The 44231-nt window shown below is 68.8% G+C and carries 37 protein-coding genes and 6 pseudogenes; 26 read left to right on the top strand and 17 right to left on the bottom strand.

Going from position 1 to position 44231, the window contains the following annotated elements:
- Nucleotides 1–46: 46 nt before the first annotated feature.
- Together VS93_RS17820 and VS93_RS17815 are read right to left on the bottom strand one after the other, a co-directional pair.
- Nucleotides 47–829 (bottom strand): adenosylcobinamide-GDP ribazoletransferase, encoded by a 783-nt coding sequence (locus tag VS93_RS17820; protein WP_046471037.1) that lies wholly within the window; start codon nt 827–829, stop codon nt 47–49.
- A gap of 14 nt (nt 830–843) precedes the next feature.
- Nucleotides 844–1816: pseudogene (locus VS93_RS17815) on the bottom strand (bifunctional adenosylcobinamide kinase/adenosylcobinamide-phosphate guanylyltransferase).
- A 188-nt stretch (nt 1817–2004) separates the two neighbouring features.
- On the opposite strand from VS93_RS17815, the gene VS93_RS17810 reads away from it, so the two are divergent.
- Entirely contained in the window at nt 2005–2211 is a 207-nt protein-coding gene (locus VS93_RS17810; RefSeq protein WP_046471045.1) for a hypothetical protein, read from the top strand.
- A 94-nt stretch (nt 2212–2305) separates the two neighbouring features.
- Here VS93_RS17810 and VS93_RS17805 read toward each other — a convergent pair whose 3' ends face one another.
- On the bottom strand, nt 2306–3307 hold the full coding sequence (locus VS93_RS17805) for an aldo/keto reductase family protein (RefSeq protein WP_046471036.1): 1002 nt from the start codon (nt 3305–3307) through the stop codon (nt 2306–2308).
- A 40-nt stretch (nt 3308–3347) separates the two neighbouring features.
- A complete protein-coding gene (locus VS93_RS17800; RefSeq protein ID WP_236700601.1) occupies nt 3348–3932 on the bottom strand; it encodes a DUF3043 domain-containing protein in 585 nt (194 codons plus the stop codon).
- Nucleotides 3933–4092: 160 nt separating this feature from the next.
- Here VS93_RS17800 and VS93_RS17795 point away from each other — a divergent pair, with 160 nt between their 5' ends.
- The 8 genes and pseudogenes from VS93_RS17795 (at nt 4093) to VS93_RS17760 (ending at nt 10759) form a co-directional block, all read left to right on the top strand.
- Entirely contained in the window at nt 4093–4887 is a 795-nt protein-coding gene (locus VS93_RS17795) for a PspA/IM30 family protein (protein ID WP_082126977.1), read from the top strand.
- On the top strand, nt 4884–5168 hold the full coding sequence (pspAA, locus tag VS93_RS17790) for a PspA-associated protein PspAA (protein WP_046471034.1): 285 nt from the start codon (nt 4884–4886) through the stop codon (nt 5166–5168). Before VS93_RS17795 ends, pspAA begins: the two co-directional genes overlap by 4 nt.
- A 231-nt stretch (nt 5169–5399) precedes the next feature.
- Nucleotides 5400–6317, top strand: coding sequence for a zinc metalloprotease HtpX (gene htpX, locus VS93_RS17785; protein ID WP_046471033.1), 918 nt, complete (start codon nt 5400–5402; stop codon nt 6315–6317).
- Nucleotides 6318–6378: 61 nt separating this feature from the next.
- Nucleotides 6379–6948: pseudogene (gene pspAB / locus VS93_RS17780) on the top strand (PspA-associated protein PspAB); the annotation flags it as partial.
- A gap of 68 nt (nt 6949–7016) precedes the next feature.
- Nucleotides 7017–7823, top strand: a complete 807-nt coding sequence (locus VS93_RS17775; protein WP_052745828.1) for a maleylpyruvate isomerase family mycothiol-dependent enzyme — start codon at nt 7017–7019, stop codon at nt 7821–7823.
- 108 nt (nt 7824–7931) lie between these two features.
- Nucleotides 7932–9034: pseudogene (locus VS93_RS17770) on the top strand (glycerate kinase family protein).
- A 183-nt stretch (nt 9035–9217) separates the two neighbouring features.
- Nucleotides 9218–9568: a HesB/IscA family protein gene (locus VS93_RS17765; RefSeq protein ID WP_046471032.1), complete on the top strand. Its 351-nt coding sequence runs from the start codon at nt 9218–9220 to the stop codon at nt 9566–9568.
- A 219-nt stretch (nt 9569–9787) separates the two neighbouring features.
- A complete protein-coding gene (locus VS93_RS17760; protein ID WP_046471031.1) occupies nt 9788–10759 on the top strand; it encodes a carbohydrate kinase family protein in 972 nt (323 codons plus the stop codon).
- Between the two features lie 60 nt (nt 10760–10819).
- Here VS93_RS17760 and VS93_RS17755 read toward each other — a convergent pair whose 3' ends face one another.
- A complete protein-coding gene (locus VS93_RS17755) occupies nt 10820–11596 on the bottom strand; it encodes a DUF2470 domain-containing protein (RefSeq protein ID WP_046471030.1) in 777 nt (258 codons plus the stop codon).
- A gap of 75 nt (nt 11597–11671) precedes the next feature.
- Between VS93_RS17755 and rpsD the strand changes: the two genes are divergently transcribed.
- A complete protein-coding gene (gene rpsD, locus VS93_RS17750) occupies nt 11672–12283 on the top strand; it encodes a 30S ribosomal protein S4 (RefSeq protein WP_046471029.1) in 612 nt (203 codons plus the stop codon).
- A gap of 93 nt (nt 12284–12376) precedes the next feature.
- Here the strand turns inward: rpsD and VS93_RS17745 are convergent, their stop codons facing one another.
- Nucleotides 12377–12613, bottom strand: a complete 237-nt coding sequence (locus VS93_RS17745; RefSeq protein WP_046471028.1) for a sulfurtransferase TusA family protein — start codon at nt 12611–12613, stop codon at nt 12377–12379.
- 413 nt (nt 12614–13026) lie between these two features.
- Between VS93_RS17745 and ctaC the strand changes: the two genes are divergently transcribed.
- From ctaC to VS93_RS17725, 4 genes are all read left to right on the top strand, one after another.
- Entirely contained in the window at nt 13027–13947 is a 921-nt protein-coding gene (gene ctaC, locus VS93_RS17740; protein ID WP_449353794.1) for an aa3-type cytochrome oxidase subunit II, read from the top strand.
- Nucleotides 13947–15623, top strand: coding sequence for an aa3-type cytochrome oxidase subunit I (gene ctaD / locus VS93_RS17735; protein ID WP_046471027.1), 1677 nt, complete (start codon nt 13947–13949; stop codon nt 15621–15623). Before ctaC ends, ctaD begins: the two co-directional genes overlap by 1 nt.
- Nucleotides 15624–15638: 15 nt before the next feature.
- The gene (locus VS93_RS17730; protein WP_046471026.1) at nt 15639–16064 is read left to right on the top strand and encodes a cytochrome c oxidase subunit 4; all 426 of its coding nucleotides are present in this window, start codon (nt 15639–15641) and stop codon (nt 16062–16064) included.
- A 276-nt stretch (nt 16065–16340) separates the two neighbouring features.
- Entirely contained in the window at nt 16341–17621 is a 1281-nt protein-coding gene (locus VS93_RS17725; RefSeq protein ID WP_046471025.1) for a L,D-transpeptidase, read from the top strand.
- A 26-nt stretch (nt 17622–17647) separates the two neighbouring features.
- Here VS93_RS17725 and qcrB read toward each other — a convergent pair whose 3' ends face one another.
- The 4 genes from qcrB to ctaE form a co-directional block, all read right to left on the bottom strand.
- A complete protein-coding gene (gene qcrB, locus VS93_RS17720; RefSeq protein WP_236700600.1) occupies nt 17648–19555 on the bottom strand; it encodes a cytochrome bc1 complex cytochrome b subunit in 1908 nt (635 codons plus the stop codon).
- A 3-nt stretch (nt 19556–19558) separates the two neighbouring features.
- Nucleotides 19559–20674, bottom strand: coding sequence for a cytochrome bc1 complex Rieske iron-sulfur subunit (qcrA, locus tag VS93_RS17715; protein WP_046471024.1), 1116 nt, complete (start codon nt 20672–20674; stop codon nt 19559–19561).
- Nucleotides 20667–21401: a cytochrome bc1 complex diheme cytochrome c subunit gene (gene qcrC / locus VS93_RS17710; RefSeq protein WP_449353795.1), complete on the bottom strand. Its 735-nt coding sequence runs from the start codon at nt 21399–21401 to the stop codon at nt 20667–20669. Before qcrC ends, qcrA begins: the two co-directional genes overlap by 8 nt.
- Nucleotides 21402–21600: 199 nt before the next feature.
- Nucleotides 21601–22185: an aa3-type cytochrome oxidase subunit III gene (gene ctaE, locus VS93_RS17705; protein ID WP_082126975.1), complete on the bottom strand. Its 585-nt coding sequence runs from the start codon at nt 22183–22185 to the stop codon at nt 21601–21603.
- Nucleotides 22186–22756: 571 nt separating this feature from the next.
- On the opposite strand from ctaE, the gene VS93_RS17700 reads away from it, so the two are divergent.
- Nucleotides 22757–23203 (top strand): DNA-binding transcriptional response regulator, encoded by a 447-nt coding sequence (locus tag VS93_RS17700; RefSeq protein ID WP_046471023.1) that lies wholly within the window; start codon nt 22757–22759, stop codon nt 23201–23203.
- 70 nt (nt 23204–23273) lie between these two features.
- Nucleotides 23274–24325 (top strand): annotated as a pseudogene (trpD, locus tag VS93_RS17695) (anthranilate phosphoribosyltransferase).
- Between the two features lie 11 nt (nt 24326–24336).
- Here trpD and VS93_RS17690 read toward each other — a convergent pair.
- The 3 genes from VS93_RS17690 to VS93_RS17680 form a co-directional block, all read right to left on the bottom strand.
- The gene (locus VS93_RS17690; protein ID WP_046471022.1) at nt 24337–24615 is read right to left on the bottom strand and encodes an Lrp/AsnC family transcriptional regulator; all 279 of its coding nucleotides are present in this window, start codon (nt 24613–24615) and stop codon (nt 24337–24339) included.
- Nucleotides 24616–24661: 46 nt separating this feature from the next.
- A complete protein-coding gene (locus VS93_RS17685; RefSeq protein WP_046471021.1) occupies nt 24662–25423 on the bottom strand; it encodes a rhomboid family intramembrane serine protease in 762 nt (253 codons plus the stop codon).
- Nucleotides 25424–25532: 109 nt separating this feature from the next.
- Nucleotides 25533–27251 carry a DEDD exonuclease domain-containing protein gene (locus VS93_RS17680; RefSeq protein ID WP_046471038.1) on the bottom strand — a complete coding sequence of 573 codons (1719 nt, stop codon included), beginning with the start codon at nt 27249–27251 and terminating at the stop codon, nt 25533–25535.
- Between the two features lie 496 nt (nt 27252–27747).
- On the opposite strand from VS93_RS17680, the pseudogene VS93_RS17675 reads away from it, so the two are divergent.
- From VS93_RS17675 to VS93_RS17660, 4 genes and pseudogenes are all read left to right on the top strand, one after another.
- Nucleotides 27748–29135 (top strand): annotated as a pseudogene (locus VS93_RS17675) (NYN domain-containing protein).
- 446 nt (nt 29136–29581) lie between these two features.
- Nucleotides 29582–30583: a C40 family peptidase gene (locus tag VS93_RS17670; protein WP_046471020.1), complete on the top strand. Its 1002-nt coding sequence runs from the start codon at nt 29582–29584 to the stop codon at nt 30581–30583.
- 515 nt (nt 30584–31098) lie between these two features.
- Nucleotides 31099–32073, top strand: a complete 975-nt coding sequence (locus tag VS93_RS17665; protein WP_236700599.1) for a C40 family peptidase — start codon at nt 31099–31101, stop codon at nt 32071–32073.
- A gap of 113 nt (nt 32074–32186) precedes the next feature.
- Nucleotides 32187–33338 (top strand): glycosyltransferase family 4 protein, encoded by a 1152-nt coding sequence (locus tag VS93_RS17660; RefSeq protein ID WP_046471018.1) that lies wholly within the window; start codon nt 32187–32189, stop codon nt 33336–33338.
- Between the two features lie 63 nt (nt 33339–33401).
- Here the strand turns inward: VS93_RS17660 and VS93_RS17655 are convergent, their stop codons facing one another.
- On the bottom strand, nt 33402–35198 hold the full coding sequence (locus VS93_RS17655; protein WP_046471017.1) for an AMP-dependent synthetase/ligase: 1797 nt from the start codon (nt 35196–35198) through the stop codon (nt 33402–33404).
- 612 nt (nt 35199–35810) lie between these two features.
- On the opposite strand from VS93_RS17655, the gene VS93_RS17650 reads away from it, so the two are divergent.
- The 3 genes and pseudogenes from VS93_RS17650 to VS93_RS17640 all read left to right on the top strand — a co-directional run bounded on the left by VS93_RS17650 (nt 35811) and on the right by VS93_RS17640 (nt 38026).
- Nucleotides 35811–36224, top strand: a complete 414-nt coding sequence (locus tag VS93_RS17650) for a hypothetical protein (RefSeq protein ID WP_046471016.1) — start codon at nt 35811–35813, stop codon at nt 36222–36224.
- Nucleotides 36225–36331: 107 nt separating this feature from the next.
- Nucleotides 36332–37281, top strand: a pseudogene (locus VS93_RS17645) (ROK family glucokinase).
- Complete coding sequence (locus VS93_RS17640; RefSeq protein ID WP_338022763.1) at nt 37193–38026, top strand: endonuclease/exonuclease/phosphatase family protein; 834 nt, start codon at nt 37193–37195, stop codon at nt 38024–38026. The pseudogene VS93_RS17645 and the gene VS93_RS17640 overlap by 89 nt, the downstream one beginning before the upstream one ends.
- Nucleotides 38027–38039: 13 nt before the next feature.
- On the opposite strand, the gene VS93_RS17635 is transcribed toward VS93_RS17640, so the two are convergent.
- Entirely contained in the window at nt 38040–38849 is an 810-nt protein-coding gene (locus VS93_RS17635; RefSeq protein WP_046471014.1) for a lysophospholipid acyltransferase family protein, read from the bottom strand.
- Nucleotides 38850–39129: 280 nt separating this feature from the next.
- Here VS93_RS17635 and VS93_RS17630 point away from each other — a divergent pair, with 280 nt between their 5' ends.
- Both VS93_RS17630 and VS93_RS17625 read left to right on the top strand, forming a co-directional pair.
- On the top strand, nt 39130–39897 hold the full coding sequence (locus VS93_RS17630; RefSeq protein ID WP_046471013.1) for an alpha/beta hydrolase: 768 nt from the start codon (nt 39130–39132) through the stop codon (nt 39895–39897).
- Nucleotides 39894–40730: a hypothetical protein gene (locus VS93_RS17625; protein ID WP_046471012.1), complete on the top strand. Its 837-nt coding sequence runs from the start codon at nt 39894–39896 to the stop codon at nt 40728–40730. The genes VS93_RS17630 and VS93_RS17625 overlap by 4 nt, the downstream gene beginning before the upstream one ends.
- 88 nt (nt 40731–40818) lie before the next feature.
- Here the strand turns inward: VS93_RS17625 and VS93_RS17620 are convergent, their stop codons facing one another.
- Complete coding sequence (locus VS93_RS17620) at nt 40819–41421, bottom strand: molybdopterin-dependent oxidoreductase (RefSeq protein ID WP_046471011.1); 603 nt, start codon at nt 41419–41421, stop codon at nt 40819–40821.
- 309 nt (nt 41422–41730) lie between these two features.
- Here VS93_RS17620 and aroF point away from each other — a divergent pair, with 309 nt between their 5' ends.
- On the top strand, nt 41731–42777 hold the full coding sequence (aroF, locus tag VS93_RS17615) for a 3-deoxy-7-phosphoheptulonate synthase (protein WP_046471010.1): 1047 nt from the start codon (nt 41731–41733) through the stop codon (nt 42775–42777).
- Between the two features lie 45 nt (nt 42778–42822).
- Here aroF and thiI read toward each other — a convergent pair whose 3' ends face one another.
- Nucleotides 42823–44109 (bottom strand): tRNA uracil 4-sulfurtransferase ThiI, encoded by a 1287-nt coding sequence (gene thiI / locus VS93_RS17610; RefSeq protein WP_046471009.1) that lies wholly within the window; start codon nt 44107–44109, stop codon nt 42823–42825.
- Nucleotides 44110–44231 lie beyond the last annotated feature (122 nt).

The following is a 44231-nucleotide window of genomic DNA, read 5'->3' as shown; positions in this document are numbered from 1 at the left end:
GCGGCCGCGTCACCGGCGCCGTTCCGGCCCGGCCGGCGCCGGTGCATCAGACCGCCGCCGCCATGACCACCAGGGCGGTGGCCGTGGCGGTCTCGGACAGCGCGCCCAGGACGTCACCGGTGATCCCGCCCAGGCGGCTGACCGCGTGCCGCAGCAGGAGGCCCGCCGCGGCCAGGCCCGCCGCGACGGCCAGCAGGCAGGCGAGCGCGAAGCCGGCGCCGTGCGCCAGACCGCCGAGCGCGGCCAGCCCCGTTCCGGCGGAGGCCGCGGCCGCCGCCCAGTAGTGGACCGACCGGGCGACGAGCGACCCCAGCCCATCCGGGCGGGCTGCGGGGATCCTGGGGGTGCAGGCACAGGTGATGGCGAGCCGGCCGGCGATGACGGCGGTGACCAGACCGGCCGCCCCCGCCACCGGGGACGCCGAGGCCAGTTCACCCAGCGCCAGCACCTGGATGAGTACGCTCAGCACCAGGGTGATGACGCCGAACGGCCCGATGTCGGAGCGGCGCATGATGTCCAGTGCCCCCGCGGCCGGGCGGGCACTGCCCAGGCCGTCCGCCAGGTCGGCCAGCCCGTCCAGGTGCAGGCCGCGCGTGAGCACCGCCAGGAGTCCCACGGCCAGCGCCGAGGCCGGGAGCGGACCGAGTCCCACCGCTCCGGCGAGCACCAGCAGCAGCGCCGCGAGCGCTCCGAGGGCGGTCCCTATGAGGGGGGCCAGTGCCATCGCCCAGCCGGCGACGCCCCGGTCGATACGGGCCGCCCGTACCGGGACGACCGTGAAGGTGCCGCCCGCCATGCGCAGCCCGTCGGCGGCGTCGCGCGCGAGCATCCGGGGGCCGGCGGTCAAGGCAGCTCCAGCACGCGTCCGGCGGTGACCAGTATGACCTCCTCCGATTCGGCCGCCAGGAGCTGGTTCAGCCGGCCCATCTGGTCGCGGAACAGGCCGCCGCTGGGCGTCGGCGGGACCACACCGGAGCCCACCTCGTTGGTCACCGCCACGACATAGGCGGGGGAGCGCCGCCACGCCTCCACGAGTTCGTCGACGCGGGCGGACAGCGTCTCTTCGGCGCCGGGACGCGGCGGATCCTCCACATGCCGCAGGCGTCCATCGTCCCGGCGAGCCAGGTCCCGACGCAGTCGAAGAGCACCGCGCCCGAAGTCCGCTCCAGGACCCCGGCCGCCTCCAGGGTCTCCTCGGTCCTCCACCACCAGGGGCGGCGCTCCTGGTGCGCTTTGACACGGCGGTCCCAGGCGTCATCGCCGCCGGCCGCGGGGCCGGTCGCCAGGTAGGTGATCTCGCTTTCCCCGAGGAGCCGCAGCTCGGCCTCGGTCGACTTGCCGGATCGGGCGCCTCCGGTCACCAGTACCCGGTGTGGGCCCTGGATCCGGCCGGGAGGCCAGACCGCCGGAGGGCACAGCAGTTCCTGGCCGTCGGAGGGGCAGGACGCACCCCACAGCCGGGCCCGGCGTGCGAACTCCTCGGGAGAGTGCACGCGGTGGTCGCCGCCGACCGCGACGACCGCGGTGGTGGTGCCCGCAACCCCGGCGCGGCGCAGCGCGCCGACCGTCGAGGGGGACTCCACGATGTCCACGATCGCCACGTCGACCTGGTGCTGCGGCGCACCGGAGGAGTCCCTGCCGCCGCCCTTGCCGAGCGGATCGGCCGGTGCGTCGGGGTGGGCGTAGAGCAGTCTGCCGCCCCCGGGGCCTTCCACCCAGGTGCCGTAGGCGGTGTCGGCGACCCGGTACCCTTCGGGGGCGGTGTGGCGGTCCCCGCGCGGGGACCGCGGAGTGTGAACGTCTCGTCGACCGTCACCCGTACCGGCAGCCGCCGGTTCTCAACCGCGCGGTTGCACGAAGCGCACCGGCAGTTGGGGGCGGGCCAGCCGGCCGGGCCGGAGGTTCCCGAAAGTCGGATTCGCACGCCTGCCAGTTAACAACATGAACCGAGGTGATACCGATACGCTCGACATGACCGAGCGGCGATCGCGGGAGAGGTGCGCCATGGCATGGAGCTGGCGGTACGAGACGGCCGACGGGACGGTGCTGGACGACGACGCGCTGCCCGGCGAGCTGTTTCCCTCGCGCGGCGATGCGGAGAGCTGGCTCGGTGAGACCTGGCGCGAGCTCGTGGAGGCGGGGACCGATCAGGTCACCTTGCTGGAGGACGAGCGTCCTGTGTACTCCATGAGCCTGCACGAGGACGATTAGCGCCGAAACCGCCCGCGCCTCCTTTGCGTCGTGGGCGCCCCGCTCGGCGGTCCCTCGCCGTACGAACGGGGCGCTCGCGGCGGCCGGCTCCGGATCAGGGACGCTCCGCCGGGCTGACCGTCAGCGCGGGGTCACGGTGCACGGCGTCGCCGAGCACCTCGTCGACGCGGCGCAGCAGCTCGGCATCGAGCCGCGTACCGGCGGCGCGAGCGTTGTCGTGCACCTGTTCGGGGCGGGAGGCCCCGATGATGGCCGAGGACACGTTGGAGTTCTGCAGCACCCAGGCCACCGCCATCTGGGCCGTGTTCAGACCGGTCTCCTCGGCCAGCGGTTCCAGTTTCTGTACCCGGCGCAGCAGTTCCCGGTCTTCCACGTTCCCCAGGAGGTGGCCGCCACCGCTGTGGTGGGCGGCGCGCGAGCCTTCAGGGGCGGCCTGGCCCGGCTTGTACTTTCCGGTGAGCACGCCCTGCGCGATCGGGGACCACACGATCTGGCCGACGCCCTCGCGTTCGCACACGGGGACGATCTCGGACTCGATCACCCGCCACAGCATGTTGTACTGCGGCTGGTTGGAGACGATCCGGTCCAGCCCCATCTCATCGGCGAGACGCACGGCCTGCTCGATCTGCTCGGCGCGCCACTCCGAGACACCGATGTAGCAGACCTTGCCCTGGCGCACGAGGTCGTCGAAGGCGCGCAGGGTCTCTTCCAGCGGCGTGTGGTAGTCGAAACGGTGCGCCTGGTAGAGGTCCAGGTAGTCGGTGCCCAGCCGGCGCAGCGAGTCCTCCACGCCGCGCACGATGTGCTTGCGGGAGAGGCCGCGGTCGTTCTTGCCGGAGCCCATCGGCCAGAAGACCTTCGAGAAGATCTCCAGTCCGTCGCGCCGCTCGCCCTTCAGCGCCGTGCCGAGCACCTCCTCGGCACGGCCGTGCGCGTAGACGTCGGCGGTGTCGAAGGTCGTGATGCCCTCGTCCAGCGCCGCGCGCACGCACGCGACCGCGGCGTCCTCCTCGATCTGGGAGCCGTGAGTGATCCAGTTGCCATAGGAGATCTCACTGACGACGAGTCCGCTGTTGCCAAGATGACGGAAGTCCATGCCCGGCAGCCTAGCGCCGCGGGCAGGGCCGACCGCGGTCTCACCTGTTCGCGGGGATGATGGACTCGCCCACCCGCACCCTCGGCTTGGGCAGCCGCAGCTTGCGGATCTGCAGCTGGCGCATCGCCGCGTAGAAGCCGACCCCGCGGGTTTCCTCGTCGGGGAAGTACCGGCGGACGTCCCGCTTGATCCGGTTGCTGACGTAGATGCCCTCGGCCACGATGCTCACCATCATCGCGGGCCACACGATGTAGGTGACACCGAGCTGCAGTTCGGGCATGGGGACGAAGAGCAGCAGGATGATCGCCAGTGAGAAGTACAGGAAGAACTCGCTGACGCTGCGACGGGAGTCCACGAAGTCCCGGGCGTAGGCGCGCACCGGTCCGAGGTCCTGGGGGCGGAAGGTCTGCTCCTCACCCTTGCGGGCGCCACTGCGCTGGGCCGCGCGCTGTGATTCGCGCGAGCGCCTCTCCCGGTACTGCCGGTAGGCCTCCCTGCGCGTCTGGGGAGCGTTGAGGGGGCGGCGCAGGCCCTTTTCGGCCTCACTACGTTTAGGAGTGGGTTGCCCCTTTTTGGGGGTGTATCCCTTAGGTTGAGGAGTCTCAGAACTGGCAGAGCTGGTCACGGCAGGCTCTTCGGATGCGGAAGCGGAGCGACGTCGGAACACATCGTTCAGGGTAGCCGGTCCACGCTTCATGGCGACCTCTCGCCATAGCGCGTAGTGTTAGGTAAAGCGCCCGCTGGGAACAGCCGATGTACGGACCGAGAAGGGGACGGCCACGCTGATGAGCGTGTTTCAGCGACTTTCCATGGTTTTCAAGTCCAAGGCCAACAAGGCCCTGGACTCCGTCGAGGACCCGCGTGAAACCCTCGACTACTCGTATCAAAAGCAGCTGGAACTGCTGCAGAAGGTCCGGCGCGGAGTGGCCGACGTCGCTACCTCGCGCAAGCGGGTCGAGCTTCAGATCCAGCAGCTGGAACAGCAGTCCGGCAAACTGGAGAACCAGAGCCGCGCGGCTCTTCAGCAGGGGAGAGAGGACCTCGCGCGTGAGGCGCTCACCCGTCGCTCCGGTCTGCAGTCCCAGGTCGACGGCCTCAAGGAGCAGCACGAGCAGCTGCAGAGCGAGGAGCAGAAGCTGACGCTCGCGGCCCAGCGCCTGCAGGCCAAGGTGGATTCCTTCCGGACACGGAAGGAGACCATCAAGGCCACGTACACCGCCGCCCAGGCCCAGTCCCAGATCAGCGAGGCCTTCTCGGGAATCTCGGAGGAGATGGGCGACGTCGGCATGGCTGTGCAGCGCGCCGAGGACAAGACCTCGGAGATGCAGGCTCGCGCGGGAGCGGTCGACGAGCTCCTCGAATCCGGTGCGCTCGACGACGTCACCGGCTCCTCGAAGGACGACATCCAGTCCGAGCTCGACCGCATGGCCAGCAGCAGCGGCGTCGAGCTGGAGCTGGAGAAGATGAAGCAGGAGCTGGGCGAGGGCAGCAGCGGCACCACGCAGCAGATCGAGGGCGGCAGCGGCTCGACCGGATCCGGTGACCAGGTCCAGCCCAACCGTCAGGGGGAGGGCACATGATTGTCCGGATCATGGGCGAGGGCCAGGTCGACCTGTCCGAGGCCGACTTCGACCTCCTCCAGGAATCCGACCGGACCCTTGAGCAGGCGATCGAGAAGGGTGACGAGGAGGCGTTCCGGCGGGCTCTGCACGACCTTCTGGAGAAGGTGCGCGAGGACGGAAAGCCGCTCCCAGCGGACTCCCTGGAGCCGTCGCAGTTCATCCTTCCGCACGCCGGCGCCAGCATGGACGAGGTCCGTGCCATGCTCAGCGACGAAGGGCTGATCCCCGACCTGGCCTGACCCCTGGTTCCGGGCAAGACGCCGGCCGGTTCGGCGATGCGGGCAACGCGGTTCGCGGCGGCCGCCATGACAGGTTCATGGCGGCCGCCGCGCGTTTCTCCGGTCAGCGGATGCGGGGATTCCCGTACGCGTTTTACCAGAAGTCAGAGCAGCCTAACTAGACTGAGATCCCAGGCAGGTTCAGTTCCTGCTGAACCACCGCGGGATTCTTCGGCGAAAGGCTGTGGCACTGTGGCAGGCTCGAAGTTCATTCCCGACCGCGGGCTGACCACCCGCATGCTGCTAACGATGTCTTTGCTGGGCATCCTGTACGTGGTGTTCATCATCGCGCTGATCCTGGTCGGTATGCCGTGGTGGCTGGTCGCCCTGATCGTGGTCGGGTTCGCGCTATTCCAGTACTTCTCCTCGGACAAGGTCGCGATGTTCTCCATGGGTGCGCGAGAGGTGTCGCCCGAGCAGGCGCCCCAGTTGCACGCGGTCGTCGACCGGCTGTGCGCCATGGCGGACATGCCCAAGCCCAAGGTGGCCATCGCCGACACCGACGTGCCCAACGCCTTCGCCGCCGGCCACAACCAGAGGAACACCGTGGTCTGCGCCACCACCGGCCTCCTGCGCCGGCTGGAGAACCAGGAACTGGAGGCGGTGCTCGCGCACGAGCTCTCCCACGTGGCCCACCGCGATGTCACGGTGATGACCATCGCCGGATTCCTGGGCATCATCGCCGGCTTCCTCACCCAGGTCGGCCTGCGGTTCGTGGCGTTCGGCGGCGGGCGGAGCAACAATGGGCCGGCTCCGGCGGTGATCGCGCTGGGGGTCGTGGCCGTCAGCGTCATCGTGTGGGTGCTGAGCTTCCTGCTGACCCGGCTGCTCTCGCGCTACCGGGAGCTGTCAGCGGACCGCGCGGCGGCCTTCCTCACCGGCCGGCCGTCCTCCCTCGGCAGCGCGCTCACCAAGATCACCGGAGACATGGCCCGGATCCCCACCCGGGACCTGCGCCAGGTCGAGCCGTTCAACGCGTTCTTCTTCACTCCCGCGTTCTCCAAGAAGCAGGGAGTCAGCCTCAGCCAGCTGTTCGCCACGCATCCGCCCGTCGAACAGCGCCTGGAACAGCTCGCCGGGATCTCCCGCCAGCTGGGCCAGGGGGCGTAGGCTCGCCCCAGAGCTCCAGAACACGCCGGTTTCCGCCGGCCGATAGCGAAGGGGCGCCACTGTGGGTTTCCTCCGGGCCTTGCTTGGCCGCTCAAAGCCGGTCAAGCCCGATCTCGACCAGCTCTTCGGGCTGCCATCGGCAGCCATCACGCTGCAGGCGACGGCCGGGTTCCGCCCGACGGGCACCGGTTCGGTGGCGTTCCGGGCAGCCGAGGGGCAGGCGTTCGCGAGCCTGCAGAGCGAGGTCACCGAACTGCTCAACGCCGACAACGGCCCGAAGGTGGAACCGAGGAACGACGACTACGGATACACGTGGCTGATGCTGCACAGCCCGGCGACGGACAGCGCGGACATCAGCGGCCTCGTCACTGACATCCACGCCGTCAACTCGACCCTGGAGCACGCCGGGTTCGGCCCGTCGCTGCTGTGCTCGCTGGTCACGTTCACCGACGACCGCGATCGCCGGTTCGCCCTCGTTTACCTGTACAAGCGCGGCACGTTCTACCCCTTCGCGCCGCTCGGCGGCCAGCGCCGGGACAACGCGCTGGAACTGCAGATCGAAGCGGCTGTCGGCAACGATCTCGCGGTGGAGAAGGACAAGTCCCGCTGGTTCCCCGTCTACGGGGCCCCGGCATATGACCTCCGGACACCGCGCCCCCGCAGGCCAGAGGCAATCCTCGACATCCAGGAGGCTCCCCCGTGTCCGAAGCCCCGCCCGACACCTGCCACCGGCTCGGCCATGACGCCTACCTCGACGCCACCGCCGCCGAGATCGCCCTGATGGCCGAGGTGATCGCGAAAGGCGACCCTGCCGCTACCGTTGTGACCTGCCCTGAGTGGACGCTGGCAAAGCTGGTGCGGCACGTGGCGCGGGTACACCGCTGGTGCGCCGCGCTGGTCCGGACGAAAAGCACCGAGAGGCTCGATCCGCGGTCGCTGCCGATAGAGGCGCCCGCGGACACCGCCGACTACCCAGCGTGGCTCTCCGCGGGGACGGCCGAGCTGGAGGACGCCCTGCGGGAGGTCGATCCCGACACTCCAGTGTGGGCCTGGGGGCCCGACCAGCATGCGCGTTTCTGGCCCAGGCGGATACTGCACGAGACCCTGATCCACCGCGTCGACGCCGAACTGACGGTCGGCGCCCCCGTCGCCGTCGACTCCCGGCTGGCCGTCGACACCATCGACGAGTTCTTCAGCAACCTGGCCGCGCCGCGCTTCGAGTCCCGGATGGCGGAGTTGCGCGGTGGCGGCGAGGCGCTCGCGCTGGCCGCGACGGACGTCGACGTGCACTGGCGCATCGAGATCGGTCCCGACGGCTTCGGTGTGCGGCACGCCGCCGACGACGACGAACCCGCCGTATCGACACTGTCCGGGTCGGCCGGGGAGTTGGCGCTGGTGGTCTACCGCCGTCGCCCGCTCGGGGGGCCGGGAGAGGAGGCGCACGGCTGCACGCTCACGGGGGATCGGTCGCTCTGGGGGCGCTGGTTGTCGGTGCTGTCGCTGTGAAGAGCAGATCGCATCTATAATTCCGTGATGCGAAATTGAAATCTCGTTAAACGGATGATTCTTGGTCAGTGCCTAGCCGTGGCGGGCACCGCCGGGCACACTGGTGGCGTGCGTATCGTTATTGCTCCGGACAAGTTCGCCGGCACTCTCAGCGCGATAGAAGCCGCGCAGGCCATCGCCGACGGCTGGCGGCGCGTGCAGCCCGAGGCCGAGACCGAGCTCATCCCTCTCTCCGACGGCGGCCCAGGGTTCGTCGAGGTGCTGCACACCGCCCTCGGCGGGAAGATCCTCGGCCGGGAGGTCAGCGGTCCGCTGGGCGCGCCTGTCCGGGCCGACTACCTGCTGGACGGCGAGACCGCTACATCGAGAGCGCCCAGGCGTGCGGCCTGCACCTGCTCGCGGAAACGGAGCGCGACCCGTTGCGCGCCACCAGCCGCGGAGTGGGGGAGCTGGTCGGCCATGCCGTTGCCGAGGGTGCCCGTACCATCGTCGTCGGCCTTGGCGGCAGCGCCACCAACGACGGCGGCGCCGGAATGCTGGCCGCTCTGGGGGCCGTACCGGAGAGCGCCCTGGACGCGGGCGGCGCGGCTCTCGCCTCCCTGCCCGGCCCGGTCGACCTGGCACCCGCGCGCCGCGCGGTCGAGGGGGTCCGGCTGGTCGCGGCCACCGACGTCGACAATCCGCTGCTGGGACTGCACGGTGCGAGCGCGGTGTTCGGCCCGCAGAAAGGTGCCGATGACGATCAGGTGCAGCGCTTGGACGCGGCCCTCACCGCGTTCGCCGACGCCACCGACCCCTCCAGTGCCCTGCGGGACAGCCCGGGAGCGGGCGCCGCGGGCGGACTGGGCTACGGGCTGCTGCTTCTGGGTGGTGCCGTGGAGTCGGGTGTGGCCCGGATCCTGAGCGCCGTGGACCTCGCCGCCAAGGCCGCCTCGGCCGACCTGCTCATCACCGGTGAGGGCTCGTTCGACTCGCAGTCGCTGCGCGGCAAGCTCCCGCACGGCGTGGCCCGCACCGCCGCCGAGCACGGCGTTCCCTGTGTGGTGACCGCCGGGGTCGTCTCTGTGGGGCGCCAGGAGGTCGCCGCCGCGGGCATCACCGAGACCTACTCCCTCGTGGAGTCAGCGGGGTCGGTCGAGGCCGCGCTCACCAACTCGGCGGAGGAGCTGCGCAAACTCGCCGCGGACGTGGCCCGGCGCTGGCACCGGTGACCGGAGCCCGGTGTCCGGCGCCGCGCGTAATGGCGACATCGGGCCGGACGACCTAGTCTGGAGGGCAGCACCAATGCGCGTTCCGCTACTGGCAGGAATGAAGGGCGGGGCTTCGGTGTTGAGAGACCGACGCCCGACCAGGCCGCAGTGGCGGCCGGCACCCCGTTTTGGAGGATTTAGCACATGACGGTTCAGAGCGAGGCCACCGCGCAGGGGGTCATCCTGACTGACGAGGCATCGAGCAAGGTCAAGGGCCTCCTTGAACAAGAGGGGCGGGACGACCTCCGGCTCCGTGTCGCCGTCCAGCCGGGTGGGTGCTCGGGGTTGCGGTATCAGCTGTTTTTCGACGAGCGCGAGCTTGATGGCGATGTGGTGGCCGAGTTCGGCGGTGTCGAGGTGGTCACCGACCGGATGAGCGCCCCCTACCTCGTGGGTGCCACGATCGACTTCGTGGACACGATCGAGAAGCAGGGCTTCACCATCGACAATCCCAACGCGACCGGGTCCTGCGCCTGCGGGGATTCCTTCAACTAGAACTACCGGAAGCAGCACCGTCACCGGTGTTTCGGCTTCCGCGGCGACGTGTCAGGCCCGTGTGGTACGCACCGCACGGGCCCGCGTCATGTTTTACCACGTCAACAGCGTTTTTCGTGGTTACGGCGCTGGAAATGGGGAGGGCGCCCTCTGGTGCCTCCACCGCCGCTGGGTACTCTTGAGGCTCGTCCAGAAACCGACTCAAGGGAGCCCCCCGCAGTGCGCATCGCGGTTACCGGATCCATCGCCACCGATCACCTAATGTCCTTCGAGGGACGGTTCGCCGAGCAGATCGTCGCGGACCAGGTTGAGCAGGTCTCGTTGTCGTTCCTGGTCGACGAGCTGGAAGTGCGGCGCGGCGGTGTCGCCCCGAACATCTGCTTCGCCATGGGGCGCCTCGGTCTGCGGTCCCTCCTCGTCGGCGCGGCGGGCGCCGACTTCGCGGAGTACCGGTCCTGGCTGGAGCGCCACAACGTGGACACATCCGGCGTGCACATCTCCGAGCTGCGGCACACCGCGCGCTTCGTCTGCACCACCGACCGCGATCACAACCAGATCGCATCGTTCTACGCGGGCGCCATGTCAGAGGCCCGCAACATCGAGCTCGGGCCGATCGCCGAGGAGAACGGCGGCCTGGACCTGGTGCTGATCGGCGCCAACGACCCTGAGGCGATGGTGCGGCACAGCAACGAATGCCGCGAGCGCGGCATCTCGTTCGCGGCCGACCCCTCCCAGCAGCTGGCCCGCATGGACGGCGGCGCGGTCCGCGGTCTGATCGACAGCGCCACCTACCTGTTCACCAACGAGTACGAGAAGGCGCTCTCCGAGCAGAAGACCGGCTGGAGCGAGGACGAGATCCTCGGCCGGGTGGGTACGCGCATCACCACGCTCGGTGGCAAGGGCGTCCGGATCGACCGCAAGGGCGAGCCGTCGCTCCAGGTTCCCGCGGCCGCGGTCGACAAGAAGGTGGACCCCACGGGCAGCGGTGACGCCTTCCGCGCCGGGTTCCTGGCGGCTCTGTCCTGGGGACTGACGATGGAGCGCGCGGCCCAGGTCGGTAACGCGACGGCCGTCCACTGCCTGGAGGTCGACGGCCCGCAGGAGTACGAGCTGAGCAAGGAGAGCCTGCTGGAGAAGATCACCCGCTCGTATGGCGCCGAGAGCGCCAACGAGGTCCAGCCGCATCTGTGAGCCGTCCGCGCTCGCCGAGAGAGGCCCTGCCGGCCCGCGCCGGCGGGGCCTCGGCTTCTGTCAGGGGCGGGTAGCGGGATCGTGGTGCGCCATGAGGTCGTGCAGTGCGCGTTCGAGCTGGCAGGGAGCGGTGGCGGGGGCGCTCCACGGTACCCGGGCCAGGGTCGGGTGGTCGCCGTCGATCGGATTCACCCACAGCGTCACGCCGTGGCAGTCGAGTTCCCAGATCCATGCCGCCCCCTGGGGCGCATCGGGCAGTCGCCGCAGTGACGCGCTCAGCTCATCGCGGTGACAGTCGTTGACGTGGTGCAGGATGCGCTCGGCCGGCCCGGTCAGCGGGTGCGGCGCGGCGGCGCGGAAGTCGGCGCCGTCGATGATTCCCGCGGCGTCGTAGGTGTGGTAGATCACGCTCGCGGGTTCGACCCGTGCGAGCAAGGGGGCGTCGGCCGCGGAGCCGTCGACCGCGGCGAGCAGTTCCTTGTCGGGCTCGCGCTTCCACACGGCCAGGGCCGCGTCGTGGCGTTCACCGGCGGGCACGACCGATATCCAGCCTTCGCACCACAACCGAGCGCGTACAGTAGGGGTGTGACCCACGTGCCGCAGCGCGGACAGATCGACGCCGATTGCGAGGTCGGCGGTTCCGTGCCGGGTCGTCCGTAACACTTCGTGCAGCGGATGACCGGCATCGATCATCAGAACCACGCGGCCGGCATGCTCGACCGCCCCGCGCACGCTGAAACGCGTGCCGGGTTCATCGGCCAATGCCGCCATGGTGGGGGTCGCCGTGGAGGCAAGGGAGCGGATCCGTTCGATCGTGGACGGGCTGGGCTGTCGCATGACACCTCCTAGACTTAGGCAAGCCTTACCTAGGATTCCCGATTTTTCAAGAGACTCAAAGACGGAGGACTATCAATGCGCTACACCGGACCAAAGGTGCGGTTGTCCCGGCGCGCCGGTACCCCGCTGACCCGTAAGGCGGTCAGCTACTTCGAGAAGCGGCCCTACCCCCCGGGTGAGCACGGCCGCCGCGTTCGCCGCTCCACGAGCGACTTCGCCGTCCGGCAGGCCGAGAAGCAGAAGATGCGCTGGTACTACGACGTGTCGGAGAAGCAGCTTCTGCGGATCTACGAGAACGCCAAGAAGCGCTCCGGGCGTACTGGTGAGGAGATGATCGCCGAGCTGGAGCTCCGGCTCGTCACGGTCGTTCTGCGGGCCGGTCTCGCGCCGTCGGTCTATGCCGCGCGGCAGTATGTCAACCACGGCCACATCACGGTGGACGGCAAGAAGGTCGACATCCCCTCCTACCGTGTGAAGCCGGGGCAGGTCATCGGAGTCCAGGAGAAGTCCCGGAACATGGTCCCCTTCGTCGAGGCCGCCGAGGGTGTGCACGCCGACGAGAAGATCGCCGGCTACCTCGCCGTGAGCCACAAGGACCTGCGCATCGCGGTCGTCGACCGTCCCAAGCGTGAACAGGTCCCGGTGCCGTTCGACGAGCAGCTCGTCGTCGAGTTCTACGCGCGCTAGGAACCCCCGGGTTTCGCGCCGAGGGGCGCGGCCGCCGTCGACGGCGGCCGCGCCCCTCGGCCGTGCCGGCCGGGTTCGGAGCAGTCCGCGCCGTTAGTACGTGCGCCGGATGTGGAACGCGCTGCCCCGCGCCAAGGGGACCTCCGCCACGAACTCCTGCATCTTCATCCGGCACCACGAGGGGATATCGGTCTTGGCCGCGGGGTCGTCGGCTGTGACGGCGATGACAGAACCGATCGGAACCTCCTGGATACGCCCGGCGAGCATGATGATCGGAATCGGGCACTTCCGGCCGATCGCCTCGATGGTCAGCAGCGGCTGCTCCGGCACTGGCTCTCCTCACCTATCTGGCTCGTACTCCATTCTTTACCCATCCGGATGGCTAACCGGCACCCGGTGAACGGCACCGCGAAACCAGCGATACGCTCGCCTTAGTCCGCTTGTAGAGGGCGGTCCCGCGGTGCTGCCGGACCGCGGGACCGCCCTCGCAGCGGAACGGACGACATGGGCGAACCCGACGAAGGTCGGCGTTGCCGGCGTAGCGCCTCATCGGGAGGGGAGTGGGAGCCCTCGCCGTGCCCCCCGCCCCGTACTCCGGCGAATGAGCGTGAAGCAACACGCTGACCAGGCATCCCCGGGAACCGGGCCTCCAGCGGTTCGCGATAATGTTGCCCGTTGACAAGCTTCGGATATACGACCTGCTCGCGCGTGAAGCGCGGGCTTCACCGCTGGGAAGGCAATCCGTGATTCCGACCCGCCATAGGAATCGGCGCTCCGCGCTGCGCCGATGGGCACCACGCGGCGCCGCGCTCGCCGTGCTGGGGCTAGCCGCGACCGGCTGTGCGTCGAACGAGCTCGCTCGTTTGGGTGTGCCGGAGCCGATCACCGAACAGGGCGAGCGTGTCCTCGCGCTCTGGCAAGGTTCGTGGGTGGCGGCGTTCGCGGTCGGCATTCTCGTGTGGGGATTGATCATCTGGTCGGTCATCTTCCACCGCAAGCGCTCCGAGCAGCTTCCGCCGCAGGTGCGCTACAACATGCCCATCGAGGCGCTCTACACCGTCCTGCCGATCGTCATCATCGCGGTCCTGTTCTACTTCACCGCGCGAGACCAGACCTATCTGTTGGAGACCGACGAGCCGGCCGATGTCGACATCGAGGTCGTCGCCTTCCAGTGGAGCTGGAAGTTCAACTACCTGGACGACAAGCGTGAGAACGGCGGCGAGACCCAGTTCTCCACCGTGGGCACCCCCGGGGACGTTCCCACGCTCGTCATCCCCGAGGGGTCGGTCGTGCACTTCGACCTGACGTCTCCCGACGTCATCCACTCCTTCTGGATCCCGGCGTTCACCTTCAAGCTCGACGTCATCCCCGGCCAGGACAACCAGTTCCAGGTCAGGGTGAACGAGGGGACCGCCGGCGAGTACGAGGGCCGGTGCGCCGAGCTCTGCGGCGTCGACCACGCCCGCATGCTGTTCGACGTCGAGGTCATGGAGCAGGACGACTACGCCGCCTGGGCCGCCGAGCAGGAGGCGCGGGCCCCGGCCGATCCGGAGGAGGAAGCGGGGCCGGTGGAGGAAGCCGGCGAAGGAGGGCAGCCGCAGGCTCGCGAGGAGGACGCCGAGGCCGACGCCGCCGCTGATGCCAATGAGGAGGCACGGGACTGATGACGACGACGGAAACCCAGACCCGCGTCGCGGCCCCATCCAGGCCCGTACGCCAAGGGTCGGTCATCGTCAACTGGCTGACGTCGACCGACCACAAGGTGATCGGGTACATGTACCTGCTCACCTCGTTCGGCTTCTTCCTGTTCGCGGGGATCATGGCGCTGCTCATCCGCCTTGAGCTCTTCGCTCCGGGAATGCAGGTCATGACGCACGAACAGTTCAACCAGCTGTTCACCATGCACGGCACCATCATGCTGCTGCTGTTCGCGACCCCCCTGTTCATCGGGTTCTCGAACATCATCATGCCGCTGCAGATCGGGGCGCCCGATGTGGCGTTCCCGAGGGTCAACCTGTTCTCCTACTACCTGTTCCTCTTCGGCGGCCTGATCGTCGTGGCCGGCTTCCTCACCCCGGGAGGCGCGGCGAGCTTCGGCTGGTTCGCCTACACCCCGCTGTCCGACGCGGTCCGCTCCCCGGGCATGGGCGGTGACCTCTGGATCATCGGCCTGATCGTCAGCGGTCTGGGCACCATCCTCGGTGCGGTCAACTTCATCACGACCGGCCTGTGCATGCGGGCACCCGGCATGACCATGTTCCGGATGTCGATCTTCTCCTGGAACACCTTGCTGACCAGTGTTCTCGTGCTGATCGCGTTCCCGGTGCTGACCGCCGCCCTGATCGCCCTGGGAACCGACCGGATGCTGGGCACCCAGGTCTTCAACCCCGAACACGGCGGCCCCATCCTCTGGCAGCACCTGTTCTGGTTCTTCGGCCACCCCGAGGTGTACATCATCGCGCTGCCGTTCTTCGGTATCGTGACCGAGGTCCTGCCGGTGTTCAGCCGCAAGCCGATCTTCGGCTACAAGAGTCTGGTAGGGGCGACGATCGCCATCGCCGGCCTCTCGGTGACGGTCTGGGCGCACCACATGTTCCCGACCGGTGCGGTGCTGCTGCCGTTCTTCTCGTTCATGACCTTCCTCATCGCGGTTCCGACCGGTGTGAAGTTCTTCAACTGGGTCGGCACGATGTGGCGCGGGCAGCTCGTCTTCGCCACACCGATGCTGTTCTCGATCGGCTTCCTGGTCACATTCCTGTTCGGCGGGCTTACCGGCGTGCTGTTGGCGTCGCCGCCGATCGACTTCCACGTGACCGACAGCTACTTCGTGGTGGCGCACTTCCACTACGTGGTGTTCGGCACCGTGGTCTTCGCGATGTTCGCCGGGTTCTACTTCTGGTGGCCCAAGTTCACCGGGAAACTGCTCGACGAGAGGCTCGGCAAGATCCACTTCTGGCTGCTGTTCTTCGGTTTCCACGGCACGTTCCTGGTGCAGCACTGGCTGGGTGCCGCGGGCTTCCCGCGCCGCTACGCGGACTACCTGCCCGAAGACGGCTTCACGCAGATGAACCAGCTCTCGTCGATCAGTTCGTTCGTCCTGGGGGCGTCGACCCTGATCTTCTTCTGGAACGTGTGGGTCACCCACAAGAACGCCCCCAAGGTCGAGGTGGACGACCCGTGGGAGTACGGGTGCTCGCTGGAATGGGCGACCTCCTGCCCGCCGCCGCGGCACAACTTCACGTCGATGCCGCGGATCCGGTCGGAGCGTCCTGCCTTTGACCTGCACAACCCGCACGCCGCCGCTCCCGGAGCGGTAGTCCGACCGATGAGCACGAAGTAGGCGGGGGAGCTCACCATGAAGATGCAGGCATACCTGTTTATGGGCACTTCGACCTTCTTCGGTCTCGTCGCCGCCCTTTACGCCTACTGGGCGTGGACGGACCTCGGATCGATCGAGTGGACCGGCACCGTCGCCCTGATCGTCTCCATCGGTTTCGGTTGGATGATCGGGTTCTGGCTCTGGCAGGCGGCCCGGCGCAGCGAGCGCTACCACGGTCCGGCTCCGGAGGAACGCCTTGACGGCGAGATCCCGGAGAACGCCGGTGAATACGGCTTCTTCAGCCCGCACAGCTGGTGGCCGCTGTTCACCGCATTTGCCGTGGCCTTTACCGCGTTTGGCGTGGCCATCGGCTGGTGGATGGTGTTCATCGGTATGTTCGCCGTGATCCTGACGGCTATCGGCTGGGTATTCGAGTACTACCGTCGGGAATTCCAGCACTAAAGACCGGAGCCGTGGGCTGGCCCACACTGTCCGTTACCAAGTCAACCCTGGCCTGTCGGGGATTTCGTGATGAGATCACCAATAGGCCAGGGTATTCTTTTGGTGCGGCCCGCCCCCCTTGCCGGGATCTCTCCTTATTCGGCCGCTCTTGTCGTACTTTTCGAAACTTTTCCGCTCGGCCACGCGTCCAATAGGGAACACCTGCAGGAAACACGTGCTGGTAGGTCGAGCTGGACGCTGGAGGTTGCACGCGTGAAGGGCAGCAGCGTATTTCCCTTGGCCTCTCGTCATCTGGGTGCCGGGCTGGCGACCCTGACTCTCGTCCTGACCGCTGCATGCTCCGGGGCCGGCGACGCGGACCCCGCTGGAGCCGGCGGTGACGATGGGGAGCCGGTCGCGGTCGACATCTCGCCGGAGGACGGTGCCGAGGACATCAAACCGAACCTGCCGATCACCGTCGACGCCGGGGACGCCACCATTACCAACGTCGACGTGGAGCAGACCGGCGGCGAGGTGCCGGACGAAGGGGAACAGGGCGACGAGGACGCCACCGGCATGACCGGGACGCTCAACGAAGAGGAGAACGTCTGGCTCAGCGACTGGACCCTCTTCCCGGGAGCCGATGTCACGGTCACCGCGACCGTTCAGAACGAGAACGGCGAGGATTCGGAGGCTGTCAGCAAGTTCAGCACGCTGCCGGCCACCGACGGCCAACGGCTGGAGCTGGAGTCCAACTTCCCGACCAGTGGCGACACCGTCGGTGTGGGGATGCCGGTCATCGTCAACTTCGACCTGCCGGTGCAGAACAAGAAGCAGGTCGAGAACGCCATCGAGGTCACCTCCGAGGAGGGGATGGAGGGGGCCTTCAACTGGTTCGGCGATCAGATGGCGGTGTTCCGGCCGAAGGACTACTGGGAGCCCAATCAGGAGATCACCGTCGACCTGCGGCTGGCCGGGGTCGAGGCCAGCGAGGGGGTCTACGGGACCCGGAACCACCAGATGAACTTCGAGGTCGGCCGGGAGATGATCAGCACGATCGAGGATTCGGAACACACCATGGTCGTGGAGCGCGACGGCGAGGAGATCAAGGAGTTCCCGATCAGCAACGGTGACGCCTCGAAGGAGGTCTACACCACTACCAGCGGCGTCCACCTGACGATGGAGAAGTACGATCACCTCGTCATGGACTCCGCGACCGTGGGCATCCCGAAGGGGCACCCCGACTACTACAAGCTGGACGTCGACTACGCCGTCCGCATCTCCAACAGCGGCGAGTTCACCCACTCCGCGCCGTGGAACAACCGGCTCGGCGAGTCCAACGAGAGCCACGGCTGCACCAACATGGCGCCCTCCGACGCCAAGTGGTTCTACGAGGAATCACTCATGGGCGACCCGGTCATCATCAACGGCACCGACCGCGAGCTTGAGGTCGACAACGGCTGGGGTTTCTTCCAGCGTTCCTGGGAGGAGTGGCTGGAGCACAGCGAAACCGGTGAGGCGCACAAGACCGACGGCAAGGGGACGCCGGGCTCGGTGCACGCCGAGACCGACGAGTAACCCGGGCCATATCCGACGCAGGGGCCTCAGAATCCACCAGGTGGATTCTGAGGCTCTCGTCGTGTTTCACGGGAGAAAGGGGGCGGTCGGAGCTGTGAGGGGTGCTGTGGGCGACTGAGGGCGGCCTGGTGTTTCGTTCTCGCCGCGGGTGGCGGACCGACCTGGCGGCCGGCCCGGTCGGACGCCCGGAGCCCCGTGGGGAAGCGTTCCCCGGCATGGCAAAGGCCCGGCCGCAACTGTCTGCGGCCGGGCCTTTCGCGTCCCGGGTGCTCAGCGGCTCCCGGCGGTCTCCTGCGCTCGATCTCCTCCCGCTCGTGCTCAGGGGGGTGACCGCGGTGCAGTTCGGCGCCCTCGAAGGAGACGTTGTCCTTCGTGTACCAGTGGGACAGCCAGGCGCGGAGCCTGCCCACCAGGCTGCGGGACTCCGGTGACTCGACACCGTGCTGGTCGATGGTCACCGACCGCTGGGCCGCGAGGATCTTCTCGCGCTCCAGCTTGCTCTCCAGGACGCTCACCGTCTCCTCGGAGGGCTCCCGATGCACCTCGATGAACTCGCCGCTGGGCAGTTGCTGGATGATGCCGCTCTCGTAGCCGTGCTCCAGCGTTTCCAGGTCCCGCCGCTGCAGGCCCAGGCAGATGCGCTTGGCGATGATGAAGCCGAGGATCGGCCCGACGATCAGCGCCACCCGGAAGAAGTACGTCGTCCAGTAGAGGCTGATATGGAAGGTCTCGGCCAGAACGTCGTTCGAACCGGCCGCCCAGAGCACCCCGTAGAAGACCACGCCGGCCACGCCCAGACCGGTGCGGACCGGGGCGTTGCGCGGGCGGTCGCCCACGTTGTGGTGGCGCTTGTCGCCGGTGATCCACTGCTCCATGAACGGCCAGACCGCAAGGGCACCGAAGATCAGGCCGGGGATCACCAGTCCGGGGACCAGCACAGCGGTCGGAACCGCGTAGCCGGCGATCTGGAAGTCGAACCAGTTCGGGAAGATCCGCAGCGACCCCTCCATGAAGCCCATGTACCAGTCGGGCTGCAGCCCGGAGGTGATGGACGTGGGGGTGAACGGGCCGAACAGGTGGATCGGGTTGACCTGCACGAACCCGCTCATCACGGTGGTCACGGCGAACGTGAGGAAGAAGAACCCGCCAGCCTTGACCGCGAACGCGGGGAACATCGGCGTGCCGACGACTTTTCTGTCCGTGCGTCCGAGCCCGGGATACTGCGTGTGCTTCTGATGCCAGAGGATCAGGACGTGCAGCACGATCAGTGCCAGCAGGATCCCCGGTATCAACAGGATGTGCAGCATGTACAGCCGCGTGATGATGTCCTCGCCGGGGAACTCCCCGCCGAAGAGGAACATGCTGAGGTAGGTTCCGATCACCGGGAGCGCCAGGATGACGCCCTGCAGGATGCGCACGCCCATGCCCGAGGGCAGGTCGTCCGGGAGCGAGTAGCCGAAGAGGCCCTCCACCATCGCCAACGCGAAGATCGCGATACCGATCAGCCAGTTGATCTCGCGTGGCTTGCGGAACGCGCCGGTGAAGAACACCCGGAGCATGTGCACCACAAGGGCGGCGACGAAGATCAGCGCCGCCCAGTGGTGGATCTGCCGGATGAGGAACCCCCCGCGGACATCGAAGTCGATGTACAGGGTAGAGGCGTAGGCCTCGCTCATCGCGACACCGTTCAGCCGCTCGTAGGAGCCGTCGTAGACGATCTCCGCCATGCTCGGCTTGAACCAGAGCGTGAGCCAGATACCGGTGATGATCAGGATGATGAACGAGTACAGCGCGATCTCGCCCAGCATGAACGACCAGTGGTTCGGGAAGACCTTGCGCAGGTTCTTCTCGCCGGTCTTGGCCAGGTGGAACCGGTCGTCGATGTAGTTGCCGGTGTTGCGGAGGGCCTTAGGGGCGTCCGTGTTCGTGCTCATCGGTTAGTCACCCTTCTCCGCGTCCCAGAAGGTAGGCCCGACCGCGGTGGGGAAGTCCCCGTTCGCGATGAGGTAGCCCTCGTCGTCCACTGAAATCGGAAGCTGGGGGAGCGGCCGGTGGGCGGGCCCGAAGATGACCTTGGCGCCGTCGGCGGCGTCGAAGGTCGACTGGTGGCACGGGCACAGGATGCGGTGCGTGGTCCGCTCGTACAGCGCCGCGGGGCAGCCGACGTGCGTGCAGATCTTGGAGTAGGCAACGATGTTGTTGTACGTCCAGTTGAGCTGCTGCTGCGTCATGCCGGGCTTCCAGTCGTTCTCCGGCATCTTGATCAGGATGACCGAGGTCTTCGCCTGCTCGTTGAGGCTCAGGCCGTGCGGGTGTTCCGGCGTCGGCTCGACGTAGGGCAGCGCGGAGATCATCCCGCCCGGCTCGTTCTCCAGGTCCTCGGCCCGCAGTCTGCGGTGCGTTCCCTCGGCCACCATGTGCATGCCCTGCTCCCACATGGTGTGCTTCAGCTTGTCGCCGGGCAGTGGGCCGGTGTCGCGCAGCAGCACGATGGGAGCGATCCCCAGCGGCGCCATGGCCAGGAGCAGGGTGCGCCGCATCAGCGGGCGCTTGGTGAACCCGCTCTCGTCGGCGCCCTTCATGAAGAACTCGCCGAACGAGCGCTTCTCCTCCGGCGGGGAGGGCAGTTCGTCGTAGGGCGAGGACACCTCGTAGTGCGGCATCACCCGGCGCGCCCACACGGTCATCCCGGCGCCGATCCCGAACAGCGAGAGAGCCAGGGTGCCGCCCAGGGCCATGGTGGAGTACTGGCCGATCTGCGGGTCGGCGATGGCCTCCGGCGGGAACACGAAGAAAGCCACGATGAAGCCCACTCCGGCCAGGAACGCGATGGTGAACCACAGCGAGGCGACCTTCTCGCCTCTGCGCTGCTCCTCCTCGGAGTGCTTGTGCGTCTCGGAGGCCGGGTACGGGCCGTCGTGCTCGCGCTGCGGGTGCGGATCCGCCGCGCCGGCGACTATGGCGTCGCTCTCGGCGGACGAGGGGGTACCGATGACCCGCTCATTGGGTCCGGCACCTGCCTCGGTGTCGTGTTTGGTGGTGTTATCAGTCATGGGCTCGCTGCTTCGCGGTGATCCAGATCGCGCATGCCACGATCAGGCTGAGACCGACGGTCCAGCCGATGAAGCCTTCCGCCACCTGGCCGACCCGGTTCAGGGCGAAGATTCCGCCGGCGTTCGGCTCGTTCTCCAGGGTCAGGAAGTGGGCGATCAGATCCTGCTTCTCATCAGGAGTGATGGTCTCGTCGTTGAAGTAGGGCATCGCCCCGGGGCCGGTGACCATGGCCTCGTAGAACTGACGCGGGGAGGCCTCGCGCAGGTCGGGCGCGAAATTGCCGCCGGTCAGCGCACCGCCGCCACCGGACCAGCCGTGGCAGTGCGCGCAGTTGGTCAGGTAGAGCTTCTCGCCCGCCGCGGTGTCGTCGGCGCCCTGGACGTAGGCCCCGACCGCCTCCTCATACTCGGCCTTGGCTTCCTCGTACGATTCCTCGTCCCCGTACTCGGCCCGCCGGGGCATGTTCCCCGGAACGCCCTCGGGCACCGGCGGCCCGGCGACACCGATCTCCTCTTCATAGTAGGCGACCAGGTCATCGATCTGCTCCTGGGTGAACACCGGGGGTTTCCGCGGCATCTGCGCATCCGGGTTCATGGACGGCATGCGACCGGTGCTCACCTGGAAGTCGATCGCTGCGCCCCCAGAGCCGGTGATGTCCGGGATGTTCTCCTGGCCGGTGCCCTTGCCGTCGAGGCCGTGGCAGCTCGCGCAGCTTTCGGTGAAGATCTGCCTGCCTGAGCGATGTCGACCTGATCGTCATTCTCAGCCTCGGCGGCGAGCTCCTGCGCCTGGGCCCTGTCGGTCTCGGGTGCTACGAAGGCATACCCCAGCCCGAAGAGCGCGAGCGCGAGTGTGACGACGACATAGCCCGCTAGGGGATGCCGTCGCCGCGCGGTGATCCATTTCACGGTTTCCCCGTTCCGGGTTACTGGATGAAGTAGATGGATGCGAACAAAGCGATCCAGACCACATCGACAAAGTGCCAGTAGTAGGACACGACGATGGCACTGGTCGCCTGCTGGTGGGTGAAGCGCTTCGCGGCGTACGTGCGTCCCAGCATGATCAGGAACGCCACCAACCCACCGATGACGTGAAGGCCGTGGAACCCCGTGGTGAGGTAGAACATCGATCCGTAGGCGCTGGACTGCAAGGTCAGGCCCTCGTGGACGATGAGCTCGTAGTACTCGTAGGCCTGCCCCAGAACGAAGGTCAGGCCCATGAGGAACGAGACGTAGAACCAGAAACGGAGTCTCTGCACGTCACCACGCTCTGCGGCCCAAACGCCGGCCTGCGCGGTGAAGCTGGAGGCCACCAGGATCACGGTGATGCCGAGTGCCCACGGAACGTTGAGGTGGGCGCCCGGCCAGTCGCCGAGGGCGGGATCCCCCTTGGTCACCGATCGGATGGTGAAGTACATCGCGAACAGCGCCGCAAAGAACATGAGTTCGTTGGCCAACCACACGATGGTGCCAACGCTCACCAGATCAGGTCGCTTAGCCGCACCATGCATAGGTGCTGGGTGAGTTTCTTGGTTCGCGGTTGCTGTCGCCACGGGAGCATTATTGCGGTATCTGACGAGGGGTGTTGCACGACCCCCCGTTTGATGTGGGATCACCCGTGGCTGCAGGTCCCTCTACACAGGGCCTGCCCCGATGCTGAACCGCCTCTCGACCGCGGGACCATGCGGCCGCTCGCGGTATCTTATCCGCCAGCGGTTCCGGTGCTTCCCGCGGGGGTCGGCGCTTCCGCAGCTCCGCGGGCCCATCGCGGCCGGGGCGGTGGTCCGGCGCCGAACACGCTCCGCAGGGGACAGAGGGGCCGGATCACTCCACCACCCTGCTCCGTCTCGCGGACCCGGCATGGTCACCGGTGCGTCGTCGGTGGCATCCTGTCGTGTCGAAGGTCCCAGGGCAATAAGCTCGGAATGTGGTGTACCCGGTCGCGCTGTTCTCGGCGCCGGCGGATGCGCCACGGGGCAGAACCCCGCAGACCGGGCGACCAGGGCGGTCGGCACGGCCGCGTGCCGGACGGACGGCGGCCTCGCGCGTGCGGGGATGATCCGATATGAGGGACGGTTGAGCATGGCGAACAACGGCTCGGAGGTCGTGGGGCAGAGCCCGAAGATGCGCGTTCTCATCTACAGCGACAACGCGGACGTGCGCGAGCAGGTTCGCCTGGCCATCGGGCGCCGTCCGGCCGCGGACGTCCCCAAGGTCGAGTTCCTGGAATGCGCCACCGCCCCCGGAGTGCTCAAGCGCCTGGAGGACACCAGCCTCGGCGTCGACGTCTGCGTCTTCGACGGCGAGACCACGCCGGCCGGCGGGATGGGCGTGTGCCGCCAGGTGAAGGACGAGATCTTCCAGGGCCCTCCGGTGCTCCTGATAATCGGACGGCGCGACGACGGCTGGCTGGCCGCGTGGTCGCGCGCCGACAAGGTCATCACGCACCCCATCGATCCGGTCGCCCTGGCCGAGTCGCTGGCCGAGCTCATGCGGCAGCGCGCCGCCGGCTCTCCGGCCCTCCGGTAGCCTGCGGCTCAGGCGTACCCGCCGGTGGAACGAGTGTTCCGCCGTACCACGAACACCCGAGGACGGACACGTGAGCTCCCCGACGCGGACCTGGGCCGACCTGATCACCACCCTGCTCAGCGGTGCTTCCCTCTCCAGGGCGGAGACCGAGTGGGCCATGAACGAGATCATGTCGGGCTCGGCCACCGACGCCAGATCGCCGGCTTCGCCATCGCGCTGCGCGCCAAAGGCGCGGATGTGGAGGAGGTCACCGGGCTGGCCGAGGGGATGCTCGCCAACGCCGTCCAGATCTCCGTTCCCGGCCCCACGACGGACATCGTCGGCACCGGAGGCGACCAGGCGCACACCGTCAACGTCTCCACGATGGCCGCGATCGTCGCGGCGGCGGCCGGGTGCAAGGTCGTCAAGCACGGCAACCGCGCCGCGTCCTCCTCGTGCGGCACGGCCGATGTGCTGGAGCGGCTGGGCGTCCTCATCGACCTGCCGCCGCACCACACCGCGCGGGTGGTCGAGCAGGCCGGGATCACCTTCTGCTTCGCTCCGCTGTTCCATCCGTCGCTGCGCTACGCCGCCAAGCCCCGGCGCGAGCTCGCGGTGCCGACGGTCTTCAACTTCCTCGGCCCACTGACCAACCCGGTCCGGCCCACGGCCGGCGCGGTCGGAGTCTTCGACGAGACCATGTGCGCGACCATCGCCGGCGTCTTCGCGCAGCGGGGAACGTCGACCCTGGTCTTCCGGGGCGACGACGGTCTCGACGAGCTCACCACGACGACCACGTCCACCGTGTGGGTGGTCAAGGACGGTACGGTCCGCCAGGAGACGCTGGACCCCGCGGACCTGGGCATCGGCCGTGCGGAGCCCGAGGCGTTGCGCGGCGGTGACGCGGACCGCAACGCCCGGGCGGTACGCGACCTCGTCGCAGGGAAGCCCGGCCCGATCCGCGACGCCGTCCTGCTCAACGCCGCGGCCGCGATCACCGCAGCCGACGGACTCCCCGGCACCCTGGTCGACTCGCTGCGGGCCGGCTACGCGAGGGCCGCCGAGGCGGTCGACAGCGGGGCCGCGGCGGCCACCCTGGACCGCTGGATCGAGGTCAGCGGCTCCTACGCCGGGCAGGACTAGCGCGGCCGTCCTCAGTCCATTCCGAGCGAGAACGCCGACTCCAGATCGTGCTGGGAGTAGGCGCCGAAGGCGATGTGGGTGTCGGAGGAGAGCACACCGGGCACCCTGTTGACCCGGCCCGGGATGATCTCGGCGAGCTCCTCGTGCCTGCGCACCCGGACCATGGCGATCAGGTCGATGGTGCCGGTGACCGAGTAGACCTCGCTGACACCGTCGATCGCGGCGATCGCCTCGGCCACGTCGGGGATGCGGTCGATGTCGGCTTCTATCATCACGATCGCGGTGATCAATGGGCCTCCTGGCGTCGGGTCCGCGACTCTCACGGTGGGAGGCACGCTAGTACACGTCGGAGAGGCGGGTGCCGGACCGCCAGCGGGTGCGGTGGATGAGCAGTCCGCCGATCACCCCGGCGATGAAGCCGTAGACGTGGGCCGCGTAGGCGACACCCGTCTCCCCGCCGGGGAACAGCGAGATGCTGATGTAGAGGTAGTACTGCAGCACGAAGTACGTTCCCACCAGCGCCCACCCGGGCAGGCGCACCGGGATCACGAAGAAGACCAGGGTGGTGACCCGGCTGCGGTACTGGACCACCAGGTAGGCCCCGAGGACGCCGGAGATCGCGCCCGAGGCTCCCAGGAGCGGCACTTCGGCGCCGGCCTCGGTAATCGCGAAGGCGTATGTCGCGAGGATTCCCGCGACCGTGTACAGCCCCAGGTAGCGGAAGCGGCCGAGGCGGTCCTCCACCACCGGCCCGAACACGAACAGGTAAACCATGTTGCTCAGCAGGTGAGCGACGTCGCCGTGCAGGTACATCGAGGTGATCGAGGAGACCCACGGGATCTTCGTGAAGTCGCTTCCCGGGCAGTCGGTGGCGCCGCTCAGCTGTTCCCCGCTCAGCAGCTCAGCGGGGATGGCGGCCCAGCGGAACAGGTAGACGTCCATCGCGCAGGCCCGCGCGAGGAGGTCCGGACCGTACCAGGTGGCGATACCGGACAGTGGCGAGAGCAGGTAGACGGTGACGTTCGCGGCGATGAGCAGGTAGGTGACGGCCGGGACGCGGCGGACCGGGTAGTCGTCGCTGAGCGGTATGCCTGCCATCTGGGTCGTGATCCGTCCGTTGCCGTGAGCGGTGCTCTGGTTGACCTGCCTGCGGGCTTCTCCGTGGCTCAGCGCGGTGCCGCCGGCGCGTTCTCACCGACCGGGAGGCTCACCTCCGGGTGGAGGAGGGGGCGCGGTCCCAGTCTGTGAGGCCACGGTACCGTTCCGCGCCGTTGATCGGGCATGTCCAGGGACGGTCGAGTTCGACCAGGCGGACACCGGGGGATTCGAGCCAGCGCAGTACACACTCCATCTCCTCGGCCCCGGCCCGAGGTGCCGGACCGGGGCCGGGGAACACGGTCTCCGCCGCGGCCGCCAGCGCCCGCAGATAGGCGCTCGGGTCGGTGCCCTGACGCAGCACGCCGGCCCCGGCCAGGCGGCCGTGGCGGACCACGCACATCTCCCAGTCGGGTCCTTCGGGGCGGGCGGCGACGAGGTGCGGGATCTCCGCGAGTGCGGAGAGCCGCTGGGCCCGCGCCGCTGCTTTCAGGAATGCCGCCAGCCGGTCGCGGTAGAGGGCGGCCTCCTCGAACCGGAGCTCGGCCGACAGCACCGAGATCCGGTCCGTGAGCGCGCCGACCACCCGTCCGGCGTCACCGGTCATGGCTTCGCGTGCGGCCCCGGCGTGCTCGGCGTACTCGCCGGGCGACTCCCGGCCCTCGCAGGGCGCTCCGCACTTGCCGATTTCGGCGAGCAGGCAGGCCGACACGGGCTTCCCCGGTGAGAAGCGGTGCGTGCACTGACGCAGCGGCAACGCGTGGTGCAGGGCCTCGCGGGCCAGTTCGGCCTCGCGGGAGGACCGGAAGGGGCCGACCACAGGCGCGCCGTCGCCGTGGACGGCGCGGACGATGGACAGCCGGGGGTAGATCTCGCGGGTGAGCTTGAGCCAGACGGAACGTTCGGGGTTGCGCGAGCGGCGGTTGTAGGGCGGTTTGCGCTCGGCGATGAGCCGGAGTTCCCGAACATCGGCTTCGAGCCCGATCGTGCAGGGGATCGGGGTGACGCCCTCGACAAGAGGGATCATCTCCCGGATCCGGCCCCGGGTCTCGGCGGCGGTGAAGTAGGAGCGCACGCGTTTCCGCATGTTCGAGCTCTTCCCGACGTAGAGGGCGTCGCCCTTGGCGTCGGTGAAGACGTAGACCCCGGGTGACTCCGGGACGTCGTCGGCGAGGTGGCGTTTGCGGCGCTGGACGGCGGTGGGAGCCGAGCGCAGGCGGCGCAGTTCCTCGAGGGTGTCGACACCGAACGAGCCGAGCCGCTCGAACAGCCCGTGCAGGATGCCGACGGTGGCGCGGGCGTCGTCCAGCGCGCGGTGCGTGGGCTGATCGGGAACGCCGAAGAACCCGGCGAGCGTGCCGAGCTTGTGGTTGGCCACCTCGTCGCGTGTGACGAGCCGGCGGGCCAGCACGACGGTGTCGACAACGGGCGGAGCGGGCCACTCGTACCCGTGCTCGGCGCAGGCGGCCTTGAGGAAGCCGACGTCGAAGGGGGCGTTGTGCGCGACGAGGACCGTCCCTCGGTCCAGAGCGGCGAACTCCAGGAAGCTGGGCAGCACCGCCTCGATGGGCGGCGCGGTGGCCACCATGGCCTGGGTGATACCGGTCAGCAGAGTGATGAACGGAGGGATGGAGGTCTGAGGGTCGACGAGCGTGGAGTACTCGCCGAGGACGTCGCCGCCGCGCACCTTCACCGCGCCGATCTCGGTGATCCGGGCTTCGCCGGGGCGTGCCCCGGTCGTCTCCAGGTCCACGATCACAAACGTGCAGTGCGACAGCGGCGTCCCCAGGTCATCGAGGGTGCCCTGGAGATGTGGGCGCTGGTCAGTCACCTGGACAGGGTAAACGCGGGTGCCGACGGGCTTGTGCCCTGCTGCGGTTTCGGATCGCTGCTGTCCGCGGTTGCCGGCGTCGGCGCGGATGCGCGACGGTCGTTGCGCCTGCTCCGTGGAAGGATGGCCCGGACCTTCCGCGTATTGGCCGGGGGAGGGCGGCACGGGGGCGGCCGTGTTAGCCCGGCTGTTCCGCACGGTCAGGGCCTAGGGTCGTAGGTGAGAGAGGGGACGAGGCTGTGAGTTTGTCGGTGCCGTCCGCCAGGCGGCGTACGCGGTGCGGGAAGGCGGTCCGCTCCGGCGTCATCCGGACCGCGCGGCCGGGCGACCACCCGCAGGTCGGCCCGTGCGGCGCGTACGCGGCGCCGAGACGCTGCCGCATGAACGGGGCCGCCGGACCAGTGCGGTGCCTCTGGTGCGCCGTCTGCCCGGCACGGAGCCTTCTCCGGCCCGCGCCCGGCTCGGACCCCACGGTCGAAGGCAGAGCGGAGCGGCTATGAACTCCGGCCCCGACGAAGCACCGGTGCGAGCCGAGGAAGCGGACGCGGAGCCGAAGGAGCACGTGCCCGGCCCATCCTCTGGAGAGCTTCGCCGGCCGCTGCCCGACAGCGTCCGTTCCCGGGTGATCGAGTACGGCTCCGATGTGCTCGGCGGACTGCGGGTGGCGGAGTTACCGCCGGTACTGCGGCGGGTCGCCAGGTTCGAGCCGCGCCGGCGTGCGCGGCTGGCCGGGCCGCAGATCGCCGCGCAGTTGGAGAGCGACGACGAGTTCCGTGCCCTTGTCGCGGCGCGGGTGGAGCAGGTCTGGCCGGAGCTCGCCCGGGAGTTGCGCAACGGCACCATCCCCCCGGCCGCGGACCCGGTCGCCGTCGCCGCGGCCGCCTACCTGATCCGGCCCGCGGGATGGCCCGACATCGTGGAGCAGATCTGCGATGAGCTGCGGCGCCGCGAGACGGCCAAGGAGGCCGACGAGGCGGCCGCGACCATCGCCGAGCTCCGCCGGCGGCTGGACGAGGCCAAGAACGAGCAGCGGGAGGAACTCGACCGGGCCCGCTCCGAACTGCGCGAGCAGCGCAGGACCATCGCCGATCTGCGGCGCAGGATCCACGCCGAGCGCCAGCGCGCCAAAGAGGCCGAGGCCCGAGCCGAGCAGGAGGCTCAGGACGCCGCCGAGCGCAGCGCGACGCTGTCCACCCAGGTGGGCGCCCTCGAATCGGAGAACCGCCGGCTGCGCAACCGGCTCGAGGCCGTGGAGTCGCAGGTGGAGAATGCCCGGCGCGCGGCCAGGACCGGGCGGAGCGCGGACGAGGCGCGATTGCGCGTGCTCCTTGACGTGCTCCTCGACGCCGCTCACGGGCTGCGCCGCGAACTCGCCCTGCCCACGTCCATCGACAGCCCGGCCGACCTGGTCACGGATGGACAGCGGGAGACCGCTGGGGGGCTCCCGAGCCAGGGGGTGCCCGACGACGACCCCGCTCTGATCGACCAGTTGCTGGTACTGCCGCGGGTACACGTCCTCGTGGACGGCTATAACGTCACCAAGACCGGGTACGGCACCCTGCCGCTGGCCGATCAGCGCAGCCGCCTCCTGGCCTCCCTGGAAGGCTCGCGAGCCGCACCAAGGCCGAGATTACCTGTGTCTTCGACGGCGCCGCTGTCGACACCCCACCGGTGCTCTCATCGACGCGTAGGGTGCGGCTGCTCTTCAGCGCTCCGGGAGAGACCGCCGACGAACTCATCATCCGGCTGGTCAGGGCCGAACCTCCGGGGCGCCCGCTCGCCGTGGTCACCTCGGACAACGAGGTCGTCACCGCGGTGCGCCGCGCCGGGGCGCGCACGGTGTCCTCGGCCCTGCTGCTGAGGCACCTTGAACCCGCGGGGTAGCATTCGAGGGCGTCTCGGCGGGGCTTATGCGCCATTCGCGTGGATGTGACGTTTCTGTTATAAAGCGCGCGGCGCTCGGCAGGGCTGGGAGGATGCCCCCGAAACGGCTGTGTTCGTCGTTACTCATTCGTTGTTGTGGTTGAGGTAGGGAGGGTGTTCCGCTAGGTTCTACCCGGAGCTTGATCGCCCCCGTCATCAGGCTGGAGTCGTGTGGCCTGTGTCCAGTGACTCCGGCCCCTAAGTCCTCCGATGCGGGAGATGTACCCGGATGTCCGGGACGGAGCGGTCGTGCTGCCGCGTCACCCGGCACGTGTGGCGCACCGTGACCGTGATCCCGCTCGTCAGGTCTCTGTGCGGCACCGTCCGCGGCGCTTCCCCCCGCCCCCGAAATCCCCGTAGTCGGACCTGAGTCAATAAACCTGAGTCAATAAGGAGCGTGGACCCCCATGGCCAGTAAAGGTGGTCGGCGCACGGCCCGTCGGCTTGCGACCGGTATCGGGGTCGTGGCCGCCGGTAGCCTGATCGTGCCCTCTGGAGTCGCCTACGCCGATCCGGAGCAGAGCCAGGAGGAAGTCGAGGCTCAGCTCGACGAGCTCAACCAAGAGGCCGCTTCCATCGTCGATGACTACAACGAGGCGAAGGAAGACCACGAGGCGGCCAAGAAGAAGGTCGAAGAGCTCGAAGAGCAGGTCGGTGACGAAGAGGAGAAGTACGACGAGCTGCGCAGCGAGGTCTCCCAGTTCGCCTCCGCCGCCTACAAGGGCAACGACCTCGACGCCACCCGGAACGTGCTGTCCGTGGAGGAGCCCGAGGACCTTCTGGAGCAGTCGGCCGACGTCGACTACCTCTCCGAGACCCAGAAGACCAAGCTCGACGAGTTCGCCGGCTCCTCCGAGCGGCTCTTCAAGCTGAAGGACGAGGCCGAGGGTGCGCTCGATGACACCGAGTCCAAGTACGAGGACATGAAGAGCAAGAAGGACGAGGTCGAGGAGAAGGTCGAGGAGCAGGAGGCGCTGCTCGCCGAGTTCCCCGACGCCGACCCCGTCGGCAGCGGCGACGACACCGGCGGCAGCTACAGCGGCAGCGCCTCCGGAAACGCCCGGGCCGCGCTCGACTTCGCCTACGCCCAGATCGGCAAGCCCTACGTGTACGGCTCGGCGGGTCCCGACAGCTACGACTGCTCCGGACTGATGTTGCGCTCCTGGGGGTCGGCCGGCGTGAGCCTGCCGCGCACCACCTACGGCCAGGCCGAGTCCGGCCAGCGCATCAACAGCATGAGCGAACTGCAGCCCGGCGACATCATCTTCTTCTTCCCCGAGCTGGGGCACAACGGCATGTACGCCGGAAACGGCCAGATGGTGCACGCGCCTCGCACCGGCAAGAACGTCGAGGTCGTCTCGCTGTCGGGCTACTGGGACGGCCAGTTCCAGTTCGGCGTGCGGCCGTAGTCGCGGATCACCCTTCCGGCGCTCCTCAGGGCGCCGGAAGGAAGGGCGAAGTGCCGCTGTCCGGGGCCAGGAGGGCGATCTGGGCTCCGGGCGGCGGTTTTTCCTGTTAGATCAGGTCAGATCGGCGTTTAGGACGCTCCATTACCACTCGGCGGATATAACGGAACGGTTGAGCCTGGTGCGCGAATGTACTAGGGTCCCTCGCCGAGCGAGGTCGTCATTCCTGCCGTCACCAGATGGCAGCGGCCGGACTCCCGTCGAACTCCGCGTCTCGCGCCCCCGTACCCCAACGCCGCGGAGAACCGGAGATCCCCGGGCGTACGGATCCACCCCCGACCGTGCGCCGCAGAGAGATCCACGGGGTCGATACAGCGCCACTCGCGTGGTCCTGCCGGGCCTGTCCCTCCCGCCCGACCCAGCAGAAGCGTTCCGGTAGGCGGTCATTGGGAGAAAGGTGTGCCACCACCGTGGGGAATCGCCATGAACGTGGCTCGTATCGCCGGCCCTTGGCGGCTGTGAGTTTCCTCGCCGCCAGCGCATTGCTGCTCTCCACCGGTATCGCGTACGCGGACCCCTCGCAGGACGAGGTCCGCGAGCAGATCGAGACCCTTGAGCGGGAGTTCTCCGAACTCAACGAGAAGTACAACCAGGCCAAAGAGGACTACGACGCCGCTCAGCAGAAGCTTGAGGACATCGAGTCCGACCTGGAGGGCACCGAGGAGGACCTCGCGGGTCTGCGCCAGAGTGTGAGCGCCATGGTCGGCGCGGCCTACAGCGGCGTGGACTACAGCTCGCCCGCCTATCTCCTGGGTGCCTCCGGCCCTGACGACGCACTCCAGCAGGTGGCCGACCTCGGCTACCTCTCGAAGAACCAGGAAGAGAGCTTCGAGAAGTTCGCCGAGGAAAAGGCCAGGCTGGAGAATCTCACGGCCGAGGCCGAGGAGGTCGAGGAGGACGCCAAGGAGACCCTGGCCAAGGCCAAATCGGCGAGGGACGAGGGCGAGGAGAAGATCGAGGAGCAGCAGGAGCTGCTCGACGAGCTCACCGCCGAGGAGCAGGAGGAGGCCACCTCAGGGGTCAGTTCCGCCGGCGCCTCCTCGTCCGGCGGGACCTACAACGGGTCGGCCTCCGGTAACGCCAGGGCGGCCCTGGAGTTCGCCTACGCCCAGATCGGCAAGCCCTACGTCTGGGGTGGCACCGGTCCCGACGGCTACGACTGCTCCGGGCTGACCCAGGCCGCGTGGAGGGAGGCGGGCGTGAGCCTGCCGCGGGTCTCCCAGGACCAGTTCAACGCCGGTTCGCCTGTCTCCTGGGACAGTCTGCAGCCCGGCGACCTGATGTTCTTCTACGACAGTTCGGCGCCGAGCCACGTGGGCATGTACGCCGGCGACGGAACGATGGTGCACGCCTCCACGTCCTCCAAACCGGTTCACGAGGTCGCGCTGAGCGACTACTACCGCAACGAGTTCGTCGGCGGTGTCCGCCCCTAGCAGGCCGCCCACCAGGCCGGGGCCTTTCGGGGCCCGCGGTCTCCGGGAGCCGGTCCGGGGAACGGGGGCTGTCGCGCGGGATCGGGGCCGGGCCGGTCCCTAGACTCGGTCCCGTGCCGCCTACGCTGATCATCACCAATGACTTCCCGCCCCGTCCTGGAGGGATCCAGGCGTTCGTGCACGAACTGGCGCTGCGCAGACCCCCGGACTCGGTGATCGTGTACTGCTCGACACCTGGAAGCCGTGGGCGAGCCGCATGGGGCGATCCGGCCGCCTTCGATGTCAGCCAGCCGTTTCCGGTGATCCGGGAGCGTGTCCCCGTCCTGTTGCCCACTCCCGGAGTGCTGGGCCGGGCCCAGAGAATCGCCCGGCTGGAGGGCTGCGATTCCGTGATCTTCGGGGCCGCGGCCCCGCTCGGCCTCATGGCCGCGGGACTGCGCCGGGCGGGGGTCGGCCGGATCGTGGCACTCACCCACGGCCACGAGACCGGCTGGTCCGCGCTGCCGGGAGCCAGGAAGGCGTTCCGCCGGATCGCCGACCAGGCTGACGTCGTCACCTATCTGGGGGAGTACACGCGCGAGCGTCTGGCGCGTGCCATGTCGCCGGCCGCCGCCGCGCGGATGCGCCGTCTCACCCCGGGCGTCGACACCGCCAGGTTCCGCCCCGAGGCCGGAGGCGAGGAGATCCGGAAGCGCTACGGCCTCGTCGGGCGGCCCGTCGTCGCCTGCGTTTCCCGGCTGGTGCCGCGCAAGGGGCAGGACACGCTGGTACGGGCGTGGCCGCGGGTGCTCGCCGACGTCCCCGGGGCGGCGCTGCTCATCGTGGGCGATGGGCCGTACCGGGGGCGCCTCCAGGCCATGGCGCGGGAGCAGGGGGTGGAGGACTCGGTCGTCATCACCGGCTCGGTGCCCGCCGAAGAGCTGCCCGCCCACTACGCCGCCGCGGACGTGTTCGCGATGCCGTGCCGCACCCGCAACGGCGGCCTCGACGTGGAGGGCCTGGGGATCGTCTACCTGGAAGCCTCCGCCACCGGCCTACCCGTCGTCGCCGGGGCGTCCGGCGGTGCGCCGGACGCCGTCCTGGACGGCGATACCGGCCATGTCGTCGACGGCCGCCGGCCCGGTCCCACCGCGCGCGCACTGATCCGGCTGCTGCACGACCCGATTGCGGCCGCTGAGATGGGCGAGCGCGGCCGCGCCTGGGTGCAGCGCGAGTGGTCCTGGGCGGCGACCTCCCGTCGCCTTGACGGGCTCCTCACGGCCTGAGGAGGCGGAGCGGCGGAGTGCGGCCCCGCCGGCGGGGCCGGCGGGGCCGTGGAGGGGTCGGGGCTACTCCGCGTAGAGCTCCTCGATCTCCTTGCTGAAGTGGTCGGCGACGACGTGCCGCTTGAGCTTCAGAGAGGCCGTCATCTGGCCGCCCTCCTCGGAGAAGTCCACCGGCAGGATCTTGAACTTGCGGACCGACTCCGCCCGGGACACCGCCTTGTTGGCCGAGTCGACGGCCTCCTGCACAGCGGTGCTCAGGTCCGGATCCTCCGCCAGGTCGGCCACGTCGCCGCTCTTGCTGTTCTGCCCCTTCCAGAACTCCAGCGCTTCGGGGTCGATCGTGATCAGCGCGGAGACGAAGTTGCGGTTGTCGCCGATCACCATGCACTGGCTGACCAGGGCGTGCGAGCGGATCCGGTCCTCGATGACGGCGGGCGCCACGTTCTTGCCGGCCGCGGTCACGATGATCTCCTTCTTGCGGCCGGTGATCGTCAGGTAGCCGTCATCGTCGAGGGAGCCGAGGTCACCGGTGCGGTACCAGCCGTCCTCGTCGAAGGCCTCCTCGGTGGCCTTGGGGTTGTCCCAGTAGCCGCGCATGACGTGGTCGCCCTTGCAGAGGACCTCGCCGTCCTCGGCGATCTTGATGCTGACACCGGGGAACGGGGTGCCTACTGTGCCGATCTTGTTCCTGTCGGGGTCGTTGACCGAGGTGGGCGCCGAGGTCTCGGTGAGACCGTAGCCCTCGATGATGTTCAGTCCGACACCTCGGAAGAAGTGCCCCAGCCGCTCACCGAGCGCGGAGCCGCCCGAGACGGCGTACCGGGCCTCTCCGCCGAGCCGGTCGAGGAGCTTGCTGTAGACCAGCTTGGCGAACAGGCTGTGCTTGAGGCGCAGGGAAAGCGGCACGTGCCCGGAGGCGAGGGCGCGGCTGTAGGCGATCGCGGTCTCCGTGGCGGCGTGGAAGATCTTCCCCTTGCCCTCGGAGGTGGCCTTCTGCTCGGCCTTGTTGTAGACCTTCTCGAACACGCGCGGGACGGCCAGCAGGAACGTCGGCTTGAAGACGGAGAACTGGTCGATGAGTTCGGGGCCCGTAGTGGGGAAGTGCCCCATGATGGTGCGCGACTCGATGCAGCTGATCTGGATCATGCGCGCGAACGAGTGCGCCAGCGGCAGGAAGAGCAGGGTCGAGCGGCCCTCGACGATGTAGATCCTCTCCAGCGGCCCGTGGTTCACGTTGTGGGTGGTGAAGAGAAGGTTGCGGTGGGTCAGCTCGCACCCCTTGGGGCGGCCCGTGGTGCCGGAGGTGTAGATGAGCGTAGCCAGTTCGTCCACGTTGCCCGCGGTGCGCCGCTCTTCGAGAACCGAGTCCTCGACCTCGGTGCCCGTCCCGGTGAACTCGCTGAGCGCGTTGCCCTCGATCACCCAGATGTGCCGCAGGTCGGGCAGAGCGGACTGCGCCTGGCGGACCCGCTCGGCGTGCTCCGGAGTCTCGACGAAGACGGCCTTGCTGCCGGAGTTGCCGAGGATCCACTCGACCTGGTCTTCGGAGGAGGTCTCGTAGATCGGCACGGTGATACCGCCGACGGCCCAGATGGCGTAGTCGATGGTGGTCCATTCGTACCGGGTCCGCGACATCAGCCCGACCCGGTCGCCGTGCTCGATCCCCGCGGCGATCAGCGCCTTGGCGATCGCGGCGACGTCATCGCGGAACTCCTTGCAGGTCACATCGCGCCACTGACCGGATTCCTGCCGACGTAGCGCGACAGCGGTGGGTTCCTCGGTGGCGCGAGCGAAGACGGTGTCGGTCAAGCGCGCGTTCTGGGAGATCTCGACCTTCACTGGACGTGTGTATTCGCGCACGGCTTGCTCCTGGACGTACTGGATTCTACGAGGGGACGTGCTGACCGTAACAAGTTTTACTACCGTCGGGTAGAACCAGTTCTAGCTCGGTATCCGATAGTGATCCCAGCTTGATGGAGGTAGACCCCGCGGACTCCGCGACCGTCCGCCGCGCGGCAACATGTTCTGGACTCGCCGGTCCACCTGCGCTCGGCACCGCTATCGCGCGGAGTAACCAGAAGTATGCCCGCCAGAGCAGGGCCGAAGCATGGCGTACTCGACAATACCGGTGGTGGGAGCGCATGTGAGCACAGTGGGCATCGAGCACGGCCGGCCGCGGGCGCCCTGGGCGAGGCGGGACGGTGGTGCGCGTGCCTTGGCGCCGGAACCGCCCTCTCCGCGGTCGGCGACGGAGTGCGGAACTCCAGAGCGCCCTCACCCGTGGGCGGGAGGGGAGCCGAGCAGGTACGGGATCGTGGGCAGAGCCGCGCGCCGTTGAGCACGAGTAGGGGTTCCCCGGTTTTCCCCGGAGAGTGCGACCAGGAAGCGGGTCGGGCGGCTAACGTAACGGGCAGAAGGACACGGACCCGGACAGGGGCGCCGGAAGAGCCGAGGAACAAGGGGCAGCAGATCATGGCAGAGCCGAATCGCGACTCCGCGAGTTCCCAGAACATCATCGATGACGCCCTGCGGTTGGTCGACGCGGTGCAGCGCAAGCTGATCGTCGAGGGCGTGCGGCGGGGGATCTCCGGCACGAACGCGTCTCCCCCGAGCAAGGACGACGTGTGGGCTGAGGCCGTCAAGCAGGAGCGGTCGGGCCCCGAGCGGCCACCGCTCGAAGAGCTCATGGGTATCGTGCGCACCGCGGGTCCGCAGGTCGTCGGGCATCTCGGGCGGGCGGGCGCGACCCTGGCCGGTGCGCTGGGGGAGAGTCTCGGTGTCCTCGAACGAACATTGCAGCACCGCGCCGAGGAGGCGCAGCACGCAGAGGAGTCCGGGGACCGGCCCGCAACCGGAGGGCCGCGGCCCATCTCTCGCGGCGAATAACCCACCCATAGAGGCGGCTCCGCTGGTTTAATCCAATGGTTCATTCCCGCGTGATCGCCCCGTAGGCGTTCCGCGGAGCGCGGACGCGAGGTAAGAAGGAGCCGCCCATGCGGTTGACCATCGGCGTAGATATCGGAGGCACCAAGACCGCCGCCGGGATCGTCGACCCCGGAGGTCAGCTCCTGCGGAGAGTCGCCCACCCCACCCCCAACGGCGATCCGGTGGCCCTTGCCGACACCGTCGTCCGTGCGGTGGACGAGCTCGGCTGGGACCGTCCGGGCGACGAGATCGTGGCCCTTGGTGTGGGCACCGCCGGTTTCGTCGATGCGGACCGCGCAACCGTCGTGGTCGCCCCCAACCTCGGACTGCGCGACGAACCGCTGAAGGAGCGCATCCAGCAGCGGCTGGACCTCCCGGTCACCATCGAGAACGATGCCAACGCGGCAGCCTGGGCCGAGGCCCGTTTCGGTGCCGGCCGCGGGAGCGACCACGTCATCTGCGTCACCCTGGGAACCGGTGTCGGCGGAGGGCTCGTCCTGAACGGCGAGGTGTACCGCGGCCACTACGGTGTCGCGGCCGAGGTCGGCCACTACCGCGTCGTGCCCAACGGCCGCCGCTGCGGCTGCGGCAACCGCGGCTGCTGGGAGCAGTACGCCAGTGGCCGCGCGCTGGTGGCCGAAGCCCAGGATCTCGCGATGACCAACCCCGTGCGCGGCGAGCGCCTGCTCAAGCTGGCCGATAACGATGTCACGGCCATCCAGGCAGGGAGATCACCCAGGCGGCCCGCGAAGGGGACGAGGGCGCCCTGGAGTGCTTCCGGGCCGTCGGCACGTGGGTGGGCCTCGGCCTGGCCGACCTCGCGGCGATCCTCGATCCGGAGTGCTTCGTCATCGGGGGCGGTGTCTCCGACGCCGGCGACCTCCTGCTGGAGTCGGTGCGGGCCTCCTTCCGGGAGAACGTCACCGGACGTGTCACGCGCCGCATGGCCGACGTCCGGATCGCCGAACTCGGTTCCGGGGCCGGCATCGTGGGCGCGGCCGACCTCTCCCTCCGATAGCGCGCGTGCGGGCGGGTGCCCGGAGCCGCGGACGGGGTATAGCCGCTGTCGTGATCGTTCGGGTACTCAGCTACAACGTGCGTTCCTGCGTGACGACCGGGCCGCCGTGGCACGGGTCATCACCGCGTGCCGGGCGGATGTGGTGTGCCTCCAAGAGGCGCCCAGGTTCCTGTTCTGGCGCTCCAAGCGGCGCGCGCTGGCCCGCTCGACCGGCCTGGAGATCGCGGCGAGCCGCCGCGTGGGCGGGCTCGCGATCCTGCTGCGGCCCGGGAACCGTGTCCGGCACACCGGTCACCGGGTGCTGCGGCGCTATCCGGGGCTGCATACCCGTGCCGTCTCGGCGGCGGTCGTGGAACTGGCCGGGCGGCCGTTGACGGTCGCCTGCACCCACCTCGATCTCGCCGCGGAGCCCCGTTTGGAGCACGCCCGGGAGGTCCTGGACTACCTCGCGGCGACCGCGGACGCCCACGCGGCCCCGGCCGTTCTGGCGGGAGACATCAACTGCGAACCCGAAGAAGCGGCGTGGCGGCTGCTGGCGGCGCAACTGGACGACGTCGCGGCCGTGCGGCCGCTGGGGGAGTCGCCGACCTTCACGGCCAGGCGCCCCCGCCGCCGGATCGATGCGATATTCACCTCACCCGGACTGAAGGCGCTCAGCGCCGGGGTGCCGGTGGAGTCCCTGGCGGCCGGGGACGTCAGGGACTCCACCGATCACCGGCCCGTTCTGGCCGAGATCGAGCTGTGAACCCTCCCGGGCCTTACTTCCGGGCCCGCCGCTCGGCCTTGCGCTCCTCGCGCGCGGCCCGCTTCTCCGCTTTGCGCTTGGCCCGCTCGGTCCGCTTCCGGTCCTTCTCGCTCGCGTGCTGCTCGCGCTTCTCCTCCTTGGCCGTCGCCTCCAGTTCGGCCTTGACCGACTGCGCGTAGCGGTCCACGTACTCCTGGCCGGAGAGCTCCATCAGCGAGTACATGATCTCGTCGGTGACGGCGCGAAGGATCCGGGGGTCCTTCTCCAGCCCGTAGTAACGGGAGAAGTCCAGCGGCTTACCGAAGACGACCTTGGGCCGAATGCCCAGCTTGGGGAGGGTGCGCCCGGGCGGCATGATCTTTTCGCCGTTGATCATCGCCATGGGGACCACCGGGGCCCGCGACTCCAGGACCATCCGGGCGACCCCCGTCTTGCCCCGGTACAGCCTTCCGTCCGGTGAACGGGTGCCCTCCGGGTAGATGCACACCAGGTGTCCCTGTTTCAGCAGCTTGAGCGCGGTGCGCAACGCGGCCTCGCTGGCTTTGCCGCCGGAACGGTCGATCGGCACCGACCCGACCCCGCTGAAGAACAGCCGGCTGACCAGCCCCTTGACTCCTCTCCCCGTGAAGTAGTCGGACTTGGCCAGGGAGATCATCTTCCGCGGAAGGGGGAGGGGGCCGAAGAAGTGGTCGGAGAACGACAGATGGTTACTGACCATGATCGCCGGCCCCGTGCGGGGCACGTTCTCGACCCCGTAGGCGCGCGGTTGCCACAGCACCGCGAGAATCGGCCCCAAGATCGCCTTGACCACCCAGTAGAACACCGAGAATCACCCCCGCTCGCGCGGGGAGCGTTCGGCCTGTTTCGCCACGTTCGCCTTCCCGCTCACACGACCATCCGTTTGTCAATCTTCGCACCGGTTGAGGCCGGCCACCAATGCCGGTTCGAGCTACCCGATGGTAGGAGAGAATCATTCTGTGGACCCGCGTTCCCCGGCCCGGTGCGCGAGGCTCTGTCGCCGTGCCCGCGGGACTTTCCGGAGCCAGGGAACCAAGGTTAGTTTCGTACAGCCGATGCCGCATCCGAGAGATCGAGGAGAGAACATGTCACTACTGCCGGGGGCCGAGCCCTTCAGCCAGCGAGGCAACGGCATCGGTGTGCTGCTGTGCCACGGGTTCACCGGCTCCCCGCAGTCGCTGCGTCCGTGGGCCGAGCACCTTGCCGACGCCGGACTGACGGTAGAGCTTCCCCGGCTGCCCGGACATGGCACCACGTGGCAGGAGATGAACACGACGACCAGCGACCAGTGGTTCGCCGAGGTCGAATCGGCCCTGCTGAGACTGCACCAGAGCTGCGACGAGGTCTTCGTCATGGGGATGTCGATGGGCGGTTGCCTGGCGCTGCGCCTGGCCGAGGTGCACCCCGACAAGGTCGCCGGTGTGGTGCTGGTCAACCCCGCCCTTGTGATGGAGGACCGGCTGCTGCTGTTCGCGCCGTTGCTGAGGTGGATCCTCCCTTCGACCAAGGGCCTCTCCGACGACATCAAGAAGCCGGATGTCCACGAGGTCGGTTACGACCGGGTCCCCATGGTCGCCGCCGCGACACTCCGAAGACTGTGGCACGCCACCCGGCGGGACCTGCCGAAGATCACCGTTCCGATCCTGGCGTACCGGAGCAACGAAGACCACGTGATAGGCCCGAGAAGCCTGCGTATGCTCAGCAGTAGGGCGGTGAACACCACGCTGACCGTCAACTTGCTGGACAACAGCTACCACGTCGCCACCCTGGACCACGACGCCGGCACGATCTTCGACGGGAGCCTCGCGTTCGTGCGCGAGCACAGCAGGAGCGGGGAAGGAACCAACCGATGACGCAACGCCGTGGCAACGGCCTGCTCGCGGACGCCTATGTCCCGCTCATAATGCTTGCGGCCCCCCACGCCGACCGCATGCTCGACGCGCTGCGCCGCTCGGGTATCGCCGCGTATGCGGTCCCCCTGGAGGAGGACGTCCTGGAGCCGGCCGCCTCCGTGCTGGACGAACCGCCCACCGACCGCCTCTACGTCGACGCCACCGAGCGCGCGGCCGCCGAGGGGATCCTCCGAGCGGAGCTGCCCGAACTCAGCGAGCGGGCGATCGACGGCGGCGGGTACGAGACCTCGGAACACGCGCCGCTGTCCGACACCGGCCCTATGGAGAGCATGTCCGCGCACGGCTCCAAGGCCGACGACGTCTGGGCCGATCTCGTGGCGCGGTTCTATGAGGACGGGAACACCCCGGCCGAGATGTCCTGGCCGGACGCGGAGAATCTCAGCGCCCGGGAGCAGCGGGAACGCGAGGACCAGGCAGGGGAGGAGGCCCGGGACTCCGGAGGGGAGGACCTCCGCGACGAGGACTCCGATTCGCTCGTGCTTCGGCCTTCCCAACCCGATGGTGCCGGCGGCTCCGACCACGAGGACCACTACGTTCCGCCGCCGCCACCGCCCCTGCCGCGGGGCGACCTGGTCAGCCGGTTGTCCTGGGGCGGCCTGTTCGGCGGCCCGGTACTGCTGCTCGGTTCGATGCTGATCGGCGCGCGGCTCCCCGGGTGGCTCGCGTTCTGCGCGGTGGCTGCCTTCATCGCCGGCTTCGTGGTTCTGGTGGTCCGGATGAGCGACCACCGCCCGCCCGGTGACAACGGCCCGGACAACGGCGCGGTCGTCTAGCGCTCCGGGAACCGCTCCGCCGCGATGGGCCCCGGCCGCCGGCCCCGGACCACCGCACCGCGGACCGGGTCCCGCCGGAACGCCCCGGTCAGTACAACGGTGGCCCCTGGCCGGGTTCCTCCTGGTAAGAGTAGCGCTGCTCGGCCCAGGGGTCCGCGATGTTGTGATAACCCCGTTCCTCCCAGAAGCCGCGCCGGTCGGCGGTGAGGTACTCGATGGCGCGCACCCATTTCACGCTCTTCCACCCGTACCGGTGCGGCACCACCAGGCGCAGGGGGTGGCCGTGCTCGGCGCTGAGCCGCCCGCCCTCGCGGTGCGTCGCCAACACCACGTCCGCGGAAAGGAAGTCGTCCATGCGGAGGTTGGCGCTGTAGCCGTACTCGGCCCACACCATCACGTGTGTCGCCTCGGGACAGGGTGGCGCGAGCTCCACCAGATGGGAGGCGTGGACGCCGGCCCAGTGGATGGCGGGAATCGTGAACCTGGTCACGCAGTGGAAGTCCGAGATGGTGTCGACGCGCGGCAGCCCGTCGAACTCCGGCCACGACCACCGGTACTCACCCAGCGATTCCGTGGCCCCGTAAACGCGCAGGTCCCATCGTTCCGGGCGGAAACGCGGCACCGGACCGTAGTGCACGGCCGACCGGTCACGCGGTACGTACTGCCCCGGTGGCAGTCGATGCTCCGACAATCCGTCTCCTTGCATGAACCCCTCGTGTTCATACTGTCAGGTACCCGGGAGGGGCGCGGCGGCCCCGTCCCGTGCCCCGTCCCTCTCCGATGCGCTATAGTCGCTGCCATGCAGCGGAACTTTTGGCGCTTTTATGGCTACCGGCCCTTGGGTAGGACGGTCGCCGTAACAGCGTTGCGCTGACACGGACGACTTCGAAGAGCCCCGGGCCGCAACGGCCCGGGGCTCTTTTCGTTTGTCCGGGCACACCAGCCGCTCGGCCCGAAGAAACAGCAGGAACAATCCCGACCCTCGAAGGAACGAACGCACATGGTCATCGTGATGGCGCCGGACGCCACCCCGGACAGTATCGACAGCCTCGTCGACCTCGTTGCCGCCGCTGGAGGCGAGGCGTATGTAACCCGCGGTGTCAGCCGCACGATCATCGGCCTTGTGGGGGACGTCCAGCAGTTCGAGACCCTCGACCTGCGCGCCAAACCGGGAGTGAGCGACGTGCTGCGGATCTCCGTGCCGTACAAGCTGGTCAGCCGGGAGAACCACGTCAGCCGTTCCGTGGTGCGCGTCCAGGGCGTGCCGATCGGCGGTGACAACATGACGGTGATCGCCGGCCCGTGCGCGGTGGAGACACCGGAGCAGACACTGGAAGCGGCGCGGATGGCCGGGGCCGCGGGCGCCTCCCTGCTGCGCGGCGGCGCCTACAAGCCGCGTACCTCCCCCTACGCCTTCCAGGGGCTCGGCGAGACCGGGCTGAAGATCCTCTCCGAAGTGCGCGAGGAGACCGGCCTGCCCATCGTCACCGAAGTGGTCGACGCGGCCGACGTCGAGCTCGTCGCGACCTACGCCGACATGCTGCAGATCGGCACCCGCAACATGCAGAACTTCGCGCTGCTGCAGGCCGCCGGTGAGGCGGGCAAACCGGTGCTGCTCAAGCGGGGCATGAACGCCACGATCGAGGAGTGGCTGATGGCCGCCGAGTACATCGCCCAGCGCGGCAACCTCGATGTGGTGCTCTGCGAGCGCGGTATCCGCACGTTCGAGAAGGCCACCCGCAACACCCTCGACATCAGTGCGGTCCCGGTCGCGCAGCGGCTGTCCCACCTGCCGGTGATCGTCGACCCCTCGCATTCGGGAGGCAGGCGGGACCTGGTGCTGCCGCTGTCGCGCGCGGCGATCGCCGTCGGCGCCGACGGCATCATCGTGGACGTGCACCCCGAGCCGGAGAACGCGCTGTGCGACGGACCGCAGGCGCTGGTGGACGAGGACGTCGCCGAGCTGGCCGACATGGCGGGCACCCTCTCGGCGCTGGTCGGCCGGACGCTGACGCCGGCCCCGCAACGGGAGCCTGTGCGGACCTGAGACCGCCCCTGCCCCGCCCCTGCCCGCCGCTGACCGCCGCCTCGGTCAGCGGCGGGCGGCGGTCTCCAGCGCCGGCTCAGCGGCGCCGAGGAAGCTGGGCCGGTGCATCTGCGCCGTCGTGGCGAGGTACTCGGCGAGCTCCTCGGCGTCCAGCCGCTTCTCGATCTGGCGCAGATCCCCGATCTTGGCCGCGGTCTCCACCTGGCGCGGGGTGAGCAGCGTGCAGCAGTCCTCGTCCGGGAGTTCGGAGATGGCCAGTGTGCCGATCCTGCGCGCCTGGTCCATGATCTCTGCCTTGTCCATGCCGATCAGCGGGCGGAGGATCGGCAGGTCGACTGAGTCGTCCAAGGCCGTGATGTTGGTCAGGGTCTGACTGGAGACCTGACCGAGCGCGTCGCCGGTGACGAGGGCCGCGGCACCGAGGTTGTCGGCCATCGCCTCGGCCGTCTTGAGCATCAGCCGGCGCTGCGCGATGATCTGCAGCCGCTCCATCCCGGAGCTCTTCAGCTGCTGCTGGGCCTTGCCGAACGGGACGACGAACAGCCGCGAGCCCACCTGGAAGCGGTCGAGCTGGCGCACCAGGCTGTACGCCTTGTAGATGGACTCCGGCCCGGTGAACGGCATACCGGAGAAGTGCAGGAAGTCGACCTTGAGGCCGCGGCGCATCATCCGGTGCGCCGCCACCGGCGAGTCGATGCCTCCCGACATCAGCACCAGGCCGCGCCCGCTCATCCCGATCGGAAGGCCTCCCTGGCCGGGGATGCCGTCGGTGAAGACGAACACCTCGTCTTTGTCGACCTCGATGAAGACGGTGTTCTCCGGGTGCTTGAGGTCGACCGGCAGCCCGTGCGCCTCCTTGATCCTGGCACCCACATAGCCGGCCAGCTCGGAGGAGGTCATCGGGAAGCGCTTGTCGCGGCGGCGGGCGCGGACCGCGAAGCTGCCGGTGCGCTCGGCCGTGGAGCGCACCGCGATGTCGGTCACGCTTTCGACATCCTTGGCCACCCGGCGGACCAGGTGCACCCAGACGATCCCCATGACGTTGCTCATGCGCTCGCCGAGTTCGGCGACCTGCAGGTCGGAGCCGCCGGGCATCCGGAGGATGATGACGCCCGCCCCGCGCTGGGAGAGCCTGATGTCGGGGAGAGCGCGCGCGGCCGCCCGGATGTTGTTGTGCAGCCGGCGTTCGAAGAGCTTGCGATTGCTGCCCTTGAGGACGATCTCGCCGAGCTTCATCAGCACGCAGAGCTCGCCCAGCTCGGAACCGGACGGTCTCACGTCTGCGCTCTCCTCTCGCGCTGCGGCGGCCGCGGAGTCAAGCGACGCGGACATGAGGCGCACCTCCCGGGTGGTTCGTGGTCTGTTGGCAGGGGCGTTCCGCGGCGGACCGCTTCATTCCAGTATCGAACACCCGGATGACCGTTCGTGCCGGTGCCGGGACCGGTTTTCGGGCG

The organism is Allosalinactinospora lopnorensis (assembly GCF_000981225.1).
GTDB classification, from domain to species: domain Bacteria; phylum Actinomycetota; class Actinomycetes; order Streptosporangiales; family Streptosporangiaceae; genus Allosalinactinospora; species Allosalinactinospora lopnorensis.
Note: the sequence above shows the minus strand (reverse complement) of the source record. Positions and strands in the feature narration are given on the sequence as shown.

Coding starts and splice junctions, on each gene's coding strand:
- rpsD (WP_046471029.1), top strand. CDS start 11,672: ATGCGCTACACCGGACCAAAGGTGCGGTTGTCCCGGCGCGCCGGTACC.
- VS93_RS17625 (WP_046471012.1), top strand. CDS start 39,894: ATGACGCAACGCCGTGGCAACGGCCTGCTCGCGGACGCCTATGTCCCG.
- VS93_RS17820 (WP_046471037.1), bottom strand. CDS start 829: ATGCTCGCGCGCGACGCCGCCGACGGGCTGCGCATGGCGGGCGGCACC.
- VS93_RS17630 (WP_046471013.1), top strand. CDS start 39,130: ATGTCACTACTGCCGGGGGCCGAGCCCTTCAGCCAGCGAGGCAACGGC.
- qcrA (WP_046471024.1), bottom strand. CDS start 20,674: ATGACTGATAACACCACCAAACACGACACCGAGGCAGGTGCCGGACCC.
- VS93_RS17810 (WP_046471045.1), top strand. CDS start 2,005: ATGGCATGGAGCTGGCGGTACGAGACGGCCGACGGGACGGTGCTGGAC.
- VS93_RS17765 (WP_046471032.1), top strand. CDS start 9,218: ATGACGGTTCAGAGCGAGGCCACCGCGCAGGGGGTCATCCTGACTGAC.
- VS93_RS17700 (WP_046471023.1), top strand. CDS start 22,757: ATGGCGAACAACGGCTCGGAGGTCGTGGGGCAGAGCCCGAAGATGCGC.
- pspAA (WP_046471034.1), top strand. CDS start 4,884: ATGATTGTCCGGATCATGGGCGAGGGCCAGGTCGACCTGTCCGAGGCC.
- VS93_RS17685 (WP_046471021.1), bottom strand. CDS start 25,423: ATGGCAGGCATACCGCTCAGCGACGACTACCCGGTCCGCCGCGTCCCG.
- VS93_RS17795 (WP_082126977.1), top strand. CDS start 4,093: ATGAGCGTGTTTCAGCGACTTTCCATGGTTTTCAAGTCCAAGGCCAAC.
- VS93_RS17730 (WP_046471026.1), top strand. CDS start 15,639: ATGAAGATGCAGGCATACCTGTTTATGGGCACTTCGACCTTCTTCGGT.
- qcrB (WP_236700600.1), bottom strand. CDS start 19,555: ATGAGCACGAACACGGACGCCCCTAAGGCCCTCCGCAACACCGGCAAC.
- ctaD (WP_046471027.1), top strand. CDS start 13,947: ATGACGACGACGGAAACCCAGACCCGCGTCGCGGCCCCATCCAGGCCC.
- aroF (WP_046471010.1), top strand. CDS start 41,731: ATGGTCATCGTGATGGCGCCGGACGCCACCCCGGACAGTATCGACAGC.
- ctaE (WP_082126975.1), bottom strand. CDS start 22,185: ATGCATGGTGCGGCTAAGCGACCTGATCTGGTGAGCGTTGGCACCATC.
- VS93_RS17670 (WP_046471020.1), top strand. CDS start 29,582: ATGGCCAGTAAAGGTGGTCGGCGCACGGCCCGTCGGCTTGCGACCGGT.
- VS93_RS17805 (WP_046471036.1), bottom strand. CDS start 3,307: ATGGACTTCCGTCATCTTGGCAACAGCGGACTCGTCGTCAGTGAGATC.
- VS93_RS17650 (WP_046471016.1), top strand. CDS start 35,811: ATGGCAGAGCCGAATCGCGACTCCGCGAGTTCCCAGAACATCATCGAT.
- thiI (WP_046471009.1), bottom strand. CDS start 44,109: ATGTCCGCGTCGCTTGACTCCGCGGCCGCCGCAGCGCGAGAGGAGAGC.
- VS93_RS17755 (WP_046471030.1), bottom strand. CDS start 11,596: ATGCGACAGCCCAGCCCGTCCACGATCGAACGGATCCGCTCCCTTGCC.